Here is a 54,259-nt window from a genome sequence, read left to right as displayed (position 1 = left end):
TGGCTGGCGCAGTTCCTGGCCGTGCTTGGGACCCGGATCACGCACTGAACCGGCCGCGTGGCCGGCGCCGCCTCGCGCGATCCGCTGCCGCGCCATGAAAGGGGGGGCGCCGTTCCCGCGCCCTGCGTGCATTCCCGCTCCGCAGCAAAACAAAGGCGCCTGCCATGGCAGGCGCCTTTTTGCGGGGCGAGGCGAGTGTTACGCCGCCATGTCCAGCACGATGCGGCCTTCGATCTGGCCGCGGCGCATGCGGTCGAACACGCTGTTGATGTTCTCCAGCTTCTCGGTCGCCACGGTCGCGCGCACCTTGCCTTCCTCGGCGAACTGTAGCGATTCCTGCAAGTCCAGCCGCGAACCCACGATCGAACCGCGCACCGTCACGCCGTTGAGCACCATGTCGAAGATCGACAGCGGGAAGTCGCCCGGCGGCAGGCCGTTGAGCGCCACCGTGCCGCCGCGACGCACCATGCCCAGCGCCTGCTCGAAGGCCTTGGGCGAAACCGCCGTGATCAGCGCGCCGTGGGCGCCGCCGATTTCCTTCTTCAGGTAAGCCGCCGGATCGGTGGTCTTGGCATTCACGACCACCTCGGCGCCGAGACGCTTGGCGAAATCCAGTTTGTCGTCGTCGATGTCCACGGCCGCCACGTTCAAGCCCATGGCGCGCGCATACTGCACCGCCATGTGGCCCAGGCCGCCGATGCCGGAGACCACGACCCAGTTACCCGGCCGTGTGTCCGTCATCTTCAGGCCTTTGTAGACCGTGACGCCGGCGCACAGTACCGGGGCGATGTCGACGAAGCCGACATTCTTCGGCAGCAGGCCCACGTAGTCGGCCGCGGCCAGCGCGTACGCGGCGAAGCCGCCGTTGACGGAGTAGCCGGCGTTCTGCTGCTGTTCGCACAGCGTCTCCCAGCCGCCCAGGCAATGCTCGCAATGGCCACAGGCGGAATACAGCCAGGGGATGCCGACGCGGTCGCCTTCCTTGACGTGCGTCACGCCTTCGCCCACCGCCACCACGTGGCCCACGCCTTCGTGGCCCGGGATGAAAGGGGGATTGGGCTTGACCGGCCAGTCGCCCTCGACCGCGTGCAGATCGGTGTGGCAGACGCCGCAGGCCTCGATCTTCACCAACAGTTCGCCCGCGCGCGGGCGCGGCACCTCGACTTCTTCGATTTCCAGGGGTTTGCCGAACGCGCGGGCCACCGCGGCCTTCATGGTCTTGTTCATTGCTGCCTCCGAAGTCAGATCAGTCTTAGCATGCTCGGATGGGTACGCGTCCGAGACCTTGATTTATATCAACGGTGTCCGGATGGGGGCGGCAAGGAAACTTATCGTTGCAGAATCGGCGAGGTCCTCCTGCCGGCAGGGGTGTCTTGCCGTGCCGCCGGGTGTCGTCGTAAAGTGGCTCGCAAGTATCGTGTCCGCACCAGGAGCGCCCATGTGTGAAATCTTCATCCGCGCCAGCGAACAGTCCTACGCGCCCGAAACCCGCTCCCTGCGCCTGCATGGGGCGGCCACCAGCCTGCGGCTGGAACAACTGTTCTGGCAGGTGCTGGAAGAGATCGCGGCGCGCGACGGCATGCGGGTCACGCAATTGATCGAGCGCCTTTACGACGAACTGGTGGAGTACCGCGGCGAGGCCGCCAATTTCACCTCCTTCCTGCGCGTGTGCTGCCTGCGCTACCAACTGCTGCAGGCCGAGGGCCGCATCCCCGCCGATGCCGCGGTGCCGATCCGCTCGCTCAACGCCAAAGCGGTGCTGGAAGGCCTGCCGCCTTCCATGTACGACCCGCAGCCGCTGCGGCCGAAACGGGCGGTCGCGGCGTAGGCGTGAATACACAGGCCTTCCGAAGGCCGCCGGTGTGGAAAGCGGATGCCCGCGTCCGCGCATGCGCCGGCCGGCGCCGGACGAAAAAAAGCCCGATCCTGGATCGGGCTTTTTCGTGGGTGGGCGAGGCGCGGATCAGCCGCCGGGCTGGGCCGAGGCCATGGCCACTTCGCTTTGCACGATGCGGCGGATGCGCACCGCATCGCCGATGCGCGACAGCTTGCCCTGCGAGTCCAGCAGCACGATGGCCAGGTCGCGGCCATTGATGCGCGCCAGCATCACCAGGCATTCGCCGGCTTCGTTGATGTAGCCGGTCTTGGACACCTTGATGTCCCAGTCGGGCTTGCGCACCAGCAGGTTGGTGTTGCGGAAGGTCTGCGTGCGGTTGTTGATCTCGACGTCGTACTCGGTATCGGTGGAGTAGCGGTGGATCAGCGGACGCTGCGAGGCGGCGCGCAGCAGGCGGGCCAGGTCGTGCGGCGACGACACGTTGTCGCTGGACAGGCCGGTGGGTTCGATGAAGTGCGTGCTGGTCATGCCCAGCGACTGCGCCTTGGCGTTCATGGCGGCCACGAACGCGGGCAGGCCGCCCGGATAATGGCGGCCCAGCGCGTTGGCGGCGCGGTTCTCGGAAGACATCAGGGCCAGGTGCAGCATGTCGCCGCGCGACAGCTTGGTGCCCACGCGCAGGCGCGAGGTGGTGTGCTTGAGGCCGTCGATGTCTTCATCGGTGATCTCGAGCATCTCGTCCATCGGCTGGTTGGCATCCACCACCACCACCGCGGTCATGAGCTTGGAAATCGAGGCGATGGGGCGCACCACGTTTTCGTTCTTGGCGAAGATCACGGTGGACGTGGCCAGGTCCTGCACATAGGCGGTGCTGGAACGCAGCGCGGCGGCTTCGGCGCGCACCGACACCGCGGGCGGCGGCATGGCGGCGGCCGCCGCAGCGGCGGCCGTGCGCTGCGCGCGCGACGGTTTGTTCGGCTTGCCGTTCTTGCCGGCGGCGCCCTTCTTGGACGAACCCTGCTGCGCGACGGCCTGCTTGCCGCCCTTGGGAGGCGCCTTCTTGCCGGCGGCCTGCTTGGGCGCGCCCTTGCCCGCGGCCTGTTTGCCGGCGGCGCCCTTGGGCGTGGATTTGGCGGCGGCCGACTTGGGCGCGGCTTGCTTGCCGGCGGCCGCCTTGGGCGCGCCCTTGGCCGCGCTCTGCTTGGGGGCGGCGGCCTTGCCGGCGCCGGCCTTCTTGGCGGGAGCGGGCGCCTTCTTGGCTTGTTGCGCCTTGCAAGCGGCCGACTTGGCGTTGGTCTTGCAGGGGTCGGTATTCTTCGCGGCGAGCGCGGCGGAGGGCAGGAGCGCGCACATCGCCAGCGCCGCCGGCGCTATCGCGTTCGCAATTGCACGTTTCCAGTTAAATGCCATGGTTTGAACAGGCTTGTCAGTCTGTGAAGAATTGTTTCCCTGATCGTGCTCGCGACGGTTCAGGAAAAGTCCAGATGAATTAGAGGCTTACGCGTCGAATTTAAACAGCAATTTCAAGTGACGCGCAAGACGATTCGCTATCATCGCCCAAAAAAATATCGGGGTCGTATTGACGGATGGCGTATTCGTCACCAAACGCGTCCCGAGACGCTACCGGCGCGCGGCGCGTGAGCGTAGCCCGGATTAACCCTCATCTGGCTGAAAGCGGGGAATTTTCTTGCGATGGCCTGCGGAATCGAGGCCGGGGAAGGGTGGCCTCGCCGGGTGGAATCGAACCACCAATTGACCCTTAGGAGGGGCCGGTTATATCCATTTAACTACGGCGAGACGGGCAAAACTGCGGGGATTCCGCAACCCCATGAATGCATGAGGATTTTATGGTAGTGCCTTGATATTAAAGGGCTTTGTCTTGGCGGGAGTTTATCACTCTTCATCATCGTTTCTCACCTGATCTAATATCCCGCTACTACAGAACTACTACAACAGGAAAAGACGAGATGGCCGCGATAGTCAAGATCGGCGCCAAGTGGCGCGCCCAGGTACGCAAGGCAGGACGCAAGTCTATCAGCAGGACGTTTGAGACCAAAATCGAGGCCCAGCGCTGGGCCTTGGAGATCGAGGGAAGCTCGGCCGAAACCGCCTCCATGACGGTAGCCAAGCTGATAGAGAAGTACCGCGAGCTGCGCGCCGAATCGGGCCGCCCGATCAAGCCCAAGTCCAATGAGGACTACATGCTCCAGCACCTCGCGGCCGAGGACGACGGGCTGGGGCAGGTGAAACTTGAGAAGCTGGCCACCTCGCACCTGGTGACCTGGTGCCAGCGCCGCCAGCGCGCCGGCGCCGGGCCGTACACGGTCAACATGCACATGTCCAAGCTCGGGACCGCGATCCGGCACACCAAGAGCATTCTCAACCTGCGCATCGGCGACCCGGTGGGAGACGCCCGACCGACCCTGCACCATTTTGGACTGATAGGCCCAGGCAACAAGCGCGACCGCCGGCCCACGGCCAAGGAGCTGGAACAGCTCTATGCATACTTCGCCGAGCACTTCCCCTATATGGTGGATGTGCTGACGGTGGCTATCAATACGGGGCTGCGCCAGGGTGAGATTTTCCGCATCCGTTGGGCGGATTTGGACGATGTCCGAAAGCTGATCATCGTGCGAGACCGCAAGCACCCGAAACAGAAGGTCGGGAACGATCAGCCCATACCGCTGCTGGGCGAGGCTTGGGCGGCCATCGAACGACAGCCGCGCGACACGCCGGATGGCCGGATATTCCCGTACCGTGCCGCGACGGTGAGCCAGCTATTTACTCGGACGTGTGTGACGCTGGAAATCAAAGACCTGCATTTCCACGACATGCGTCATGAAGCGGTAAGCAGTCTATTTGAGGCCGGCTGGCAGATACCGGAAGTGGCGGCGGTCTCCGGCCATAAGGACTGGCGCCAGCTTAAGCGGTACACCCAGATCGATCCGGCAGGACTCCATAACAAAGTCCTGCCGATGCCGAAGCGCGTCGCCTAACGCTCGCTGATCAGCGAGGCCTCACGGTAACGCTGATCGAGGTATTCACCGACAGCCCGCACATCGGCGTACCGATTGCGTCCCTCGGTGTAGGTGGCCACCGCGCACTTGTCATCCGAGATGAGGTTGCGCAACGAACCTTCCTTGATGCCCAGCTCGGCGGCCAACTCGCTCATGGTCAGGCGCATACGGCCGTAGCGCATGTACAAGATGATGGCGGTTGACGCGGTGGCGGCCGGCGCGGCCGATGTATGCCCAGTTTCGCGTATCCGTTCAACCATGGTCCTGTTCTCCACCGCGCACGGCCAGGGCCGTGATGATTGGACGGACCCATATGGGCGCGGCCGACAGCTGGAACGTTTCGCCCGTCCGAGACAGCAGGATGGCGCGGCCGATTTCCTCGGCCATGGCCTTGGCCGCCTTCCTGGGTACGGCGTTGCCGATGCGCTCGCGGTGTGCGCTGTCGGACGTGCCGTCCATCTGGAAGGGCTCGCCGTTGGCCTCGGCCTCGGCGTAGTCGTCGGGGTCGTAGATGCTCTGCAGGGCCGCCAGCTCAAGCGTCGTAAACGGGCGGTGCCAGGTGCCGTCCTCGGAGATGATGCGGCATACCAGTTTGTCGTTGGCCGCAGGCAGCGCCCGCGGATCAGCCACCGACCATGAGCCATTGTCATGGCAGGCCGACGCTGACACCGCGCCGACGTGCTTATCCCATGCTGCTACGCCATAGTGTCCGGCAGTCAGGTAGTGATCGCCCCGCTCGCGGGCCAGTCCCGGGCGTGGGTCAGCGATGGACATCCATCCGCCCTGCACGCCCTTACCGCCGGCGATAACCGCACCCGCTGCCCGCTGCCAATCCACAACTTTGAGGTTGTTGCTGTGCCGATGCCAACCCGTGCGCGGGTCTGCGACGCATTGCCCTGTTCCGTGCGCGCCCGTGACGGCGCGCGCCGTGTCTTCGTAGCGCACGATCCGGAATTCGTTGCTGTGCTTGGCGGGGCCGTGGTGGCGCGGGTCCGCTACGCTGTATGCGCCTTGTCCCGGCCCCTGCTGGCCCGCAATTGCGCCGGTAGACGCCTCCCAGCGGCGCACGCCGTAGGCCTGGCCGTCCTTCCACGCCGCCGACGGATCGAAGCGCGGATCAGCCACCGAGAAGGCACCATTCAGCGGATAGCTCCGGCCGGCGATGACGCCGGCGCTATCCTGCATCGAATGCACGCCCAGGGCGCCGCGATGCATTTCCGGCACCAACAGGTAGTCCTGCAGGTAGCCGTCCTGCACGGCCAGGCGGTTCAGGCTGCGCCAGTCGCCACCGGCTTGGACGAACGCGAGCCGCACCCAGGTTTTCCAGCTCAGGTTCGGGATGCGGTGCATAGGGCCGGCGCGCAGGTCGCCTGGCAGGTGCATACGGCCCAGGATTTCGCCCACGGCGCGCAGCGGGCGCTTGGGCGGCTCGTAGATGAACGCCGGCACTTTCTCGGCGTGGCGGGCGATCAGCAAAAAGCGCTTGCGGCTTTGGGCCAGGCCGCCCAGCTCGCCGCAGTCGTGCGCGGTTTCGCGCACCACATAGCCGTAGTGACGCAGCAGCTGGACGATCTGATCGAGGAAGTGGCGCCCGCGTGTGGCGATGCGCGGCACGTTCTCAAAAAGAATCACCTCCACGGGATCATCCTTCCATGCCTCAAGGCACAACCAGATGCCGCGCAACGTCAGCTCATTGAGCGCTTGGTACTTGGCGGTCAGGCTGCGGGCGTGAGACAACAGCCCCGAGAATCCTTTGCACGGGGCCGAAAGGAATAAGATGTTCGGCCGGCGGCCACCAGCAGCTGCGCGCATGTCGGCGGGCAGTGCCTCGGCCCAACCCTCGGGCGGTTGATGCCCGTGAAAGGCGATGTACTGGTTTCGGCTGAACAGGTCGCGCACCGTGCAGCGAACGCCCGTGAAGCGTTGGAAGTCGGCCGCGCCGGCGGGGTCTACGTCGATTCCCCCCAGGCACACCATGCGGCCGCGCAGGCCAGGGATTTCCGGTTGCGCCTGCTGCATGCCGGCCGCGCCAATGCCTGATCCTGAGAAAACGCCGAAGTGAGTGATTTCCGAGTACTTCATTCTGCGCACTCCTCTTCTGCAGTGTTCTCATTTCCGGCATGCTTGACGGAATCAGCAAGCGCCCTGATGCGCATTTCATCGGCGGGTGTGTGCCAGCCCTGTGTCAGGTCACGCCACAGGTTGAACGCGCCATACGCCCAACTGCTCACCTGACTCACGCTGATATGGTTCAGCCGATCATCGGGGTTGCGCGCCAATAGCTCTTTCAGGAAATCCGCGTGGGAGCGAATCCGAGCTTCGGTTGCCTCGGTAAGTTGCTTATAGCTCCAGGCCTTGCGGGGTGCGGGCGCCTTCTTGAACGCCGGATTGGAATCTTTCATGTCTATTCGTCCTTGTCGCCGGCACTGGCGCGTTTGATATCGCGGCGCGGCGGTGTGAAATGGTCGGGATGGGCAAGAAATTGCGATTGGGCCGGCGGCGCGGCAGGCGGCGGGCGGTAGCGGTCGGCGCGAGGTTGCGAGAGCGCCAGGGCGGTGATTTCCAGGCAGCGGGCGAGCGCTGGCGAGCGCAGGGCATCCGCAAGCGTGCCGCGAAGGCGCGCGGCTGCGTGTGCCTGCGCGAGCTGGGGAAGAGTGGGCTTGTGCATCGTCAAGCCCCCTTCCGGAAGACCCAGCAATGCACCGTCGTGGCCTTGGTGGTGCCGGCCTGGCTCGCGTTCTGACGAATGCGGCTCTTGACGGTCTTCACCTCTAGGAACTTGTGCTGCCGGCTGGTACGTAGCACCTTCTTCAAGTCGCTCAACGCTGGCACCTGCTGGCGGTGCGTGGCTGCGGCCTCGATGAAGTGATTCAGGTTGATCGCAATCTCTTCGTCGTTGCAAGAGTGGTTGAGCTGGGGCGCCATCTCGTCGTCGCCGTTGAGATAGGTGTAGGCCTCCCAGAATCCCTGCACGATGGGATGGTCCGCATTGATGACCTGCTGCCGCTCGGCCGCCATCGTGCCGATGAGGTCGGCGGCCGCCTGGTATTGCTCATCGGTCAGCCGAACCACCAGGCGAAGCGCATCCAGGACGGCCAGCAGCTGCGCGTGGCATTTCATGATGCGGGTCATCTTGATATCGCCACGTTCGCGCAAAGCGTCAACGTGATCCTGGTAGCGCGAAAACACGGTCTCCAAGACTTTTGCCTCGCGCTTGGTCGCCGCCAGAATGAAGCCCGATACATCGCTTGTGGGCGTGGTTTCCAGCGCCACGGCGGCGGCCAGCGTCTTGGCGTTCTGGCCGGCCCGGTCGATGTTGATGTGAACTATCCGGGAAAGGATGGCTTCGGACGCGTTCACCTCGTTGTTTTGCGAGATGACAATGGATCCTCGGAACGGCGGTTCGTAGGTCTCGTTGCCGCCGTTGGCCACGCCGCGAGAACGGATGCTGCGGCCGTTGTAGGCGGTTTTCAACTCGTCCCAATCAAACGACTTCACATGCGATTTCTCTTCGCCCAGACGCTCACGGTCGGATTCGATCAGCACCACGGGCAGGCCAGCGACCTGGGCAAAGTTGCGCGCGCGCCCCGGCGTCGTGGACTTGGACGGGTCGAAGCCCTCGTAATCAGTCCGTCCGAACAGCTTCCACAGGAATTCGATCAGCGTTGACTTGCCCGAGCCTGCCTCGCCCACAACTTCCAGAAAGGGGTAGCTTTTTTGGTGCGCGCGGATTTGTTCGGCGAACAGCGAGCCGAACCAGAATGCCAGTGTCACGATGCCCTTCGCACCGAAGGCGGTCCAGACATGCTGCACCCAATCCGCCTTGTATTCGTGCGGGTCGCCGTTCACCGTCAGCGTGACGGATTGATTCAGACTTTTGACCGAAAGGCGCCCGATGTCGAAGAAGTCCTCTTCGTTGACCTCGTAGATCGTGCCGTCCTTCACCGCCAGCGCGCCAAGGATGTACGCGCCATGCTCGCGGCTGTAGCCGATGAAATCCACCGTCTCCACGCGCTTGATGTTGTAAAGGCGGCGCTCCATCATCCTGTCGAGGTGATGGCCCTGGCCCGAGAACATGGCGCCCGGGGCGATGGCCAAGAGGCGCTTCTTGAACTCGCTGGCGGTTGAGACCTGGGACGATGTGAAGGTGTTCTTCACGGGGGGCCCGTCATGCGGGAATTCGACGCGGAAGTAGTACCAGCTCTCGTCCGTGAGCTTGTTTTCTTGGAAGTACAGGGGCGTGGGGTAGCAGTTGGAAATGGTGCGGATGCCGCCCGCCTCGCGCAGCGCGAGCGCGCGCAGCTCGTCCTGTGCAAGCTGCTCCTTTGCTTCGTTGCCGATCCGATCCATCGCCTTTTGGTAGGCGTCGATATCCATCCGGAACCAGTACAGGCGCTTGCCGAACTCGAAATCAAACTCGGTCCGGCTGTTGTCGTGTTCGTACAGCAGCAGCGCCTTTTCGGTGGCACTACGCGCCAGCAGCACCGCCCCATGGTGCAGGTACAGCTTGCGGCCTTCTTGGGACAGGCGGCGCGGGGCGCCGTCCGGTGCGTGCTGGTCGAGCTGGTAGAGGTCGTTCCAGTCGCGTTTACGCTTCCCGTCCTGCGGGATGATGGCCGCCTTGCACGTCCAGCCGTCTTCGGTAGCGCGTTCGGCGTGCTTGCGCGTGAAGCGCCGGCCGGCGGCGTCGCCGTCGAGCGCCCAGACCAGGTGCGGCAAATTGTTGGGGCGTGCGTCTGCCAGCGCGCGCAGTGCGACGGATGGATAGTTGTTGCACGACATCGTGGCAGCGGCCTGGACGCCAACCAACCATAGGGCGATTGCATCAAAGATGCCTTCGACCAGCCACAGTTCGGTGACCTTGGCGGGGTCGAAGCCGGGCGGCGTCCACCACTCGCCCATGTAGCTGCCACCGGGCTGGAAACGGGCCTTTTGCTTACCGAAGCGCCCCGGCTCATCAATCAAGCGTTCCCAATAGGTGCGGCCAACGGGGAAGCGCACCGTTGCAGAAACGAGATTGCGCGCGCGGTCGTGATAGGTCTCTTGCGTGTAGCAGCCGGCCAGCCGGGCCACGTCGAAGCCGCGGGCGTGCGCCAGGTAGGCGTCAGCGGCCGCGTGCGGGTTGGTCTTCATGTCCTCGGCGTAGCGCTTCGACCAGTGTTCGAAGATGTCCGAGAACAGCTCTTTTACATGGCCCTCCCAGCCGCATTTATCGAGGCGTCCGCAACGCAGCACCCAGGGGTGGTCTGCGTGCGTGTAAACCTCGCGCTTCTTGCAAGCGGGGCAGATGCCCTGACGAAGCCAGCCTTGCCGCTCTTTGAACTCAAAGTCCGCGAGGCGGGACATAACGTCGCGGTGAATATCGGGCTTCATGATTACGCCATCAGGTTACGTTCGCGCAGGGTGCGCATGGCGGCGGCGTGAACGGCGCAGGCGGCGGTAAGCATGTGGCCGGACAGAACGGTATCGCCGGCCGAGGCCGTCAAGAAGAGGGATTGGCCGGGTTCATAGGCGCCGCGCACCAGATATTCGGTGAGCTTGGCCAAGGCCTTCACCTCGTCGTCGTTCATGTGTGTTTCGATGCGGGCATGCACGGGGATGGCAGGCATATTCGATTCCTTCGGAAAACAGTTCCCCGCGACGGGCGCAGATGCGCCCGCCGGCAAGGCGGTATGACGTGGGGTAGGTAGAGGTGCTACAGCGCCAGGGCGGCGGCTTCCTGGGCGCTCAGGAGGTGGGCGATTTCGACCGAGGAAAGAACGCGAGTACGGCCGGTGTCGCGGTCAACGACAAACAGCGCGTGGCTGGTGCTGCGGTCCATGTCGAAGTTGACCGGGCTGGACCGGCTACCGATTTCGGCGATGGCCTTCGCCGCTTCGGTCTCGGCGGTGCGTTGCGAGCAGTTGGCCACTGCCATCAAGTGCGCAACGCAGCGCTCCAGCAGTTGGTTGTCACGCGGCCCGGGCATCGTGGCGCCGTTGTCCTTTTCCACCGCAAGAAACTGGTGTGCCTGGTCGGCGAGAAAGGGGCGGCTCCAGTTCGTGGCGGAACCATTCACAAGGGCAAGACGTTGGCTATTCATCGTGGTCTAGGCTCATTTGGCGTGGGTCAGACTTCGCAGCGGCAGCAAGCCGCAAGGACGTGCTGAACGGGGACAGGGGCAACTGAATATCGGGCCTGGCTTGGGACAGGGCAGACGGTGAAATCGCGGCCACTGCTTCTATGTGTGCCTTCCAGGTGAAACCGCAGTGCAGATTGCGGCATTGGAAGTAGGCGGCGCGCACCAGGGGGGACAGCTGTTCGCTGGTGCGTACCGTTGCCCAGGTCTCGCAGTAGGGGCAGGCCATGCCAAACCGATTCATGGCTAGCGACGCCGTGACTTGGCTTGACGGTGTTCGGTCTCGTAGGCGACCAATCCACGTAACGCCAGCATTCGGATGAAGGACGAGACTGAGCGCACCTGCTCATCCGCATAGTTCTGACAGCGCATCAATTCGTCCTCGGTGAGACGAAAGCCGACCATTCGTTGTTGAGCCGTTTTAGGGCGGCTTCCCTTAGTACGCGCACGAATTGGTGTATGTTCCATTTGATTTCACTCGTTATCAGACACGGCAAGTGAATTATGCACACGTTCGTGTGCATTCGTCAAACATAAATGGGAGCAAATGTTGGCACTTGGACTGCGGCTAGCGGAGGAAAGGGATCGCCTGGGTTTGACGCAGGAGCGCTTTGGCGAACTGGCGGGCGTTTCCCGGAATAGCCAGGCGAACTATGAGAAGGGCGCGCGTCAGCCAGATGCCGCCTATCTGGAGCTGATCGCCTCTGCGGGGGTGGATGTCCTGTATGTCCTGACCGGGGCGCGCTCGCTTTCCGAGAAGGATTTGCAGGCCGATCTAGAGCGCTACGGCGACGCTTGGGAGACCCTGGAAATGGCTCTTGAAGCCGCCGGGCGAGAACTAAGCCCGGCGAAGAAGCGCAAAGCGGCAGATGCGCTGTACCAGGCGAGCAAGGCGCAAATGTCGATGGATAAAGACAAGTTGACTGAATTGGTTCTGCAACTGGCGGCCTGATTGACCGCCCCATAAAAAGGAGAAAGAGGTGTTTAGAGTTGGATTTGCTGTTGCCCTAATGGCGGCCGCTCCGCTGACACACGCAGCTGGCGAATGGTACGAAGGTGGCACGCTGCACAGCGCTACGCTCAAGCAATGGGCATCGGCCACGACACAAAACAAAATGGCCACCATGGCGGATATGGTGGTGGCGGCGAAACTTGCGAAACGACCGATGGAGGTTGTGGAGCAATCCGTTAGGGCCGCATCCTGCATTGACGAGGTGGCCAGCGAGAAAGCGGCCCAGGGCCAGGAAGTGGCCACGGTTGCCGCCATGTGCATGATGAACGGAAAGAAGGGGTAGCGCCCGCTGACTGATTGAACCGGGTATATGAGGCCGTGGGGGTGCCGGTTGCCCTACATTGCCGGCAAGGGCTGCGGCTGTTCGCGTGTGCAGCCGTATGGAGCCGGCGAACGCACAGGAAATATAAGAAATGCAGAAGCCTCAAGACCCCGGTTCAAACGTTCATTTTCTCAACTTGCCTGCGGCCGAAGTGAAAGCGGGCGACGTGCTCGGAACCTTGTTCCATGCGCTCAAGGGTGCGAAGGAACGGAGACAAGATAACGCCGCCGCGCCGGCCTCCAATGATCAGCAGATCAGCGGTGACGGCAATATCCAGATGTCCGCACAGGCGATGCCGAACCAGTCGATAACCGGCAACAACAATATCCAGATCGGCGCGGTACAGCTGGTTGTGCAAGTAACGATGAACGTGAAGCGATAGGACACAGCGCGCTATTCCGCGCCGTCCTCAATCGTGGGCAGGTCGCCGTCAGATGGATCATCATCGGTCTTTCGCGCGTCTGCCGTTTCTCCCTCGCAACTGGTGGTCAGGCCGCCATCGTCCAGCTTGTGCGTGACCCGAGAAAGCAGCCAGACCGTGGAGCTGATAAGCGCCTTGGTGCCGAGCATGCGCACCTTGGTTTGCGGTGCCAGGTCGGGCCGGCCGTAGGCCAATTCAAAACGCAGCGTGGCCGTGCCGCGCTGCAGGCGTGCCCACTCCGCGCGCGCGGCTTCAAGCGCGTCCTCTTCACTCGCATACAGTTGGCGCAGACGCTTGGCGTTGCCGATGACGCCGGCCAGAACGTGGCGGCGCTTGGCCTTGCCCTTGTCTTGCCAGGAGGCGTGAACGCCTGTGTATGAATCGCGGTCCGCGACCTGGTAGCGGATGGCGTCACCATCGCGCCGCGTCAGCTCGATGGTTGGCATTTCCTTGCCGCTGGCGGTGTCTCCCTTGCCAATGGGCAGGAACAAGAGCTTCCCCTCTTTGATGGTGGCCACGGCATCGTAGCGTTTGCCAATGCGGTTCAAAAATGCCAAGTCGGATTCGTCGGTCTGATCGATGTGCGCGATCTTCGTCCCGCCGAATGTGCCTACCACGGGCGTGAGCTTGTGCGCCTTGGCGATGGTCTCCACGATGGCCTTGATGGTGGTCTTGTGGAAACTGCGCGTGGCGCGCGTGCGCAGCGCGTTGCTCATGTCTGCGCTGCGGGCGCGCAGCGTGATGACATCTGGCGGCCCGGAAAACTCCACTTCGTCCACCTCGAACGTCCCTTTATCGACCATGCCGCGCGAATCGCTCCAGCCGAGAAAGACCCGCACGACCACGCCACGGCGCGGCAGCTCCAGCAGCCCATCATGGTCGCTCAGGGTGATATCGAGTTGGTCGGCCTGTTCCGAACGGCATTCGGTGATGGACAGGCTGACCAGACGCGGCGCGAGCTTGCCGGTGACGTCCTGATCGCCAAGCAGGACGCGCCAGCGCGGTGCCGGGTATTCGGTGCGGCCGCGCTGCAGGCCATCGGATAGGGCGGCGAACATCAAAGCCCCCAGCCGGCGATAGAGCCGTCCATGGTGTCGATAGGAATCTGCAGGTCATCCAGCAGCGGCCGCGCCTGCGAATCGTCAACGCACTTGAGCGTGAGGGTGAAATCCGTCTTCTGCGGCAGGCCGTTCACCACGAACATCGACCCCTCTTCATCCAGGCCGGTGATGATGAAGGCGCCGTAGACGGTGCCGATGCCATCCACCATGACATAGGCCTTGCCCGTGTCGCCCATACGGCGCAGCAAGCGGATGGCGCCGGTTGTGCCGAACAGCTGGGGGATGATGGTTCCCGACAGGGTGATGGTGTCTTCTCCCTTCCCCACAAACTGATAGGCCGGACCCGCGCCCATGCGCGAGTTCGACGGATGCCGCCATTCCGTCTGCCGCTTGAGCGTCTGGTAGGCGGCGGTGGGCAGGCCAAAAATGAACATGCCGAGGGCCATCATCATGGTGGTGGTGTCCTATTCGTTGTCGTAGTAGGCGGAGCGCAGGCGCGCGGCTTTGTCGGCATCGCGCCGGCGCAGGGCATCGTCCACCGCGCGCGCGATGTCCTGCGCGCCGGCGCCGGCGCCGCTGATGTGGATGGTGATCGTGTCGCCCTGGATCGTGATTGAGCGGCCGCCCGCTGCGTTGGCGGCCATGGCCGGCCGGTGATCAATGCGCGCCAGGGTGCCAGCATCGGTGACCATGCCGGCGGGTGCTGCCAGCAGGCCGCCAGAGGCCGCGAGAGCGCCCGAGGCAGGCAACATGGCCCCACCTATGGCCACGGATGCCGCGAGCGCTTGGGCGGCCTTTACGGCGGCCGGCTGGCCCGCCTCGATGCCGACAGCGGCGCCTTCGGACACAAAGCCGCCCATCTGGGCAAATACCCGGCTGGGCGAGTGAATGCCAAGTTTTTCCTTGAACCAGCCGACGATACCCGTACCGATGTTGGAAATCGATTCCTTGAGCGCCCCGGCCATGCTGGAAATGCCGTTGATCAAGCCCTGGATCAGCATCGAGCCGAATTGCGTGAAGTTGCCGGGCAGCTCAAGGCCCAACGTCCCCAGCGCGCCGGTGATCGCCTGGTACAGCAAGCCCAGCGGTGACCAGTTCACCAGCAGCGCACCGATGCCGGCAAGGCCGCCATCGAAGGCAACCTTCACGGACTCCCAGATGTCGGAGAAGAACGTCGTGAGGCCGCTCCAGGCGGCGGAAAGTATCGGTATGGGATTCAGGGCGGCCAGCAGCTGGCCCAGCCACGCCATGGCCGAATCAAAGGCCGCGGTGACCTGCGCCCAGAGGTCGGAGAAAAACGCCTTGATCGGCGTCCAGTACTGGTAGATGAGATATGCGGCGCCAGCGATGGCCGCGACCGCCAGCACGATGGGATTTCCGAGTAGCAGTTTTCCCACTGACACAATGGCGCTGCCCAGCAGCCCAAAACCACCCTTGGCCAAGTTGAACAGCACGCCAATCAGACTGCCGCCCTGGATACCGAGCATGGACAACCCGTAGCGCACGACGATGAACGGTCCCAGAACGGCGGCCAGCGCCAGGGTGAGCGCGCCGAAGGCTGCGACCAGGCCGGCGATGACGGCGGCCGTGGCGGTGAGCGCGCGGGCAATCTGCGGGTTGGCCTTCATCCAATCACCCACAGCACTCACGACGCCGGCCAGGCCCTTGGTGAGGCGGCGCAGCGTCTTATCGTGCAGTTCTTCCGTCTGGATGCCGACATCCTCCCAGGCGCTTTTCAGCTCGTCCAGGTCGCCGGTGAGGTTGTCGGCCATGGTGCCGGCCGTCTTATCCGCTTCGCCCGCAGCCTTTTTCAATATGGCGATGAACTTCTGCAGTTCACCCGTGCCGGCCTGTTCCACCAGCACCTGCAGGCCGCTGAATGCTTCCTCGCCGGCGATGGCCTTGAATATGCCGGAACGCTGGGCGTTGCCCATCTTCGCCGTCTTCTGCTGCAGCTCGGCAAGGATGTCAGGCAGCTGCCTTAGATTGCCCGCTGCGTCCTTGGTATTGATCTGCAGCGACTCCAAGGCGTCGGCCGCCGCCTTCGGCGGGGCGGCCAAGCGACCGATGACGGCCCGCAACGCAGTGCCGCCCATGCTGCCCTGGATACCTGCGTCGCCCAGCTTGCCGGCCATGGCCGCCACGGTCTCGATATCCTGGCCGACGCCGGCCGCCACGGGTGCCACATACTTCATGGTCTCGCCCAGCATGTACAGACTGGTATTCGAGCGCGTGAAAGCGCCGGTCAGCACGTCGCCCACGCGGTTCATCTGTTCGGCGGGCAGTTTGAACCCGGTGAGGATGTTCGACCCGATGTCGGCGGTCTGAGCGAGATCGGTGTCGCCGGCTTTGGCCAGGGACAGCATGCCGGGCATGGCGTCCTGGATGGCCTTGGGCGTAAAGCCCGCCATGGCCAAGAAGCCTTGCGCGTCCGCCGCCTGCGTCGCGGAGAACATTGTCTTGGCGCCGAGGTCTCGCGCCTGCTTGCGCAGCGCCTGCATCTCGGCGCTGTCCTTCTCGATGCGGGCCAGCGCCTGAACCTTGCTCATCTTGGCGTCGAATTCGACACCAGGCCGGATGAAGCGCGTTTCTGCGTACAGGGCAGCGCCGCCGGACGCCAGGCCAGCGGCTCCGGCGCCGGCCATTGCGCCCACGGCCGCCTTGCCGTTGCCGTACTTCTCTTTGGCCGTGGCCAATTTCTGGTGGTGTGAGGCGGCGGCCTGCAGCTTGCGCGTCTGCCTGTCCAGTGCCTGTGACGTGTTGTCGATCTTCTGGCGCAGGTTGCGTTCGTCACGCGCCAGGTTCGATGTGGAAAGGCCCGCGCGCGTCAGGTTGTCCCGCAGGCGTTGAAGCTCTACGGACTGCTGACCGTGCCGCTCTTTCAGCTGCTGGGCCGCACGCACCGCCTGGTTGAATTCCCGCGTCATGGCGCGGGTGGGATTGGTGGCCCCCTGCATCTGCTGGGCCAAGGCGGCCACGCGCTGCTGCGCCGTGGCCAGTTCAGCGCGGGTGGCCTGCAGGCCGCGCGTCAGCTCGCGGAATTGCCCTACCTCGCGCTGCGCCGCCGTCAGCTGCTTGAGCTTTCCGCGCAGATCGGCGACGCCCTGGGCGGAGGCGCCGGCTGTGCTCTTGATTTTGCGAAGCGGCCCCGACAGCTTGTCCTGCAGGGCCGCGATGACGCGAAGCTGTAACGCCTTGTCCATCTGTTACGTCTCGGGTTGGTAGCGCACGCGCGCTCGCTCGCGCCAGTCGGCCAGCTCGGTCAATTCCATAGAATCCATCTGGGCCGGCGGCCAGTGAAAGACCATGGCGATATCCGCCATGGCGTCTTCTACGCAGTTTGGATAGCCAGCCGTTCCGCCTTGCTCATAAAAAAACTGGCGACCGTGGCCCCCACGTTCAACAGGTCAGCGGGGTCCAGATCTCTGATTTCGGCCGGCGTCAGGATGGGTTCGCAAACGCGCGGCAGTACGGTGGTCAGCGCCTGCACGTCAACCTGCACCAGCGCCATGAGAGTGACGCCGCGCAGAGCGCCGGCCTTGGGCTTGCGGATCAGCAGACGGGCGATGTCGCCGCTGGCGCGCTTGATCGGCTCATCCAGGTCAACCGATTTCAGGTCGAGGGTGTCGATGACGGCGGCCGTCAGGGCTTGCGGTTGTTGGTCGATGTGCGAAGGGGTCTTGTCGGTCATGATGGCTCCAGGAGTAGAGGGTTACAGGCCGATGGCGGTACGGATGGCCTGCATGGTGTCGATCTCGCCGACCATGTGAATCATGTTCACCAGGTCGATTTCGAAGACCGTCTGGCCGTCGTGCGATTCCTTGTAGTAGACGCACTCGGTGACGATCTTGAATTCGGTGTCATCGCCGACTTTCGACTCGCCGCGGTCGATCTCGGAATGGCGACCGCGGACGATGATCTCCACGGCGGTCACTTCGTTGGTGTCGTCGCGTTGGTACGCTTGGGCAAAGCGCAGCTGCACGCCCGCGACGTCCACCGCGCCATACTGCTGCAGGACTTGCTTGACGTTTCCGCCGCACGTCCATTCGACTTTCAGCGCGTCGTCATCCAGGCCGAAATCAGCCTTGATGGCGCCGGCGACGCCGCCGGCGCGAAACGCTTCCATCTTGCGCGTCAGCTTGGGCAGGGTGACGGAAGTGGCGACGCCTGCGTAACTGGTGCCGTCGTTGTAGACGTTCATGTTTTTGAGCTTGGTGGGCAGTCCCATGGAATTGGCTCCGAATGTGCAGATGGCCCAGCGCGGGTGTGCACTGGGCAGGATGGGTTACGCGGCGATCCGCTGCGCGAAGTCCAGCAGATAGCGGTCGGTGATGCGCTGGCGGAAGCCCAAGTCTTCCAGCGGCGGCACGGGCGTGTAGTCGTAGTCGAGTACCAACTTTCCGCTCTTGAGCGATTCCTTGGTGTTCGGTTCTTCGTCGTACCAGGCCTGCCCGTCGATGATCAGGCCCAGGGACTTGAACTGGCGGAACTTGGCGTTGATGCCTTCCAGAATGTCTTTGACCAACGACGGATGCAGAGGCGCGTCCACAGCCCACATGTGCGCCTCGGCCATCGTGTCGGCCAGAATCTGCGCGGTGCGGGTGTAGTTCTCGAACGGGAAGAGGCTCGAAGGGCCGGCGCATGTTCGGCTACCCCAGAAGCGAAAGCCGGTGCGGTTCACCAGCGTGGTGATGTCCTTTTCGTTCAGATAGCCGGCGTCGGTGGCTGGGTCTTGCAAGTCCCAGAAGACGTCCTTGCTGATGCCGGTGACACCGTTGACTGCGACGTTGGAAAGCACCTTGTGCCAGCCGATGTCCTTGTCCAGCTTGGCGCGCAGGCCCAGCGCGGCGGCCGACGCGGTGATGATGCCTTCGGCGTTTGCGCGCGTGTCCCATCCCAGGAACTCGGGCCAGATCAGCATGAGTTCCCGCTGTCCGAAACCTTCGCGGAAGGCGGCAGCGTCTTCCTTGGTGTCGCAGCCTTTCATGCTGGCATAGCCGAAGCCGCGCAGCTTCTGCGCGGTCTCGGCCAGCGCCGCCGTGGTGGCGGCGTTCTCCAGGCCCGGGATGCCGATGATGCGCGGTTTCAGCTTGGGGCCGGAGTTCTGCGCAGCCAGCAGCGCTTTGAGGCCGGTGTAGCGGCCGTCGCTGCCGGCGCCGCCGATAACGTTGGACGTGGTTTCAGCCTCGGTGGCGCCCTGTGCGACGCGGACGATAACCGTAGCGGGGTTGGTCTGGGCGCCGATGGCATCCAGCGAGCGTGCCAAGGTCCCTTTGGTGCCGGCCTTACCGGCGGCCGCCAAGATGTTGGTGGCCAGGATGGGCGTATTCAGCGGGAAGGTTTTCGGGTCTGCATCTTCGGCTGTGGCGACAAAGCCGACAACAGCGGATGCGACAGTGCGGATAGGGCGCGTGCCGTCGTCGGCTTCGAGGACGCGCACGCCGTGGTGGTATTGATCAAGTGCCATGAAAAAAGCCCTCAGAGTGTTGAGCTGAATCCCGCTCTACCTCGGGCGGGGGATCGCTCAAATTCTGAGGGCTTGGCTACGCGCGCGCACGGGGCGCACATTGTTCAAGGCAGGCACACAACGTGCCGCGCGCCTCGATGGTCCGGTATCAGCTCGACGTAATCACGGGCAGGTTTTCCGGCATAGCTTCCTGGATTTCTCGCATGTCATCGTCCATGGGAAACCCGTCCAGCGCGGCTACGAAGGTGTCGTGTTCGTACAGCCAGCCTTCGCGCGGTTGCGGTGACACAGCGGTAACGTCGATCAGCACAACACCGGCGGGCAGCTTAGGCGCCTGGGCGCTGCGAAATTTCCAATGGACGCGTCCATCCACGATTTGAACAAAGGTCTTCATCAGATCAGCTCCAGAATGATTTTTCCATCCGCGCCCGCACCACCCGGGGCAGAGCCATTGGTGGGGCCATTTGCGCCACCTCCACCGCCACCGCCGCCGCCGGAGTTCGGCGTCGGGGCGCCGCCGGCGCTTCCGGCGAACAGGCGCTGGCCCGAGCGGCCGCCGCCACCGCCGCCAGTTCCGAAGGGCGTTGAGCCACCATGGCCCCCGTTGCCCGGGATCGCGTTGGACGCCAGGCCTGACGATCCGTAGACCTCGGCGGTTCCTGGTTGTCCACCCGAGGCACCAAGACCGCCAGGGATGCCGCCAAATGTACGCGCCTGAATGTTGGCGCCACCACCACCGCCACCACCACGGCCGCCGTTGGCCGAAACCAAGTCGGCGATAGAGGTGATGCCGCCCGCGCTTCCCTGCGCGCCTACGTGGCCGCTGAACGCCGCGCCGCCAGCGCCGCCCACGCCGACAATGCAGGAGATGGTTGGAGTCGACGGTAGGGTGATTTCGCCAGTCTTGTATTCGCCGGCACCGCCGCCGCCACCACCACCGCCGGATACGTCGGGCGATTGAGCGCTTTGATTGCCATAGCCCGTGGCGCCGTTGCCACCACCGCCACCACCGCCGACGATTTGATAGCGAGCGCGTTTACCGCGCCACTCGACAGGAAGCGGTACTTCGCCGGTCTGCGTGATGGTCATGGTGGACTGTCGAATCTGCACGTCCAATAGTTCGCGTGCTTGCTCGGCGTTGAGAGCGCGGATCGGATCGGCTCCGTTGCCGACGAGGAAGGAGTCCTTCGTCAGTTCCCCGGTGTTGAGGTTGATGTCCTTGGTGCCGTCAAAAACGACACCGCTCGCGCTAACCGGGCCGCTGATGGCAATTTTGCGGCCCGTGGCCAGCTTGGCGGCGGCCTTGGCCGTGTCATCCTTGCCCAGTCGCGTGGCCACTTCCGCATCCACGTAGTCGCGCGTGGCCAGAACCACATCCGGGTCGATCTTGAGCGTGAAATTGCTGGTACTGGAAACCTGCAGCACCATGCGCACCACCTGGGTGCGCGCTGACCCCTCGGCCATCTGCGGCTTGTACGTCGGCGGGCAATTTGATACCGCGATCAGATCGCCGTCCGCGTCGCGCAATCCCAGCTCACGCGCCCACCACCCGCCGAAGTGCTCCGGGATGACCTGTTCCACTACCAGCCAGGCCGGATTTTTCGGGTCAACGAATTTGCGATTGATAGGCGCGCGGTGCTTGGAGCCGATCAGCGAGGTTTGCTCGCGGCTCGGCACGGGCAGGACGCCGCCGCCGTCGCCGACTTCCATCTCGGTGATGTTCACGGGGATGCCGAGCGCCTTGGCGTTGGCTTCCTTAGCTTCGCCGATCTTGGTCAGGATTCCGAAATAGGTAGTCATGGGTATACCGTCAGGATGTCGATGATGTGCGTGGCCAGGGCGGCCGGCGTGGCGGCCGCGACTTCCACGGGTTGAGGTTGATAGGGGTATATGGTCATCTCGTCGCCGTCATAGGACGCGACACAGTGATTCAGGGGCGCCCGCACCTCCACCGCGATGGCCAGGCCGGTCATGTGCTGGCTCAGGCGCTTGGTGCTGTCGATGAGGCGGCCCAGCTCGTAATACATCGCTTCGGATATGCCGCCATCGAGCACGCCGATAGTGAGCCGGAACGTTCCGCGCCGACCTTCCGGCATCATCTGGTGCCATTCGGTCACCTCCAGCAGGTAGCCCAGCGGCTCCACCACGCGCCGCAGCGCGCCGATGGTGCCTTTCAACTGGTGAATCTTGAATGAATTGGCGATGGCCTTACGCTTGGCCGCTTCTGACCAGGCATCGTCCCAGCGGTCCACCGACCTTTCCCAGGCCAGCCAGGGCAGCAGCAGGGCGGGCGTGGTGCTCGCGCGGCGCAGCTTGCGCAAGGGCAAGGGGATTTCCTCGATGTCGGCGCCGACCTGGGCAAGCTTGCGCTCAACCGGGGTGGATGAGGGCGGCAGCAGAGTAGGCTTTTTCGCCATTTCAACCGCCGGCCGCAATGGAGACTTCCACCGCCACGCATGTGGCGGCCTGCGTGGAGTCAAGAACCAGGTTGTCCGCAGGCTCGATCAAGTCGAGATGCGCGACGCCTTCGACATGCAGCGCGGCATTGATCGCGGATCGCCAGACCGATACGCCGGCGCGGCGGGGCCGGTTGACGTAGGCGCGACACGCGCGCGTGGCGGCCTCCAGCGCGACCGACCGGCCCGGGCCTTCGCCTTTCATGTGGAGAACCGCCCGCACGCTGTAGGTGATGATGCTGCTGGATTGGACGGTCAACCGGTCGCCCATGGGGCGGGTGTCCTCGTCGTTGAGCTTGGCGCGTACCTTGTCCAGCAGCTCGGCCGGCGCGGTGCCGTCGCCATCGCGGGCGAGTACGCAGATGCGCACATCGCAAGGCTCGGGGCTGGTGGCGGTCGCATCCGCGACCTGCCCGTCCGCGGTCAAGGCATGGAAGACGTAGCCATCGCGCGGGCCTGCGGTTGACAGACCTTCCCACGCCAGCTGTGCGCGCTCGCGCAGTTCGTCGTCGCTTTCGTAAACGGCTTCGACTGGCGGCACGGCGGCGGGGTCGGCCGGCCGTATGACCAGGCGGCTTACGCCATACTCGGCTGCAATGTGTTCCAAGTCGGCGCCACGCGCGAATGCCAGCAGGACGGACCGGGACGCGTCGTTGATGCGTTGGCGCAAGATGACTTCGCGCTCGGCGTTTTCCTGCAGGGTGATGACCAGCGGCTCCGACTCCAGCGCCAGCGCTTTGGCCACGGCGTCGCGGTCTTCTAGCGCGAAAAGGGCGAGATACCGCGCCTTGCGCGTCTCCAGGATTCGTTCGTAGTCCAGCGTTTCCACCACGTCCGGCGCGGGCAGCTGGGAAAGGTCGATGATGTTCGGGCTTGCCATATCAGGCGCTCAACGTGGTGGAGAGGGACACACTTTCGGTGCGGTCGCCGGTGTCGGCTTCGCCGATGATGTTCAGCACGACGGCGCCGGGCCGGTTTGCGTTGACGTTGGCAGACAAGCTGCGAACACGCAGCCGGGGTTCCCACAGCATCAACGCCGTGGCCGCCGCCGCGTAGAGCTGCAGGACGGCGGCGCCATTGGTGGGGGTATCGATCAGGTCGGCGGCCAGCGCGCCGAAGGGGCGACGGCGAATGCGCGTCCCTATCGACGTCGTGAGTATCTTTGTCACGGACTGATTCAGGTGTTGTCGGCCACTGATCCGCAGGCCTGTGTTGGCGTCCATCCCGATGTAGCTCATGCGCCTGCCCCCGGCCCTTGGGTACGTGCGCCGCCCTGTAGCACGCCGCCATGGGTGTGCGTGTGCAAGACGACGCCATTGGACGAAAGCGCGCCGTCTGTGTGGCGCAGGTCACCGGTGATGACTGTGTTGTTGCCCTTGCCGTCCTTGCCGCTCATGCCGGCCTGATAGGTGAACAGTCCTGTCACGGTCACATTGCCGTCAAGGGTGATTTCCGGGCATTTGAGGGTGGCCGACTCGCTGGCGGTGACCGTTGCCGTCTTGATGCCTTCGGCCGTGAGCTGGCCGGCCTCGTGGTCGTACACGATGCGGGCGCCGTCCGGGTAGAGCGTGACGTGTTCCGCCGCGCTGGCGGACGGGGCGGGTATCGCATCCGAGTTCAACCCCATCAGCACCACGCCGGCGGCCGGGTCACCATCAGGACACAGCAAAACGACTTGTTCGCCGATGGTGGGCGGGTTCCATGTCGTTGTCGTGCCGGCGCGCAGCTCCAGCCACGGCAACCAGTTGCTTTGAAGGTCGCCCGATTCGACGCGAACGCGTGCCGGCTGGCTGGACAGATCGACGGCGAAAACCGTACCGATGCGGATCAGGTTGGAGATGAGGCGGAAGAGTTCGGCGATTTCATGCATAGCGGCCATGTTGCCGGGCCGCCATCGCGCGCGCACGGGGCGCGCCTTGTGCTTCGGCGTGCTACAGGCCTTGGCCGGCCAGATGCCGCGCCAAGGTATCGAGCACCATTTCTCGGGTGCGTTCGGTGAATCCCAGCAGCTTGCGGCGCGGGTAGCGAACGGGCTTCTGGCCGCGTGCCGGGCGGTCGCTGCGGCCTTCCTGGTGAACCAGGGCCAGGCGCGCTACGCGCCCGCTGTAGCCGACCACCGCGTCGGTGTCGCTGGCCTCTACGCGCAGGTATCGAGCGGTGCGCAACCGCGTGAACATCTTGCGACGGATGGCGCCGCGCTTGCCACGCAGGTTCTTGGTACGCCTTGGGGCGTAGGGCGTGCCGTCCGGGTTCTGCTGGGCCGCAATCCGCTGGCCCTCGGTGCGGCGCAGCTCCACCGCGACAGCGCGATTCACGCGGCGGCGTTCGGTTGGCCGCAGCTGCGCCAGCAGCGCCGCCGCCCAGGCCTGCACGTCCGAGAAATCGTCACTCATAGGGATGGCGCCACGCCGGGACAGTGACGGTAACCGGGGCCGCGCCCGGGATGACGATGGTGATTTCCTCATCTTCGGTCGGCAGTTCGGCGTCGGCGGGTTCGTCGGCATGCTCGGCCACCAGGGCGCCACCGGCGCCCGATGGCTTCACCACTACGCGTTCGGTGAGCGGCAGCTTGATTTCAATGTCCGCCGACTCATGGTTCAGCAGCTCAACATCAAACTGGATTGCGCTGGCGCGTCGTTCCGGGTTGATCAGCAGTTCGGGCTGCTTGATGCGAAGCCAGGCCAGCAGCGGCAGCATGAGGGTGTCAGCCTGGCCTGCATAGTCGGTCACCACGATGGTGAGGGTGTACCGATATTCGTGCGAGAGGTTGCGCGTTCCCGTGCAATGGATGCCGCCGTCGTCAACGAAAACATGCAGCCTGTCCGGGTTAGTGGACAGAAACTCATTGTGCCGCGTCAGATATTCGCGCAGCTCATTGGCCTTTCGCATGGTTCGCCTCGTCCTGGCATTTGATGATGGTGTCCACCTTGGCCGCGCACATAGCCCAGGCGGCCTCAACGCGGTCTATCAACAGATTCAGATCGCCGTCAGTCCTTGGCGCCGCCGCCGGCAGACTGCACGGGGTCACGGGTGCGCAGGTATTCAGCGTAAGCCGCGGCCCCGGCGAGGGCAGGGCGCTGGCGCAGCCTTGCAACAGGATCAGGCAGCACAGTATCAGCCCAGCTGCGAACTTGCGGATTTTCATTCTTGAGCCTTTCAAGGTCGAACGTGCGCTGGTCCAGCGCGTTGCGGAAGTCGTCTTGCGCGCGCTCCAGTTTCGCCAGGTCCAGGCGCTGGGTGGTCATGCGGCTTCCCAGGTCCGCCAGGTCGCTGGCTTGGCGCTCGATGACCTGGCCATAGGCGGTGATGGCGACCTCCTGGCGTGCGATGTCGCCACGCTGGAACCAAACCACCACGGCCAGGATGGCGGTTGCTGCGTAGGGCGCGATGGCGCGCAGGAACGTGTTCATGCTGCCTGCCCCGCGTCTTCTTCGGAGAATCGCGTGTAGGCGCGCTCCAGCTTCACGTCATAGAGGTTTTCTGCGTAGGCCGGGCCGTTGTAGCCGCGCGCGAATGCCGCCCACTTGCGGCCGGCCAGGGCTTTATGCAGACCCGGATCGGTCTCGATGAAGCCCACGAAGGCGGCAAGCTGCGCGCCCTCGCTTTCCTGCTGCGCGGCAACGAATGCTTCCACGCTTTCAAACCCCAGCCGGCGCCAGTGGTAGCCCATGATTTGAAATGCGCCCCAGCTCGCGGCCTCCAGCGCCGCAGGACGGCAAATCTGGATCGCGGTTGCGAGCCGGACGTACTCGGCCGCGCCACCTGCGTAGCCGCCGCGCTTGGGATTGACGATAGCGGGAAGGCGCGCGGTGTGCGGTGTCGGGTCGATGCCATGCTCGCGCAGGCGTTCATGGAAGACATGCCGCTCGAACAGGATTGCGGGGCGCCCATCGGGCAGAAAGCCGCGTCCGTTCGATTCCACCTCGTTCACGGCCTTGATGCAGGCCAGGGAAACGCCCAAGCGTTCGGCGGCTGCGATCAGGTCGGGTTCCCGCAGAAAGCGGGTCACATCGTGGTTTGCCAGTGCGGCGCGGCTCTTCGGTCCATAGACGCCATCGACTACCAAGCCGGTGGCCCGCTGTAGCGCTGCCACCGCGCCGCGCGTGGCGTCGTCGTAGATCGCCGTGCGCTCAACCTTGTAGCCGGCGCGCTGCAGATCAGATTGAAGATCGGCCACGGCCTGGCCGATGGCGCCCTTGCGCAGAATTTCAGACATCGGGGTTCCCTCGGGTGAACGTTGCCAGGTTGCCGCGTGCGCGCCAGGCGCCGGCGAACAGCAGCGCGGCGATGACCAGCTCGGACAGGCTTGCCGGCGAGTGCAGCAGCAGGATTTCGACGGCGCGGCAGAACAGCGCCGCAATCAGAGCGGTGGCCAGACACGACAGCACACGTCGATGGCGGGCGCCATTGGGCTGATACCAGAGGAAGCGGCTCGCCGTGCCGGCGTACAGAAGGGCGCAGGCCACCGCGATGAGGGACAGCGCAGGGGTGGGGGGCAGGTCGGTCATTTCTTTTCCCCAAAGCCTCGGAAAATGCTCCCGAGGTCGAAGTCCGGTGCCTTGGCCAGCAGCTTGAGCGCCAGTGGCACGATGACGACCGCGCCGATCAGCGCGGGCAGAAAGGATTCCTTGGCCAGCTCGCGGGCGACGATTTCGCCGGCGCCGCCGTAGCCGCACAGGCCCGAGACCAGGAAGGAAACGAAGCGCTTCCAGGCGGTGAGGTCTTTCTTGGTACTCGCCACCAGGGCGGCGCCCATGACGGCGCCGAAGGCCGCGTTTGCGTCGATCAGCGGCAGGATTTGCGACAGGGCCGCGCCAGATACCAGCGTGGTGGCCACGGCGCCCGATACGGTCGAGGGTTCGGCCATTGAGTTCAGTCCCAGAGTTTGACGGCAGGCGCCGCCGTAGGTTGAGGGGCGGCATCCGGCAGGACGACCACATGGCCATGCGGCAGCACCGCGCCCAGGTCGGCCAGGCCGGGATTGAGTTCGTAGGTGGCTTCCACCACGTCCCGCGTGGTGCCCAGGTGGCGCCAGCAGAGCGCGTCCACCGTGTCACCTTGTTGGGCGCGGACTTTCATCAGATGAGGTCCACGATATTGCGCTTGGCGCCGATGACATCGGCGATGGCCCAGCGCGCGTTGCGGCGGTGGTCGCTGGGCGCCTCGTCCAGCCATTCGGCCCGCTTCTGGCCGGCGGCCGTGGCGTCGTAGTCGGTCATACGCTCGATGAGGTCGGCTTTGGCCAGGCTGTAGACAGCGCGGCGGTAGGCGTGCTCCAGGCGTGTGGCGCCGTCGATCTTTTCGGCCGGGACGTCCTGGAGCTGGGTGTAGCCCTTGGCGCGCTGGACGTCCTTCCATGCGGCCAGGCTGTTGCCGGCTTCCAGCATGGCGCCGACGAGCGCGAAGCGCAGGCGCGGTTCGGTCACCGTGCCATCCAGGCGCAACGTCTCGCGGGCGTTGGCCAGGTCGATATCCGGGAAAAAGCCATCATTTCCGACCGTCTGCGGCGGTTCGGTGCGGGGCGCGGGTGCGGTTGCGATGAAGCTCATGGCCTGTTCTCATGAAATCGGCGGTGGGCGGGCATCCAGCCGGTCTGTGACCGACCTTCCGCCCGCGCCGCCGTGCGCTTGGGGGCACTCGGTTAGCCGGCGTCGCCGGCGTTCTTGATCTTGCGTTCCAGCTGTTCGATGAGCTTTTTCGCGCCTACGCCGCTGTGCAGCTCCACGGCGCGGCGCAGTTGCGCGACACCGGCCCGCGCCATTTCCAGCTGCGGGCCGCGCGGCTCCTCGCCGGCCTGGGCCGCCAGCGTCTTGCCCAAGGCCAAGTGCAGCTTGGCGCGGGCTTGGTCCGGCGCGTCCTGGCCATCGACCAGGCGCGCGACTTCCTGCAGCACCTGCATGGCCTCTTCGGGCTTTGACACAGCGCCGTTGGCGACCTGGCCGGCCACCTCGTCCAGCAGCAGGGTGGCCGTGTTGCGCTTGAGCCGTTCCGGCAATTGCAGGTCATGGCGCAGTACGTAGTCGGCGAGCTGCAGGCCGCGCGCGAATGCGCCGATGTCGAAGTGCCACACCATGAGCGTGGTCACCACCTCATCAGGCTGGCCGCCGTCGCCGGCCAACACGCCCTGCAGGTAGTCGGCATACTCGGGAACCAGCTCGCGCTTGACGGCTACCTTGCGCTCCACGGATTGGATATCGTGCAGGCGGCGCCGGTCCTGGGTCAGCTTGGCCATCATCTGGCCGTAGATGCCGCCCATGACGGCGGGCGCGTCGCCATCGGCAGCGCTCGCGCGGGCGGCCAGCACCCGCGTGCGGTGTTGTTGTGCGGGGCTGGTCATGGTCAGGCCTGCACCAGCTCGATGTTTTCGACCATGGCGGCTTGGCCGTAGTCTTCCACCACGTAGTCGTCGTTGGAGCTTTCGTAGGTGTCCACGCGGCTGCGCTTGGCGTTTTCCTCGATGTGACGACGGCGCCCGCCAATCTGCCAGTACAGAGACAGGTTATCCAGCGGGGTGATGAGCACCTTCTTTTCGGGGAAGAAGGGCGCCTGCACCGCCGGCAGGCCGCCGATACGCTTCTGGCTGATGATCAGGTCTGCCGCCAGCGTGTCGGTGGCGCGGCTGTCCTGGTTGACCAGCGGGAAATACTTGTCGTGCATGAGGCCACGGCCGACGATGGCGACCAGGCCGGCGTTTTCGCGGTGCCACGGGTCCAGCAGCGTGATGGCGTCGTAGACCAGGGCGTCCAGGTTCTTGTAGTCGCCACTGGCGCCAACTTGGACCTTGCCCGGCGTCTTGCCCTCGTTCATGACGCGCTCTTCCGCGTACTCGCGCATCTTCTGCAGCCAGCCCTTGTTCACGTCCTGCAGCAGCGGGTTGGTGCTGGGGTTGGTCGTGGACGCCACGCTGTTGCCATTGAAGCCGATCATGATGCGGTCGAGCGCCTGGCGCTGGATCAGCAGATCGCGGATGCGGATCTCGAAGTCCTTGAAATGCGCCCAGGCGTCGAGCTTGGCGTAGGGGATGAAGGAATCGAAATCGGTGTGGCGGCAGTAGTAGCCGTTCACGTCCAGCGTGGTCAGGTCGCGCGGTTCGCGGTCCTTGACCTTGGTGTCGGTACGCGAGGCGATGGGGCCGGAGAGGTTCAGGCCCAGCTTGTCGCCCTGCTGCTCGGTGACGCCGATCATGTTGATCTTGGTCAGGAAGGCCGAGCTTTCTTGAATCTTGGTCTCCATCGTCTGTTGCACGGACGGCACGACGTTGAAGGTCTGCGTTACGCTGTCGACGCCGTTGAGTTCGGCCAGGTTGTGCAGATAGGCGTTGAAGAGGACGCGGGTTTCGTTGCGCATGTTGTGGTTCCGATTTGGTTTTGATGGGTGAGGATCGGCCCGCGTTAGCAGTCCGTTTTCAGGCGGCCGTCACCGCCAGCGGCCGGCGGGCGCTGCGAGTGGTTGCCGGGCGTCTTGTCGAGCTGGGCGCGCAGCTCGGCCAGTTCCTTGGCGGTCGCAGCGTTTTTCTTGAATTCCTCCATCTCGGTCGTGACCTTGGTGACGGCGGCGGCCAGGTCGCCGGTGGTCTTCTTGATTGCCGCTTCCAGGGTGTTGAATGCTTGCAACGCGGCAGTGACGTCCATGGCCTGGGAGAAGCTCGGCGCGGGCGGGATGGGCTTAGGTGCTTGGCCGGGCAGCAGCGCGCGGAAGAAGGCGCCGAGCGCTTGCATTGCTCCGGCGGCATCGTCGTCGGGTTTGGCTTCGTCGTCGAAGTTAATGGGCGTTTCCAGCAGGCTGGAGAACAGGTTTTCCGGCGACTGCTTGCGGCCAGCGAGCGGGTTGGACGCGGGATTCTTGGCGGCGAATTCCAGAATCGACGTTCCCAGGCTGGCCGGGCTGTCGGTGACGCCCAGGCCGACCAAGCCGCACTTGCCGGTGCCGGCGAAGTCTTCTTGAATTTCGATGGACGTATAGATTTTCTGGCGGCCCTTCGTCATGGACACCAGCGCGGGGGTGGGGTCCAGCTGCGCTTGCAGCGTGAGCTTGCCTTCATCGTTTTCTTCGGTGCGCACGGCCAGGACATCGCCGTAGGCGCAGAACGGACTTTCCGGCACGACGCCGCGAATATGTTCCATCCAGATGCGTGCGCCGTACTTCTCGCGGTTGTAGGTTGCCGCGATCTCTTCCAGCCAGGTGCGCTGGATGTTGCGGCCATCGGTGGTCTGGCCTTCGGTGGCCACGGTAAACCAGCGGTCTTTTTTCATAGGGTTTGGCTCGTTGGTGGTGTTCGGGTGTTGCCATACTGGCCCCCGCCGCCCGGCCACTCAACGGCGCGGCGTTGTGCGCGTGCGTTCCAGAAGAGACGGCTTCACGCGCGCGCGGAGAAGCCCGGCAGGATGGCGGCATGTTGCAATCCACCGACCATATCGACCCGCGCCGCGTCGCTCGTGACCTGTACTGGCAGGGCTGGCGCATATCGTCCATTGCCCGCCACCTGAGCGAAAAGCGCACCACGGTGCACAGTTGGAAAACGCGCGACGGCTGGGACAAGGCTTCGCCCGTCGAGCGCGTAGAGACCGCACTTGATGCCCGCCTATGCACGCTCATCGCCAAGACCGAGAAGGACGGGCGCGACTTCAAAGAAATCGACCTGCTGGGTCGTCAGCTTGAGCGCACCGCGCGCGTGCGCAAGTTCGATGAGGACGGGCGCGATTCCACGCTGAATCCCGCGCTTGACCGGCGCAATGCAGGGCCGAAGCGCAAGCCCGAGCGCAATGCGATCAGCGACGAGCAGGCGCAAAAGCTGTCACAGGCGTTCCGTGATTCCCTGTTCGACTATCAGAAGGTCTGGCTGCGAAATGGCGATCAGCGCACCCGGATGATCCTCAAGTCGCGGCAGATTGGGGCAACCTGGTACTTCGCGCGGGAGGCGCTGGACGATGCGATCAGGACGGGCCGAAATCAAATCTTCCTGTCCGCCTCGAAGGCGCAGGCGCACGTCTTCAAGCAGTACATCATTCAATTCGCGCGAGAGGCCGCGGACGTCGATCTCAAGGGCGATCCCATCGTCTTGCCGAACGGCGCGCACCTGTACTTTCTCGGCACGAACGCACGCACGGCGCAGAGCTACCACGGCAATTTCTACTTCGATGAGTTCTTCTGGGTGCCGAAGTTCGCGGAGCTGAACAAGGTGGCCAGCGGCATGGCGCTGCATAAGCATTGGCGCAAGACCTATTTTTCCACCCCGTCCAGCATGGCCCACGAAGCCTATCCACTTTGGACTGGCGACGTGTTCAACAAGCGCCGCGCCAAGCGCGATCAAGTGGCCATTGAGCTGGCGCACTCGATCTTGAAGAATGGCCACCAGTGTGATGACCGCATTTGGCGGCAGATCGTCACCATCCTGGACGCCGAGGCTGGCGGCTGCAACCTGTTCGACATTGATGAGCTGCGGCTTGAGTACAGCCCCGATCAGTTCGAAAACCTGCTGATGTGCGGGTTCATCGATGACACCGCATCCATCTTCCCGCTATCGGTGCTGCAGGGCTGCATGGTGGATTCCATGGTCGAGTGGGTCGATGTGCAGAAGTTTCTGCTTCGGCCCTACGGACACTGGCCGGTGCTGGTGGGCTATGACCCGTCTCTGTCGGGAGATTCCGCCGGTTGTGTTGTGTTGGCCGCGCCGCGCACCCCCGGCGGCAAGTTCCGCGTGCTGGAGTATCACCAGTTCAAGGGGATGGACTTCGCAGCCCAGGCCAAGAAGATCGAGGAAATCACGAAGCGGTACGCTGTTGCCTACATCGGTATCGACGCCACCGGCATGGGGCAAGGCGTGTTCCAGCTGGTCAAGCAGTTCTTTCCCGGCGTTCGATCCTACAGCTATTCGCCCGAGGTCAAAGGCCGTCTGGTGCTCAAGGCCGGGGATGTGATCCGCAACAAACGTCTGGAGTTCGACGCCGGCGCCACCGACCTGGCGCAGTCGCTCATGGCAATTCGCAAGACCACCACCGCCAGCGGTCGCAGTGTCACATACGATGCCGGCCGGGCCAGCGAGACCGGGCACGCTGACCTGGCCTGGGCGCTGATGCATGCGCTGGATTGGGAACCCCTGGAAGGCGCCGCAGGCGTCGGAAAAAGCTTCATGGAGATTTACGGATGAAACGGAAAAGCAAGGCGGCCAGCGCTGCGCCGGCGCCCATGCCTGAAAAGGTCGAGGCCTTCACCTTCGGTGACCCGGTGCCGGTGCTTGATCGGCGCGAGATACTGGACTATCTGGAGTGCTGGCGCAATGGGCGCTGGTACGAGCCGCCGATCAATTTCGGCGGCCTGTCCAAGACGTTCCGGGCCAGCCCGCACCATAGTTCGGCTATCTACTTCAAGGCCAATATCCTGGCCTCCACGCTGCTGCCGCATCCTGCATTTGGCCGTGATACCTGCCTGAAAATGGCCATCGATTTTCTGACCTTCGGCAACACCTACGCGGAGCGGCTGGACAGCATGACGGGCAAGCTGATCATGATGAAGCACGCGCTTGCGAAGTACACGCGGCGCGGCGTTGAGCCTGGCCGCTTCTTCTTTCTGCCCAGCTCCGGCCAGGAGTATGAATTCCGCGCCGGCACGGTGTGCCAGTTGATGCAGCCGGATATCAACCAGGAAATCTATGGCCTGCCCGAGTACCTGGCCGCGCTCAATGCCGCATGGTTGAACGAGTCCGCGACGCTGTTCCGGCGCAAGTACTACCACAACGGCAGTCATGCGGGATTCATCATGTACGTGACGGACACCCTGCCGGACGGTGGCTATGTCGATGACATCCGCGAGGCGATGAAGAACTCGAAAGGGCCGGGCAACTTCCGCAACCTCTTTGTCTATGCGCCCGGCGGCAAGAAAGACGGCATGCAGATCATCCCGGTTAGCGAGGTGGCCGCGCGCGATGACTTTTTCAACATCAAGAACGTGTCGCGCGATGACGTGCTCGCCGCGCACCGGGTGCCGCCGCAGCTCATGGGCCTGGTGCCGACGAACTCGGGCGGCTTCGGCACGCCGATATCGGCGGCGAAGGTGTTCGCGCGTAACGAGCTTGAGCCGCTGCAGGCCAAGTTCCTGGAAATCAATGACTGGTTGGGCGATGAGGTTGTGCGCTTCAAGCCCTACATGATCCCCGGAGAAGGCGACGAGTAGCGCGCCCGAACCACAGGCGTCAGCCCCGCACTAGCGGGGCTTTTTTCGTCTGCGCCGCGCGGTGGTCTGCAGGCCTGGCCCTCACCGACGCTCGCCGCGCTTGCGCCCCTGTTTGACTGCCAGCGGCTCGGTCAGACAGGGTTCGCGCTGGATGTATTCCAGCAGGCCGGTGACCTGGTCAATCACATCCTGGCGATGGCGCAGGCTTGCCGCGTTTCGCATACCGGCTTCCAACGCGATCAGAACGCGCTGCAGGCGCCAGATTTCCCAGGCCAAGGCGCAGGTCTCGGTGGTGGGGTTGCGGGCGTACAGCTCGCGTATGCGCGCCGCAGACATGGGCGTAGGTGGGGGACGGTCGAGCAGGGTCATGATGGGCACCTCATAGTACTGTACAAATATACAGTAGATCGACCCGTCACCACCTCTGGCGCGCAGTCTTCCCCCCTCCACGCCTGCCCGCTAAATCTATGAAAAAAGACTCACCCCTGCGTCACCCCTTGCTGCCAGCGTTTGCGCGCCTCTACGGGCCGCTGGCGGGGCTTGGCAGGCGATGCAGAACGACGCACCTACGACGCACTTTAGAGAATGCGCACCAGGTCACCGACGCTAGGGTTGCGGAACGGGGCGGTCGCCACCTCCTGGCCACGGCCAAACAGGCCAAACTGATCACGTTTGTATGTCTCTGTGTTTTCAACAGTCGCAAGGCGAGGTTGTAGGTGCGTCACCCGGCCCCGTCCTTTAACCAGTTCTAGCTGGCCTAAGGACTCGTTAGTCACCGGGTCAAATAGCTCTTCGCCAATCGCATAGATCAATACCTCTTGACCGTGGCGTAGCCCTGCTTGTTCCCCCAGATTGATAACCAGTTCTGTCGGGGAACTAACTTTGACAACCCTGCCGCCGGATAGCTTCAGTGCGGCGGCGAGAGCGTTGCGGTTTACATCGTTAGTCATGGTTTGCATTCTCCAAATGCTCTATTCGAACGTTGCGCCTAGCTTGCAAGCTCTTCCAGCGGGACTGATCGCGCAAGAAGCCCCACAGGTCCTCCGCGGATTGATAGCCGCGCCAAACAATGCACTGAGGGTAGTCGTCGCTCGTAAAGGTCTCTACGTATAACAGGGCCACCGGTGTAATGCTGTCCACCTCGTTCGTTAATGAAAGAAGTAGTCCTCTTTCCAGCCACGGGGCCTTGTCCAATATGATGATCATTCGCCCTTCATAATAGACATCGCCTTGCTTGACTAGACGAACTGTGAGAGGCGGCGAATCGGATATCGCGGCGATATCTGCTCTGATGGCTGCCTCGCGTAAATAGGCGCCTCGCAAGACGCCGCAGAGGGCGCCGAGCAGCACAACGCCTACGCCGGTTAGCGTCTTGGTGAGGGGCGTGGTTCCTTGCAGCGTGTCGAAGTAGGTAAGTGCTGCGAAGACAGTCGCTGTTGGAAATGTGGCCCACTTCCAGCCACGTTTCCCAACATCCCAGACAAATTCTATAAAAGCGGCCATGCGCATGCTCTTGTTGTCAGTGGTCGCTGATCGGATCGTTGTTGCTCATTCTGCCGATGGTAGCCCGAGGGTGCAACGATAGCCGATGGTTAGCGGTAGGTGCGCCATCCTCAAGCCCTTTTGCACAATCCTTACGCATATTCGGGGAGGGGCTGGGAAAAACCTAACCTTCCTAACCGGGCCAGAAATTGATGTGTAAGGTACTGATTTTTATAGGTAATTGTGGTTAGGTTCAAAACCTAACCTGACCTAACCTGAAACCTAACCTCGTCGTAAGTCTTTGATTTATATGAATATCTATTTTCTATAAGGTTAGGGTATAGAAACCTAACCGGGTTAGGCTTTGGTTAGGAAAAGGTTAGGTTTTCCGAAACGCCGGAAACCCGCATGAATAAAGGCGCTCCGGCCGATTCGCTAAGGTCGGTTAGGAAGGTTAGGTTTTTCCCAGCCCTTCCCGAAATATTGAAAAGGAGCTCTGTCACGTCGGCGCCCGGTGCGCTCGTCGTCGTCGCACTGGATCCTCGATCGCGTTCCGGCGCCGGCCGACGCGCCGGCCAGGTGCTGGCGCTGCAGGTGGTGGCGGAGGTGGCCAGCAGCTCGCGGCGGCCGCGGCGGCGCGCTGACCAGATGCCGGCGCTGCAGGTGGTGGTGAAGGTGGCCAGTACAGCTCGCGGCCACCGGCGACGTGCTGGCCAGGTGCTGCGCTGCAGGCGGTGGTGGACGTGGCCAGCAGCTCGCGGCGGGCGCCGGCGGCGCGCGGCCAGGTGCCGGTGCTGCAGGTCGAGGTGATCGAGGCCAGCAGGCTGCAGCGGTGGCCGGCATGCTTGCCCGCATGTAGCAAACGGGACGATGGTTATGACGCGGGCGTACCGAGCTACGGAGGATAGGGAAAAAACGGGGGAGGCCGGCCGAAGCTACTGCTACAAAACTACTACAGCACATTGGCGAAACCCAATGTTTATGCGGGTTTCCGGGCTGTAGGGTTCGCCGTTAACTACGGCGAGACTGCGCGATGGCTTCGCGCTGGAATCGCATCAGGCCAAGTGACGCCTAGTGCTTTGATATTCCAGGGAAAGACCGGCGCGCAAGTGTAACACCATTGGGTAAGCACCGAAATTTAGTGGATTAAATCAACTATATGTCCTATATTGCCTGGCATGGCCAGTCGTTGTCGCCGCCGCGCGGCGGTCCGGCCGCATACCCAGAACATCCAGGAGCAGGCATGACCCCGACTTTCCACACGATCCTGCTGGACGTGCAGGACCGTGTCGCCACGGTGACGCTGAACCGGCCCGACAGCCGCAACGCGCTCAATTCCCTCATGTGCGCCGAATTGGTGCAGGCCATGCAGCAACTGGCTGACGATCCGGACGCGCACGTGGTGTTGATCGCCGCGGCCGGCACGGCATTCTGTGCCGGCGCCGACCTCAAGGAGCGCAAGACCATGTCGAACGCGGAAATGACGGCGCGCCGGGTACAGGGCTTCGCCGCCTATGCCGCGATCGAACGCCTGCCGCAGCCGGTGATCGCGGTGGTGCAGGGCGCGGCGTTCGGCTCCGGTTGCGAGATCGCCGGCGCCTGCGACTTCGTGCTGGCCTCGTCCGAGGCCACGTTCTGCTATCCGGAGGTGGGGTGGGGCACGGTCGGCGCCACGCAGCGCCTGCCGCGCATCGCCGGCGCGCGCAAGGCCAAGGAATTGCTGTTCACCGGCCGCCGTTTCGATGCGGCCGAAGCGCGCGAGATCGGCCTGGTCAATCATGTGTATGCGCCCGACGCGCTGGCGGGCGAAGCGGCGCGCATGGCGGCGGCCATCGCGCGCGCCGCGCCGCTGACCGTCAGGCTGACCAAGCGCAGCATCGACCAGGGATTGGCGACCACGCGCGAAGGCGCGATGGCGATCGAGTTGCTGGCCATCGAGGAAAATCTGCGCGGCAGCGACTGGAAGCAGGCCATCGCCGGCTTCGGCGCGGCGGGAGACAAGGCATGATCGGTCCGATGACCCTGTCGCAGGCGCTGGCGCGCCAGGTGGCCGAGCGCGGCGCCGCCGAGGCCTTCGTCGCGCCCGGCGAACGCCACACCTGGGCCGCGCTGCAGGATGGCGCGCAACGTATCGCCCGCGGCCTGCATGCGGCCGGCGTGCGCCGTGGCGACCACGTCGGCGTGCTGCTGGGCAACGGCGGCACCTGGGTGCAGGTGTTCTATGCCTGCGCCATGCTGGGCGCCGTGACGGTGCCGGTCAATACGCGCTTCAAGACCGATGAGCTGGCGTTCTGCCTCAGGCAGGCCGACGTCAAGCTGCTGCTGACGGCCGACTCATTCCTGGGCATCGACTTCCTCGGCCTGCTCACCCAGGTCGAGCCGGCGCTTGACAGTGGCTTGCCCGGCGAGGCGCTGCCGTTGCTGCGGCGCGTAGTGGTGCTGGGCGAGCGCTGCCTCGCGGGCGCGCAGCCTTGGCAGGACTTCCTGCGTGCCGGCGAGACGGTCGACGATATCGAGCTCGACACCGCGCTGCGCGCCGTGGCGCCCGACGACGTATTGCTGATCCAGTACACCTCGGGCACGACCTCGTTTCCCAAGGGCGTGATGCTGACGCATGCCAACATGCTGACCAACGCCTGGGCCGCGGCGCAGCGCATCGGCGTGCGGCCCGACGACCGCTATTTCAGCATCCGTCCGTACTTCCATGTGGCCGGCACTACCTTGTCGATCCTGGTCAGCCTGATGACCGGTTGCTGCCTGCTGACGCTGCCGAAGTTCGACGTGGCCGAGGCGCTGCGCATGCTCGATGAAGAACGCTGCACGCTGACGTCCGGCAACGACACCATCTTCCTCATGCTGATGGGACATCCCGATTTCGACCGCAAGCGCATTCATCTGCGCGGCGGATGGGCGGCGGCAGGTCCGCAGGTGATGGGCAAGATCCGCGACGTGATGGGCGTGCCGGGCATCTGCAACGCCTACGGCCAGTCCGAAGCCTCGCCCAACATCACACTGTCCGCGCACGACGATCCCTTCGAACTGCGCGCCATGGGTTGGGCTTTGCCGCATCCCGGCATGCAGGTGCGCGTGGTGGATCCGGGCACGGGCGCACCGCTGCCCGCCGGCATGCAGGGCGAGATCCAGGCGCGCGGTTGGAGCGTAATGAAGGGCTATTACAAGATGCCCGAGGCCACCGCCAAAGCGCTTGGCGCGGACGGCTGGCTCAGCACCGGCGACCTGGGCGAAATGGACGCGGCGGGCCGGCTGCGCATGGTGGGCCGCCTGAAGGACATGTTCCGCGTGGGCGGCGAGAACGTCGCGCCGGCGGAAGTGGAAGAGACCCTGCACGGCCACCCCGCCGTGCGCATGGCGCAGGTGGTGGGCGTGCCGGATGCGCGCCTGGGCGAAGTGCCGGCGGCGTTCGTGCTGCTCAAGGAGGGCCAGGATTGCACGCCGGACGAGCTGACGGCCTGGTGCAAGGCGCATTGCGCCAACTTCAAGGTGCCGCGCTATGTCGAGATCGTCGATAGCTTCGAGCACATCGGCATGACCGGCAGTTCCAAAGTGCAGAAGAACAAGCTGCGCGCCCACGCGCTGGCGCTGTTCGGACTGGAGCAGCAGGCATGAGCGCGCGCGACGTGGTGCTGTGCGAATGTTTCGCGCGCGACGGCCTGCAGCATGAGCCGGACTTCATCGACACCGCGGTCAAGGTCGACCTGATCGACCGCTTTGCCGCGCTGGGCTTCGAGCGGGTCGAGGCGACCTCGTATTCCAATCCCAAGGTGGTGCCGCAATTCGCCGACGCCACCGAGTTGCTGGCGGCGCTGCCGCGGCGCGCCGGCGTCTGGTACAAGGCGACCTGCGCCAATGCGCGCGCCGTCGAGCGCGCGCGGGCCGACCTGGATGCCGGCATCGGCGCCAACGAGATCAGCCTGCTGGTCTCGGCCAGTGAATCGCATTCGACGCGCAACCTGAAGCGCGATCGCGCCGCCCAATGGGACAACATCGCGGAGATGGCGCGGCTGGCGGACGGCCGTTTCCGCCTGATCGGCACGATTTCGGTGGCGTTCGGCTGCCCGTTCGAAGGCGCCGTCGATCCGGAGACGGTCATGGCCGACGCGCGGCGCTTCGCCGCGCTGGGCGTGGACATTGTCACGCTGGGCGACACCACCGGCATGGCCACGCCGGCATCGGTGCGTGACCTGTATGGGCGCATGGCGCGCGAGGTGCCGCAGGTGACCCCGGTGGCGCATTTCCATGACACGCGCGGCACCGGCCTGGTGAACTACGTGGCGGCGCTGGAGGCAGGCGTCACCCACTTCGATTGCGCCTTCGGCGGTGTCGGCGGGCATCCGGCCAAAGTGCGCTACGGCGGCGGCCATACCGGCAACGTCGCCACCGAGGACCTGGTCAGCCTGTTCGAGTCCATGGGCGTGCGCACCGGCCTGGACCTGGCGGGGCTGGCGGCCGTCTCGGCCCATTGCCAGGAAGTGCTGGGGCGCGCCCTGCACAGCCGGGTGGCGCAAAGCGGGCTGAACCCGCTGATCGGCGCTGCCGCGGGAGCGGCCGCGTGAGGGGCGCGCGCCGCCTTTGTATATCATGCGGGCAGTGGCGCGCGCCGGGCGCGAACGCCACGTTTTCCCGCATCTGACGAGTCCGCCATGGCCACCCGCACCGCATCCAAGTCCGCCACCGCCGCGCGTCCCGCACCCCGGGCGCTCAAGGAACTGTTCTCGTACCGGCTGAACCGGCTGGCCTATGTTTCCAGCCGCATTGCCGCCGGCTTGAACGAAAGCCGCTACGGCGTCGGTCCGCGCGAATGGCGCATCATCGCGCTGCTGGGCGCGGCGCCCGACATGTCGTTGAACGCCGTGGCGCGCGAAGCCAACATCGACAAGAGCCAGGCCAGCCGCACCGTGTCCGAACTGATCGAGCGCGGCCTGATCCAGCGCAGTGCCGACAGCCAGGATGGCCGTGGCGTCAGCCTGGACCTGACGCGCGCCGGCCGCGCGCTGTACGAGGAAATTTTCCCCGCGGCGATCGAGCGCAACGAAAGCATGCTGTCGGTGCTATCGGATGCCGAGCGCGAGGCGATGGAGCGCATGCTGGACAAGCTGACGGCGCATGCGCTGGAGATGTTGAACGAATGCAAGGCGGAGGTGCCGGCGCGCCGCGGCCGCGGCGTGCAGCCGCGCTAACGCGTGGGCGCGCGCCCCGCGCCTTTTTTTACCCTTATTGTTGATTTAATCAATCACTTTGCTTGTCGCCATTGGAAGAGGATATCCGTGATGTCGGAATTGATCATTGAAGACCTGGGCGCGGTGCGGCTGCTGCGCCTGAACCGTCCGGAAAAGCACAACGCCCTGAACACCGCGTTGACCACGGCGCTGCTGGAGGCCTTGCGCCAGGCGGACCGCGACGACGCGGTGCGCGCGGTGGTGCTGGCGGGCAACGGCAAGTCGTTCTGCGCCGGCGCCGACACCGGCGAGTTCTCGGCCCTGACGCCGGAACAGCCCGACGCGGTGCTGCGCCGCGCCGATCTCACTACCGATCTGCACCTGGTGTTCTCGCGCATGGTCAAGCCGGTGATCGGCGCGGTCCATGGCAATGCGCTCGGCGGCGGCGCCGGCCTGGCGCTGGCATGTGACCTGACCGTGATGGCCGAGGACGTGCGCTTGGGCTATCCGGAACTGCGCCACGGCATCGTGGCCGCGGTGGTCATGGCCAACCTGGTGCGGCAGGTGGGCCGCAAGCATGCCTTCGAGCTGGTGGCGATGGCCGAGCCCATCGACGGCGCCCGCGCGCTGCAGCTGGGCATCGCCAACCGCGTCGCGCCCGCCGCGCAGGTGCTGGACCAGGCATTGGCGATGGCGCAACGCCTGGCTGGCTGGGAGCCGGCCGCCATGGGCCTGACCAAGCGCGCCTTCCATCGCGCGGCCGACCTGGGGCTGGCCGAGGCGCTGGGCGTGGGCCGCGACGCCAACGTCATCATGCGCGGCTTTCGCCAGGGAGCGGCGCGATGAGGCCGCTCGAAGGCGTCACCATCCTGGACCTGTCGCGGGTGCTGGCGTGCCCGTTCGCCTCGATGATCCTGGCCGAGCTGGGCGCCGACGTGATCAAGGTCGAACAGCCCGGCGGCGGCGATGAGACGCGCGGCTTCGAGCCCAAGGTGCGCGGCGAGGGCGGCACCGAGTCGGCCTATTACCTGGCCTTCAACCGCAGCAAGCAATCGGTCACGGTGAACTTCCGCCACCCCGAAGGGCAGGCGCTGATCCGGCGCCTGGCGCAGACCTGCGACGTGGTGGTCGAGAACTTCCCGGTCGGCACGCTCGCCAAATACGGGCTGGACCGCGAGCACATCGCGCCGGACAACCCCGGCCTGATCTATTTCTCGTGTACCGGGTTCGGCATGACCGGGCCGTACGCGCCGCGCAAAGGCTATGACACCGTATTCCAGGCCATGGGCGGGATCATGAGCCTGACCGGCGAGCGTGGCGGTGGCCCGGTCAAGCCGGGCCTGCCGGTGAGCGACCTGACCTCGGGCCTGTGGGCCGCCATCGGCATCCTGTCGGCGCTGGTGGGGCGGGCGCGTTCGGGGCAGGGCTGCCACATCGACTTCTCCATGCTGGACGGCCAGGTCGGCCTGCTGTCGCTGGCGGCCGCGCGTTACTTCGCGCTGGGTGAGGTGCCGCCGCGGCTGGGCACCGAACATCCCGGCCGGGTGCCGTCCGCCGCCTTCGAATGCGGCGACGGACGCTGGGTGCAGATAACGGGCAGCGATCAGCACTGGAAGCCGCTGTGCGAGGCGCTCGACCTGCCGCAATGGGCCGACGATCCGGAGCTGGCGCGCAACGCCGTGCGCGTGGCGCGCCGCGACGAAGTCATGGCCGGCCTGTCGGCCGCCGCCGCGCGGCTGACGCGCGACGAACTGTGTCGCCGCTGCGATGCGCGAGGCGTGCCGGCCGGCCCGATCCTGGACGTCGAGGAGATCCTGCACAACGAGCATGTGCTGGCGCGCGGCATGGTGGCCAGCTACGAGCATCCGTCCATCGGCCGCTTCGGCGCGGTGCCGGTCCCGTTCAAGTTCGATGGTTTCGACGATCCGCGGCTGGAGCGTCCGCCCTTGCTGGGCGAGCACACCGACAGCGTGCTGGCCGGCCGGCTCGGCCTGTCGCCGGCACAGATCGAGGCGTTACGCGCGCAGGGCGCGATCTAGCCATCGGGGCCATGCGCCCCGGGGCCTTTCCCCGCACCACACATAAAACACAATATCCCAGGAGACAAACCATGAAGACTCTGAAGCGCCTGCTGTGCGGCGTGGCGGTGGCGAGCGCGTTGTGCGCCCCTGCCGTCGCCGCCGATTCCTATCCCTCGCAGCCAATCACGCTGGTCAACCCATATGCCGCCGGCGGTCCCGCCGACGTGCTGGGGCGGGCCCTGGCGCGCGAGCTGGAAAAGCAGTTGGGCAAGACCATCATCGTCGAAAACAAGGCCGGCGGCGGCGCGGCCATCGGCGCCAACTTCGTGGCGCGGGCCAAGCCGGACGGCTACACGCTGTTGCTCGGCACCTCGGCCGCCCACGTGGTGACGCCGCTGATGCAGCAGACGCCGTACGACGGCATCAAGGACTTCGCCTTCGTCTCGATCGTCGCCAACCAGCCCAACATGCTGGTGGTGCGGCCCACGCTCAAGGCCGACAGCGTCGAACAATTGATCGCGATGGCGCGCAAGGAACCGGGCCGCATCAACTATGCCTCGGCCGGGCCGGGCAGCTCGCCGCACCTGGGCGCCGAACTGTTCCGCGAACGCGCCGGCGTGGACATCGTCCACATCCCCTACAGCGGCGCGGCGCCCGCCATCAATGACCTGGTGGGCGGCCAGGTGGATATGGCGGTGCTGAACCTGGCCGCCAGCCTGCAGTTCATCCGTAGCGGCCGGCTCAAGGCGCTGGCCTACGCCAACGGCCAGCGCTCGCCGTTGTTGCCGGATGTGCCGACCCTGGCCGAATCCGGGGTGAAGGGCGCGGAGTCGGCGTCCTGGTACAGCCTGGCCGCGCCCAAGGGCACGCCGCCGGAAATCCTCCAGCGTCTGAACGATGCGGTGGCCAAGATCAACGCCGATCCTGAATACAGCAAGCTGATGCAGGCGCAAGGGGTGGATCTGTGGAACATGACGCCGGCGGAGGCCACCGCCTTCGTCGAGAAGGACCAGGCCGCCATGCGCAAGCTGGTGCAGGCGGCGGGGTTGATGAAGAAATAGGACGGTTCCGGCGGCCGGAATGACGGTTTGCCGCCCTGGTCGGATCCTGATGAGCGGGAAAATCTCCCGGTGGCCCTGGCTGCCGGGGTTGTTTCATTGCTTTCTATGTAGTAACGTTACTACGTTATTTGTGAGGATCAGGGGATGCATCATGGCTATCACCACACTGTCCAGCCGGGAACTCAATCAGGACGTGACCCGCGCCAAGAAGGCGGCCCTGCATGGCCCGGTGTTCATCACGGACCGCGGCAAGCCATCCCACGTCCTGCTCGGCATCGAGGAATACTGGCGCCTGGTCGGCCAAAAACGAAATCTCGTCAGCGCATTGTCCATGCCGGGCCTTGCCGGCATCGATCTCGATGCCCCGCGCTCACGCGAGCTGCCCCGTCCCGCGGACGTCGACTGATGTTCCTGCTGGATACCAATGTGCTGTCCGAGCTGCGCAAAGCCGGCGACGGCAAGGCGGACAGGAACGTGATCGCCTGGTTCTCGAACGAGGACGCGGTGAACTTCTACGTTTCGGCGATCACGCTCATGGAAATCGAAATCGGCATCCTGCGCATGGAGCGGCGGGATGCCGACCAGGGCGCGCGCCTGCGGGCCTGGATGCGCGATCGCGTCCTGCCGGAATTCTCCAACCGGACGCTGCCGCTCGATGCGGCCGTGTCGTTGCGTTGCGCCAGGTTGCATGTGCCGGATCTGCGTCCGGAACGGGATGCCTTCATCGCGGCTACCGCGCTGGTGCACGGGATGACGCTCGTTACGCGAAACGTGTCCGATTTTTCCGGTTGCGGGGTCCGCCTCGTGAACCCTTGGGAAGCGAGTGCCTGAAAGACAACGCCCAGGCTGCGCCGGCGTTGAGCCGGCGTCGGATGTCCCGCGCCGACCGACGGCGGCGCTTCGCCGTCAACCCGCCAGCGCCGCCACGCGCCTGAGCGCGTCGCGCGTTTCCGCCACCAGTTGCTCCATCACGGCGCCGGCCGGCTGCAGGCTGTCGATCAATCCGGCGCTCTGGCCGGCCTCGACCTTGCCGCCCTGCACGTCGCCGTCGAAGGCTGCCTGCTTGAGGGAACTGCCGGCGAACATCGTCTCCAGCATGGCCTCGTCGCCGCCGCGCTCGGCCGCAAGGTAGTCGCGGGCGAAGGCGTTGCGCAGCATGCGCACCGGCGAGCGGCCGCGCCCCACCAGCGTGGTGTCGGCCACGCCGGCCGCCAGCACCGCGTCCTTGTAGGCATCGCACACGCCGGCCTCGGGCGTCAGCAGGAACCGGGTGCCCAGTTGCGCGCCCGCGGCGCCCAGGCACAGCGCGGCCGCGATGCCGGCGCCGTCGGCGATGCCGCCAGCCGCCACCACCGGCACCGACACGCGCCGCGCCACCGAGCGCAGCAGCACTTGCAGGCCGATTTCATCGGGGCCGGGATGGCCGCCGGCCTCCAGGCCGACGGCGATCACCGCGTCCACGCCGGCCGCTTCGGCCTTGGCGGCATGCTCGGGGCTGGCGATGACCTGCAGCCATTTGACGCCCGCCTCGCGCGCGCGGCCGATGTGCTTCTGCGGCCCGCCCTGCGAGGCGATGATGACCGGCACGCCTTCGGCCAGCGCGATGTCCATGTGTTCCTGCGCGCGCTTGTTGTAGAGCGGGATGTTGACCGCGTAGGGCGCGTCGGTGCCGGCGCGGACCTCGCGGATGGCGGCAAGCAGCGCCTCGGGGTACATCGGGCCGGCGGCGATCACGCCGAGCCCGCCGGCGCGCGACACCGCCAGCGCCAGCGCCGCGTTCGACGAGGCCCAGCTCATGCCGCCCTGGATGATGGGATAGCGCGTGCCCAACAGGCGGGTCAGCGGGGTTTGCAGAGTCATGGCTGATCAGAAGAGGGAAAAACCCATTCTGGTATATATGGTTGATAAAATCAACTATATTTTGCGTGGCACGCCTGTGAGCGAGCACGCCGTGCGCGATGCGCCGACGCGGGTATTGCCGGTCGCGCCAGGTTATTTGTTTATGATGTGCGCGTCTGGCCCAAGGCCCGGCCGTCCCGAGGAGGGGGCGCCTTTCCCCATCAATAAGAACAATCATGTCCAGCACTACCGATACGCGTTACGTGCGCACCATCATCCTGGGTACCCTGGTGGTGCTGCTTGCCATGGGCGTGCGCGCCACCTTTGGCCTGTTCATGCAGCCCATGGGCCTGGCCCACGGTTGGGGCCGCGATGTGTTTTCCATGGCCTTCGCGCTGCAGAACCTGGTGTGGGGCGTGGCCTGCATCTTCATGGGCATCCTGGCCGACCGCCATGGCTCCGGCCGCACCATCGCGCTGGGCGCGGTGCTGTACATGCTGGGCATGATCGGCACGCGCTTTGCCACGGACGAAACCACGCTGTACCTGAGCGCCGGCGTGCTGGTCGGCCTGGGGCAGGCCGGCACGACGTTCCCCGTGATCCTGCCGGTAGTGGCGCGCGTGGTGCCGCCGGCCTACCGCAGCACGGCCATGGGCATTGCCAGCGCCGGAGGCTCGCTCGGCCAGTTCGCCGTGGTGCCGACCGGCCAGGCGCTGATCACCGGCCTGGACTGGCCGGGCGCGCTGTGGGTGTTGTCGCTGTTCGTGGCATGCGCCGCGCCGCTGGCCTATTTCCTGCGCGGCCGGCCGCAGGCCCACGGCGGGCCGCAGCAGTCGCTGGCGGCGGCGGTGCGCCAGGCGGTGCGGCACCCGTCGTTCCACTTCCTGTTCTGGAGCTATTTCGTCTGTGGCTTCCACACAGCCTTCATCACGCTGCACCTGCCGGCCTACGTCACCGATGGCGGCCTGACGCCGGGGCAGGGCGCCACCGCGATCGCGCTCATCGGGCTGTTCAACGTGCTGGGGTCGTTCTACGCCGGCAAGCTGGGCGGCAAGTACAGCAAGAAGCGGCTGCTCGCGGTGGTCTACGGCATGCGCGCATTCGGCATCCTGCTGCTGCTGTGGATGCCCCTGTCGCCGTGGGTGCTGTATGCGTTCGCGGCCTGGATGGGGCTGTTCTGGCTCGGCACCGTGCCGCTGACGCAGGGGCTGATCGGCCAGATCTATGGCCTGCGCTATGCGGCGACCCTGTCCGGCATCGTCTTCCTGGGGCACCAGGTCGGCAGCTTCATCGGTGTCTGGCTGGGCGGCTACGCCTATGCCAAGACCGGCAACTACGACCTGGTCTGGTGGCTCGGCGTGGCGCTGGCGGTGGCCGCGGCCTTGCTGTGCCTGCCGGTGCGCGAACAGCCGCTGGCGCAGCCGGCCGCAGCCTGACAGGTCGCAACCCGCCATGAACGCCCGGCCTGCTCCCACGCCCGCCCGCCGCCATCGCGGCTGGCGGCTGCTGGGCTGGACGGCACTGGCGCTGGTGCTGGGCCTGGCCTTCTGGGGCTACACCACGCCCGAGATGCAGATCCACTGGGAAAACCTGGCTTCGCTGTGCGGTTTTTAGCCGCGCTGGCGCGGCGGCCTCGCGGTATCCTACGGCGGTGAACGATTCTTCGCCTTTCCATGCAGGACGACCCGCTTTCCCATCCTGACCTCAGCCTGCCCGAAATCGGCGCCATGCCCGCCGCCGACCTGCTGGTGCTGACGGTCAACAACCGCCTGTCGCGCCGGCTCACGCTCGAGCTGGCCGGGCTGTTGCGCCAGGAACGCCAGGTCAGCGAACTGCCGCGCATCCTGCCCCTGTCCGCCTGGCTGGCCGAGTCCGCCAACGAACTGGCGTTCGAGGACGACGAGGACGTGCCGGCCTATCGCCTCGACAGCTTCGCCACGCAGCTGGTCTGGACCGAGGCCATCCGCGCCGAAGAAGCCGAGCGCGTGCTGCTCGATGCCAGCCAGGCCGCCCGCCTGTCGATGGACGCCGACCTGCTGATGGACGAATGGACACTGCAGGTGCCGTCCGGCGCCGATACCGATGAGTACCGCGGCTTCGCCCGCTGGCGCCAGCGCTACCGCAAGGCGCTGGCCGCCATCGACGCCGAAGACGCGAACCAGGGTTATGCGCGGGTGTTGCGGGCGCTCGAAGACGGCCAGCTGGCCGTTCCCGGGCAGCTGGTGCTGGCCGGCTTCACCGATCTGTCGCCGCGTTTCCGGCGCCTGCTGCGCGCCTTCGAAGACCAGGGCTGCCTGATCGCGCAATGGCGCGATACCCAGCGCGCGCCGGCCACGCCGCGGCGCTTCGAGGCGGCCGACCACGGCGCCGAATGGCGCGCGGCGGCCGAATGGGCCGCGGGCCAGCTGGCACAGCATCCCACCGGCCGCTACGCCATCGTTTCGCCGCAGCTCGAGGCCGAGTCGCCGTTCGCGCGCCGCATCCTGAGCCAGGCGCTGGCCGGCCGCGATGGCGCGCCGGCATTCGCCTTCAACGTGGCCGTGGGCCGCCCGCTTGACGAATGGCCGATGGCGCGCGCGGCGCTGGCCTGGCTGCGGGCGCTGGCCGAATGCGCGGCCGGCAAGGGCTGCGCCGTCGAGGTGCTGGGCGCGGCCCTGCTGGCGGGGCACTGCGCGGGCGACGTCAGCGAACGCGCGCGCCTGGCCGCCATCGACGCGCGCTGGCGTCGTCGCGGGCAGGTCCATGTCGGCGCGGCCGAGTGGCGCAAGCAACTGGCGGCCTTGCCGCCGTTGGCGCAGGCCTGGGACCAGGCCATGGAAATCTGGACGCGCGGTGGCGCCCGCGCGTCTTGCGACGTCTGGATGCTGCGCATGAAAGCGGCGCTGACGGCGCTGGGCTTTCCCGGCGAAGGCGTGCTGGACAGTGTCGGCTACCAGGCGCTGGGGGCGCTGGGAGAAGCCCTGGGCGGTTTCTCCGCGCTGGCACCCGCCGCCGGCAAGCTGGGCGGCGTGGCGGCGGTCAATCTGCTGCAGAGCGTGGCGCGCTCGGCTTCGTTCCAGCCGCAGCGCGATCCCTCGGCGCGGCTCGACGTGCTGGGCCTGCTGGAAGCCGAAGGCGGCTTCTGGGACGGTATCTGGATACTGGGCCTGACCGACGACGTGCTGCCTGCCTCGCCCAAGCCGAATCCGTTGCTGCCCCTGGCGGTGCTGCGCCAGGCCAAGGCGCCGCGCGCCACGCCCGAACGCGAACGCGAATGGGCCGAGGGCATCTACGCGGCGTTGTGCCGTTGCGCGCCGCAGGTGATCGTCAGCCATGCGCACATGGACGGCGAACGCGAACTGCGGCCGTCGCCGCTGATCGCCGCTGCTGCCCCCACCGACTGGCGGCCGGCGCCGGTCGCGGCCGTGGCCGCCCTGCCGCAGGAATCGCTGGACGATATGCGCGGACCGCCGCTGGCGGCCGATGACCGTGGCGGCGGCGGCCTGGACGTGCTCGACACGCAGGCGCGCAACCCCTTGTGGGCCTTCGTGCGGCATCGGCTGGGCGGGCGCGAGCTGGCGCCCTATGCCGACGCGGCCACGGTGAACGTGCGCGGCCAGTTCCTGCACAAGGCGCTCGAGCTGGTGTGGGGCATGCTGCCCGACCAGGAGGCCCTGCACGAAACGCTGGCAGCGGGGCGCCTGCCGGCGCTGCTGGAACAGGCGGTGGCGCAGGCGGCGGACGAGGAACTCCAGGAATACGCGCCGGCCCTGAAGGCGCTGGAATGCGCGCGCGCCAGGACGGTGCTGGCGGCGTGGCTCGACATGGAGGCGCAACGCCTGCCGTTCGCGGTGGCGCAGGTCGAGAAAAACCACCAATGGCGCCATGGCGCGCTGCACCTGAAGCTGCGGCTGGACCGCATCGACACGCTGGCCGATGGCCGCAACGTCATCGTCGACTACAAGACCGGGGTGGCCGCCGCCAAGCCCGAGCCGGATTGGTCGCGCAGCCGCCCCGTCAACGTGCAGCTGCCGTTCTATGCCTCGGTGCTGGCCGATGCCGCCGGCGGCGAGGTGGCCGGCCTGGTGCTGGCCCAGATCCACGCGCGCCAGGTGGCCGCGCAGGGACTGGCCGACGAAGACCTGGGCATGGAAGGCGTGACGCTGGCCGCCGAGAGCAAGTATTTCGATGGCTTGTCCTGGCCCGAGATCCGCCAGCGCTGGCGCGCCGCGATCGAGTCGCTGGCCGATGAATACGTGGCGGGCTACGCCGCCAACGTCGCCTATCGCCGCGACGACCTGAAATACTGCGATGCGCTGCCGTTCCTGCGCTTGCACCTGGACGATGAGGACGCCTGAGCCATGGCCGATGTCGAACGCCAGCCCCAGGACCACGCCGCCCGCGCGGCCGCGCTGGACCCTGCCCGCTCGTTCCTGGTGCAGGCTCCCGCCGGCTCCGGCAAGACCGAGCTGCTGACCGACCGCATCCTGGCGCTGCTGGCCACCGTCAACCGCCCCGAGGAAATCGTCGCCATCACCTTCACGCGCAAGGCCGCGTCCGAGATGCATGCGCGCGTGCTCAGCAAGCTGCGCCGCGGGCTGGACGCGCCGCCCGAGGCCGCGCACGAACGCCGCAGCTGGGACCTGGCGCGCGCCGCGCTGGCGCGCAACGACGCGCAGCAGTGGCATCTGCTGGACCACCCCGCGCGCCTGGCCATCCGTACCATCGACTCGTTCTGCGCCGGCCTGGTGCGCAGCATGCCGTGGCTGTCCGAACTGGGCGGCATGCCCGAGATCACCGACGACGCGCGAGCGCATTACGAGGCCGCGGCCCGCGCCACGCTCGACCTGGCGGACGACTACGACGCGGTGCGCATCCTGTTGCAGCACATGGACGTGGACGTGCAGGCCGCCAAGGACGCCATCGCCGACATGCTCGGCCAGCGCGACCAGTGGCTGCCGCTGCTGCGCCACGGCTCCGACCGCGAGGCCCTGGAAGAAACGCTGGCCGAAGCCATCGGCGAGGACCTGGACGCGCTGTGCGAGGCCATGCCGCTTGGCTGGGCCGAAGCGCTGTGCGGTCCCGCGCGGCTGGCCGCGGCCCAGTTGCAGGACGGCGGCGAAGACGACCGGCTGGCGCCGCTGCGCGACTGGACCGACGAACTGCCGGCCGACGCCGAGGCGCTGGACCAGTGGCGCGCCGTGGCCCATCTGCTGCTGACCGGCACCGGGTCGCTGCGCAAGACCGTCAACAAGAACCTGGGCTTTCCCGCCAAGTGCGCGCATAAGGAACCCTTCGTCGCCTGGCTCGAGAGCGCCGATGGCGACGCCCCGTGGGTGCGGCGCCTGGCTGCCGTGCGCGATATCCCCGCGCCGCGATTGAGCGATGCCCAGTGGGAAGTGCTGGGCGCGCAGCTGATGACGCTGGCGCTGGCCGTGGCGCAGCTGCGGCTGCGCTTCGCCGATACCGGCGAGGTCGATTTCATCGAGATCTCGCAACGCGCCGCCGCGGCGCTGGGCAGCGCCGACGATCCCGGCGAACTGCTGCTCAAGCTGGATGCGTCCATCCGCCATCTGCTGATCGACGAATTCCAGGACACCAGCCAGACGCAGCTGGATCTGTTGAAAACGTTGACCTCCGGCTGGCAGGCGGGAGATGGCCGCACGTTGTTCCTGGTGGGCGACCCGATGCAGTCGATCTACCGTTTCCGCAAGGCGGAAGTGGGCCTGTTCCTGGAAGTGGCGCAGCGGGGCGTGGGGGAACTCCAGCCCGGCTTTCTCAACCTCACCGACAATTTCCGTTCGCAGGCGGGCATCGTCGACTGGGTCAACGAATCGTTCGCGCAATTGCTGCCCAAGCGCAGCGACGCCGCCGCGGGCGCCATCAAGTACAGCCCGTCCAGCGCGTTCCACGAGACCCTGCCGGATCCGGCGGTGCGCTTTCATCCCGCCTGGTCGCGCGGCGGCGGCGTTCCGGCGGAGGAGCAGGCCGAGAATATCGCGGTCGGCCTGGTGCGCCAGGCGTTGGCGGACCACGCGGGCAGCAAGCATCCGGTCGCCATCCTGGTGCGGGCCCGCAGCCACCTTGGCAACCTCACGCGCCGGCTGGCGCAGGAGGGCATCCGCTGCCGCGCGGTGGACCTGGTGCCGCTGGCGTTGCGGCCGGTGGTGGCGGACCTGGTGCAGTTGGTGCGGGCGCTGTCCCACCCGGGCGACCGGCTGGCCTGGCTGTCGGTGCTGCGGGCGCCGTTCTGCGGCCTGACGCTGGAATCGTTGCAGCGCCTGTTCGGCGCCGACCACGTCACGCCGGTGCCGGTGCTGCTGGAGCGGTTGTTGCGCCCCGCGCCGGCCCGGCCCGCCGACACCCCGCCGGTGCGGGCCGTCTCGGCCACGGTCCCAGCCGCGTCGCGGCAGGGCTCGCTGTTCGACGACACCGAGAATCCGGCGCAGGGGGCGTTGTTCGATGACGCCGCGCCGCCTGGCGATCCGGCCGGGACGACCCGGCAAACAGGCGCGGCGTTGCCGCCGGACGATGCCGGCGCGCGGCTTTCGGCCGAGGCTTTGCTGCATCCCGATGAATACGCCCGCCTGCGGCAGGTGGCGGCGGTGCTGCTGGACTCGCGCAACGCCTCGGGCGCCATGCCGTTCGCGGCCTGGATCGAGACGCTGTGGCGCCGCCTGGGCGGTCCCGCGCTCTACAGCGGGCCGTCGGTGGCCAATGACGCCGAAAGCCTGTTCCAGCTGGTCGAGCGCCTGGCGCCGCACGGCGCCATCGATCCGGCCGCGCTGGACGCCGGCATCGCGCGGCTGTTCGCGGCGCCCGATGCGGCCGACGAAGAGGCTGCCGTCGAGATCATGACCATGCACAAGTCCAAGGGCCTGCAGTTCGAAACCGTCATCCTTTACGGCCTGCATCGCGCCCCGCGCGGCGACCAGCCGCCGCTGGTGCGCTTCGAGCAAAGCGGCGGGCGGGTGCTGTTCGGCCCGGTCAAGCCGCGCGCCGAGACCGAGGCCGACCCCGTGTCGCGCTACCTCGGCGCGCGCGAGGCGCGCCGCGCTTCCTACGAAATCGACCGCCTGCTGTACGTGGCCGCGACCCGCGCCCGCAAGCGCCTGCATCTGGTTGGCCACGTCGCCATCGACGAAGCCACCGGCCAGGCCAAGACGCCGTCCTCCGCCAGCCTGCTGGGCCGCCTCTGGCCCTGCCTGACAACACCCGTGCCGCCCGCGACGGACGGCGATGGCGCCGAACCCCGCGACGACGGCCCGGAATGGCAAGGCGAGCCCCTGCGCCGCGTGCATCGCGACGGCCTGGCGCAACTGGCGCGCCAGGCCGATGTCGCCATCAGCCCCGGCTTCGCCGCGGCCGCGCGCGGCGCCTGGGGCGACAGCGCCGAGCATCCCGCCTGGCAACTCGAATCCGGCTACGACGCCGCCATCGGCACCTTGGCCCACGCCTGGCTGGCCCGCATCGGCCAGGACGGCATCGCCGCCTGGCCAGCCGAGGCCCTGGCCCACCGCCTGCCCGCCATGCGTCGCCAACTGACCCGCGCCGGCATCCCCGCCAGCCAGGCCGATACCGCCGCCGAAGCCGTCCTGGATACCCTCCAGTCCACCCTCGCCGACGACCGTGGCCTCTGGCTCCTGTCCCAATCCGGCGCCCGCCGCGAATGGCCCCTCATCGACGCCGCCGGCAAGGTCTCCGTCATCGACCTGGCCCTGAGCACCGAAGACGGCTGGCTGATCGTCGACTACAAAACAGGCCGCCCCCAACCCAACGAATCCCCCGCCGCCTTCGCCCAACGCATGCGCCAACGCCACGGCGACCAACTCCTGCGCTACTGCGCCCAAGTCACCGCCCTGGACGGCCGCAAAGCCCGCGCCGCCCTCTACTTCCCCCGCGCCCGCGCCTGGATCGACCTATAGCTCCTCACCAAAACGAACCCAGCACCGCAACGTCCTCGCCTTCAGGAAAAAATCCAAAGCAAGCAACCAAGGAAAAGTGAGGCAAAGCGAAGCGAGCCCCCAAGACAAGCGAAGCAAAGTCTTCCTCCCTCCCCCTCGGGGGGAGGGCCGGGGAGGGGGCGCACATACAGCCCCTCGGGGCCCGCCAAGCAAGAGGCTAGCCGAGCGAGCAACGCGAAGCTCTGCTAGAATCTTGCTTGGCGGGCCCCTTCGCATGGTTCGACGGTGAACCTGGTCAGGTCGGGAACGAAGCAGCCATAGTCGTTTAGGGTCAGTGCCGGAGTAAGGCTCGCCAACCGGTTTCTCAAAGGGGACGGGGTTGTTTTCCAAGGGGATATCCCCGGAAGATGATTCCGTCCCTTTTGCATTTCCTGCCGGCAATCGCATAGGCTCTTGCAAAGGCTCTACAATCCCGCCATGACTTATCTGGTACTGGCCCGCAAGTGGCGGCCGCGATCGTTCGATACCCTCGTGGGACAGGATCACGTGGTGCGCGCGCTGACGCATGCGCTCGATACCCAGCGCCTGCACCACGCCTGGCTGTTCACCGGCACCCGCGGCGTCGGCAAGACCACGCTGTCGCGCATCCTGGCCAAATCGCTCAACTGCGAAACCGGCATCACCTCCAAGCCCTGCGGCGTCTGTCGCGCCTGCACCGAGATCGATGCCGGCCGTTTCGTCGACTATCTCGAACTGGACGCGGCCTCGAACCGCGGCGTCGAGGAAATGACCCAGCTGCTGGAGCAGGCCGTCTACGCGCCGGGCGCGGGCCGCTTCAAGGTCTACATGATCGACGAAGTGCACATGCTCACCGGGCACGCGTTCAACGCGATGCTCAAGACGCTGGAAGAGCCTCCGCCGCACGTCAAATTCATCCTCGCCACCACCGACCCGCAGAAGATCCCGGTCACGGTGCTGTCGCGCTGCCTGCAATTCAATCTGAAGCAGATGCCGGCCGACTCCATCGTGGGCCACCTGCAGGCGGTGCTGGGCGAAGAGCAGGTCGGCTTCGAAGTGCCGGCCCTGCGCCTGATCGGCCAGGCCGCGTCGGGTTCCATGCGCGATGCGTTGTCGCTGACCGACCAGGCCATCGCCTACAGCGCCGGCAATCTCACCGAGGACGCCGTGCGCGGCATGCTCGGCACCATCGACCAGCGCCACCTGGTGCGCCTGCTGGATGCGCTGTCCACCGGCGACGCCAAGGGCGTGCTGGCGGTGGCCGACGAACTCGCCACGCGCGGCCTGTCGTACGCCGGCGCGCTGGCCGACCTGGCCGTGCTGCTGTCGCGCGTCGCCATCGAGCAGCGCGTGTCCGGCGTGACGCCGGCCGAGGATCCGCTGGCGGCCGACATCGCCCGCCTGGCGCAGTCGCTGCATCCCGACGCGGTGCAACTGTTCTATTCTGTGGCGGTGCACAGCCGCGGCGAACTGACGCTGGCGCCGGACGAGTACGCCGGCTTCATCATGGCTTGCCTGCGCATGCTGGCGCTCAACGGTGACGCCGGTCCGCAGACCGCCATCGAGGCGCCTGCCACGCCGGCCCGCCAGACAGCCGAACCCGCCGTGGCCGCCGCGCAGCCGCCGCAGGCAGCGCCGGTCGCCGCCGCTCCTGCGGTGGAACGGCCCGCGCCGGCGGCGCAACCGGCGGCACCCGCGCCGGCGCCCGTGGCGGCGACGCCCGCGCCATCCGTGCCTGTGAGCGCGCCGCAAGCGAACGTCGCGCCGGTTCCGGCCGCCGCGCCTGCGCCGATGGCCGCGGCGCCTGTCACCGCGCCCGCCGCACCCGCCGCGCCCGCCCAGCCGGCCGCTGCCAGCGTGCCGCCTTGGGAAGACGCTCCCGCCGCCGCGGATGCCGC

At 65.9% G+C, this 54,259-nt stretch carries 61 protein-coding genes, 1 tRNA gene and 1 other RNA gene (1 of these 63 only partly in view); 23 read left to right on the top strand and 40 right to left on the bottom strand.

What is annotated here, in order from left to right; all coding sequences use genetic code 11:
* Positions 1–48, top strand: partial view of a DJ-1/PfpI family protein gene (locus DK459_RS15965; RefSeq protein ID WP_006385523.1) — the 3' portion only. It extends 531 nt beyond the left edge of the window; only the last 48 of its 579 coding nucleotides appear in the window; the start codon falls outside the window, past its left edge; the stop codon is at positions 46–48.
* A gap of 150 nt (positions 49–198) precedes the next feature.
* Here the strand turns inward: DK459_RS15965 and adhP are convergent, their stop codons facing one another.
* Complete coding sequence (gene adhP, locus DK459_RS15960; RefSeq protein ID WP_110134860.1) at positions 199–1,227, bottom strand: alcohol dehydrogenase AdhP; 1,029 nt, start codon at positions 1,225–1,227, stop codon at positions 199–201.
* 211 nt (positions 1,228–1,438) lie between these two features.
* On the opposite strand from adhP, the gene DK459_RS15955 reads away from it, so the two are divergent.
* Positions 1,439–1,828, top strand: a complete 390-nt coding sequence (locus tag DK459_RS15955; RefSeq protein ID WP_006385521.1) for a ribbon-helix-helix domain-containing protein — start codon at positions 1,439–1,441, stop codon at positions 1,826–1,828.
* A gap of 135 nt (positions 1,829–1,963) precedes the next feature.
* On the opposite strand, the gene pbpG is transcribed toward DK459_RS15955, so the two are convergent.
* A complete protein-coding gene (gene pbpG, locus DK459_RS31015) occupies positions 1,964–3,247 on the bottom strand; it encodes a D-alanyl-D-alanine endopeptidase (RefSeq protein WP_020926757.1) in 1,284 nt (427 codons plus the stop codon).
* 312 nt (positions 3,248–3,559) lie between these two features.
* A tRNA-Arg gene (locus tag DK459_RS15940) sits at positions 3,560–3,634 on the bottom strand.
* A gap of 170 nt (positions 3,635–3,804) precedes the next feature.
* On the opposite strand from DK459_RS15940, the gene DK459_RS15935 reads away from it, so the two are divergent.
* A complete protein-coding gene (locus tag DK459_RS15935; RefSeq protein ID WP_006390766.1) occupies positions 3,805–4,833 on the top strand; it encodes a site-specific integrase in 1,029 nt (342 codons plus the stop codon).
* Here the strand turns inward: DK459_RS15935 and DK459_RS15930 are convergent.
* From DK459_RS15930 to DK459_RS31200, 8 genes are all read right to left on the bottom strand, one after another.
* Positions 4,830–5,114 carry a hypothetical protein gene (locus DK459_RS15930; protein ID WP_218911498.1) on the bottom strand — a complete coding sequence of 95 codons (285 nt, stop codon included), beginning with the start codon at positions 5,112–5,114 and terminating at the stop codon, positions 4,830–4,832. The genes DK459_RS15935 and DK459_RS15930 overlap by 4 nt on opposite strands.
* Positions 5,107–6,936 carry a DNA cytosine methyltransferase gene (locus tag DK459_RS15925; RefSeq protein ID WP_173361348.1) on the bottom strand — a complete coding sequence of 610 codons (1,830 nt, stop codon included), beginning with the start codon at positions 6,934–6,936 and terminating at the stop codon, positions 5,107–5,109. The genes DK459_RS15930 and DK459_RS15925 overlap by 8 nt, the downstream gene beginning before the upstream one ends.
* Positions 6,933–7,256 carry a hypothetical protein gene (locus DK459_RS15920; protein WP_035359375.1) on the bottom strand — a complete coding sequence of 108 codons (324 nt, stop codon included), beginning with the start codon at positions 7,254–7,256 and terminating at the stop codon, positions 6,933–6,935. Before DK459_RS15920 ends, DK459_RS15925 begins: the two co-directional genes overlap by 4 nt.
* Before the next feature lie 2 nt (positions 7,257–7,258).
* Complete coding sequence (locus DK459_RS15915) at positions 7,259–7,528, bottom strand: hypothetical protein (RefSeq protein ID WP_006390763.1); 270 nt, start codon at positions 7,526–7,528, stop codon at positions 7,259–7,261.
* On the bottom strand, positions 7,525–10,227 hold the full coding sequence (locus DK459_RS15910) for a toprim domain-containing protein (RefSeq protein WP_233256738.1): 2,703 nt from the start codon (positions 10,225–10,227) through the stop codon (positions 7,525–7,527). The genes DK459_RS15915 and DK459_RS15910 overlap by 4 nt, the downstream gene beginning before the upstream one ends.
* 2 nt (positions 10,228–10,229) lie before the next feature.
* Complete coding sequence (locus DK459_RS15905; RefSeq protein WP_146221867.1) at positions 10,230–10,424, bottom strand: hypothetical protein; 195 nt, start codon at positions 10,422–10,424, stop codon at positions 10,230–10,232.
* A gap of 125 nt (positions 10,425–10,549) precedes the next feature.
* A complete protein-coding gene (locus DK459_RS15900) occupies positions 10,550–10,936 on the bottom strand; it encodes a hypothetical protein (RefSeq protein WP_146221868.1) in 387 nt (128 codons plus the stop codon).
* Positions 10,929–11,201 carry an ogr/Delta-like zinc finger family protein gene (locus DK459_RS31200; protein WP_050813086.1) on the bottom strand — a complete coding sequence of 91 codons (273 nt, stop codon included), beginning with the start codon at positions 11,199–11,201 and terminating at the stop codon, positions 10,929–10,931. The genes DK459_RS15900 and DK459_RS31200 overlap by 8 nt, the downstream gene beginning before the upstream one ends.
* A 318-nt stretch (positions 11,202–11,519) precedes the next feature.
* Between DK459_RS31200 and DK459_RS15890 the strand changes: the two genes are divergently transcribed.
* The 3 genes from DK459_RS15890 to DK459_RS15880 all read left to right on the top strand — a co-directional run bounded on the left by DK459_RS15890 (position 11,520) and on the right by DK459_RS15880 (position 12,688).
* Complete coding sequence (locus tag DK459_RS15890; protein WP_110134401.1) at positions 11,520–11,924, top strand: helix-turn-helix domain-containing protein; 405 nt, start codon at positions 11,520–11,522, stop codon at positions 11,922–11,924.
* A 28-nt stretch (positions 11,925–11,952) separates the two neighbouring features.
* Positions 11,953–12,267 carry a hypothetical protein gene (locus DK459_RS30430; RefSeq protein ID WP_146221869.1) on the top strand — a complete coding sequence of 105 codons (315 nt, stop codon included), beginning with the start codon at positions 11,953–11,955 and terminating at the stop codon, positions 12,265–12,267.
* Positions 12,268–12,397: 130 nt separating this feature from the next.
* Positions 12,398–12,688: a hypothetical protein gene (locus DK459_RS15880; RefSeq protein WP_110134403.1), complete on the top strand. Its 291-nt coding sequence runs from the start codon at positions 12,398–12,400 to the stop codon at positions 12,686–12,688.
* Between the two features lie 11 nt (positions 12,689–12,699).
* On the opposite strand, the gene DK459_RS15875 is transcribed toward DK459_RS15880, so the two are convergent.
* The 25 genes from DK459_RS15875 to DK459_RS15760 form a co-directional block, all read right to left on the bottom strand.
* On the bottom strand, positions 12,700–13,785 hold the full coding sequence (locus tag DK459_RS15875) for a contractile injection system protein, VgrG/Pvc8 family (RefSeq protein WP_110134404.1): 1,086 nt from the start codon (positions 13,783–13,785) through the stop codon (positions 12,700–12,702).
* The gene (locus DK459_RS15870; RefSeq protein WP_058664995.1) at positions 13,785–14,240 is read right to left on the bottom strand and encodes a phage tail protein; all 456 of its coding nucleotides are present in this window, start codon (positions 14,238–14,240) and stop codon (positions 13,785–13,787) included. The genes DK459_RS15875 and DK459_RS15870 overlap by 1 nt, the downstream gene beginning before the upstream one ends.
* A gap of 12 nt (positions 14,241–14,252) precedes the next feature.
* A complete protein-coding gene (locus tag DK459_RS15865; RefSeq protein ID WP_110134405.1) occupies positions 14,253–16,991 on the bottom strand; it encodes a phage tail tape measure protein in 2,739 nt (912 codons plus the stop codon).
* A 3-nt stretch (positions 16,992–16,994) separates the two neighbouring features.
* Positions 16,995–17,111, bottom strand: coding sequence for a GpE family phage tail protein (locus tag DK459_RS15860; protein ID WP_110134406.1), 117 nt, complete (start codon positions 17,109–17,111; stop codon positions 16,995–16,997).
* An 8-nt stretch (positions 17,112–17,119) separates the two neighbouring features.
* Complete coding sequence (locus tag DK459_RS15855) at positions 17,120–17,479, bottom strand: phage tail assembly protein (RefSeq protein ID WP_081335662.1); 360 nt, start codon at positions 17,477–17,479, stop codon at positions 17,120–17,122.
* Between the two features lie 21 nt (positions 17,480–17,500).
* Positions 17,501–18,016, bottom strand: coding sequence for a phage major tail tube protein (locus tag DK459_RS15850; protein ID WP_058664993.1), 516 nt, complete (start codon positions 18,014–18,016; stop codon positions 17,501–17,503).
* Between the two features lie 57 nt (positions 18,017–18,073).
* The gene (locus DK459_RS15845; protein ID WP_110134407.1) at positions 18,074–19,255 is read right to left on the bottom strand and encodes a phage tail sheath protein; all 1,182 of its coding nucleotides are present in this window, start codon (positions 19,253–19,255) and stop codon (positions 18,074–18,076) included.
* Positions 19,256–19,403: 148 nt separating this feature from the next.
* Positions 19,404–19,649 (bottom strand): hypothetical protein, encoded by a 246-nt coding sequence (locus DK459_RS15840; RefSeq protein ID WP_110134408.1) that lies wholly within the window; start codon positions 19,647–19,649, stop codon positions 19,404–19,406.
* Positions 19,649–21,055 (bottom strand): phage tail protein, encoded by a 1,407-nt coding sequence (locus DK459_RS31010; RefSeq protein ID WP_233256739.1) that lies wholly within the window; start codon positions 21,053–21,055, stop codon positions 19,649–19,651. Before DK459_RS31010 ends, DK459_RS15840 begins: the two co-directional genes overlap by 1 nt.
* Positions 21,052–21,672 (bottom strand): phage tail protein I, encoded by a 621-nt coding sequence (locus DK459_RS15830; RefSeq protein ID WP_199234248.1) that lies wholly within the window; start codon positions 21,670–21,672, stop codon positions 21,052–21,054. Before DK459_RS15830 ends, DK459_RS31010 begins: the two co-directional genes overlap by 4 nt.
* Position 21,673: 1 nt before the next feature.
* Positions 21,674–22,591: a baseplate J/gp47 family protein gene (locus DK459_RS15825; protein WP_110134410.1), complete on the bottom strand. Its 918-nt coding sequence runs from the start codon at positions 22,589–22,591 to the stop codon at positions 21,674–21,676.
* Position 22,592: 1 nt separating this feature from the next.
* On the bottom strand, positions 22,593–22,949 hold the full coding sequence (locus tag DK459_RS15820) for a GPW/gp25 family protein (protein ID WP_233256740.1): 357 nt from the start codon (positions 22,947–22,949) through the stop codon (positions 22,593–22,595).
* Positions 22,946–23,581 carry a phage baseplate assembly protein V gene (locus DK459_RS15815; RefSeq protein ID WP_110134411.1) on the bottom strand — a complete coding sequence of 212 codons (636 nt, stop codon included), beginning with the start codon at positions 23,579–23,581 and terminating at the stop codon, positions 22,946–22,948. Before DK459_RS15815 ends, DK459_RS15820 begins: the two co-directional genes overlap by 4 nt.
* A gap of 61 nt (positions 23,582–23,642) precedes the next feature.
* Positions 23,643–24,104: a phage virion morphogenesis protein gene (locus tag DK459_RS15810; protein WP_110134412.1), complete on the bottom strand. Its 462-nt coding sequence runs from the start codon at positions 24,102–24,104 to the stop codon at positions 23,643–23,645.
* On the bottom strand, positions 24,097–24,600 hold the full coding sequence (locus DK459_RS15805) for a phage tail protein (protein WP_110134413.1): 504 nt from the start codon (positions 24,598–24,600) through the stop codon (positions 24,097–24,099). Before DK459_RS15805 ends, DK459_RS15810 begins: the two co-directional genes overlap by 8 nt.
* Positions 24,584–24,805, bottom strand: coding sequence for an Rz1-like lysis system protein LysC (lysC, locus tag DK459_RS31005; protein WP_233256741.1), 222 nt, complete (start codon positions 24,803–24,805; stop codon positions 24,584–24,586). The genes DK459_RS15805 and lysC overlap by 17 nt, the downstream gene beginning before the upstream one ends.
* Complete coding sequence (lysB, locus tag DK459_RS15800) at positions 24,699–25,121, bottom strand: Rz-like lysis system protein LysB (RefSeq protein ID WP_110134414.1); 423 nt, start codon at positions 25,119–25,121, stop codon at positions 24,699–24,701. Before lysB ends, lysC begins: the two co-directional genes overlap by 107 nt.
* Positions 25,118–25,927 carry an N-acetylmuramidase family protein gene (locus DK459_RS15795; RefSeq protein ID WP_110134415.1) on the bottom strand — a complete coding sequence of 270 codons (810 nt, stop codon included), beginning with the start codon at positions 25,925–25,927 and terminating at the stop codon, positions 25,118–25,120. The genes lysB and DK459_RS15795 overlap by 4 nt, the downstream gene beginning before the upstream one ends.
* Positions 25,920–26,219, bottom strand: coding sequence for a phage holin family protein (locus DK459_RS15790; protein ID WP_006390740.1), 300 nt, complete (start codon positions 26,217–26,219; stop codon positions 25,920–25,922). Before DK459_RS15790 ends, DK459_RS15795 begins: the two co-directional genes overlap by 8 nt.
* Positions 26,216–26,578, bottom strand: a complete 363-nt coding sequence (locus tag DK459_RS15785) for a putative holin (RefSeq protein WP_006390739.1) — start codon at positions 26,576–26,578, stop codon at positions 26,216–26,218. Before DK459_RS15785 ends, DK459_RS15790 begins: the two co-directional genes overlap by 4 nt.
* Before the next feature lie 5 nt (positions 26,579–26,583).
* Positions 26,584–26,790: a tail protein X gene (locus DK459_RS15780; RefSeq protein ID WP_006390738.1), complete on the bottom strand. Its 207-nt coding sequence runs from the start codon at positions 26,788–26,790 to the stop codon at positions 26,584–26,586.
* The gene (locus DK459_RS15775; protein WP_110134416.1) at positions 26,790–27,260 is read right to left on the bottom strand and encodes a head completion/stabilization protein; all 471 of its coding nucleotides are present in this window, start codon (positions 27,258–27,260) and stop codon (positions 26,790–26,792) included. The genes DK459_RS15780 and DK459_RS15775 overlap by 1 nt, the downstream gene beginning before the upstream one ends.
* Before the next feature lie 92 nt (positions 27,261–27,352).
* Positions 27,353–28,048, bottom strand: coding sequence for a phage terminase small subunit (gene gpM, locus DK459_RS15770; RefSeq protein ID WP_110134417.1), 696 nt, complete (start codon positions 28,046–28,048; stop codon positions 27,353–27,355).
* Positions 28,049–28,050: 2 nt separating this feature from the next.
* Positions 28,051–29,058 carry a phage major capsid protein, P2 family gene (locus DK459_RS15765; RefSeq protein ID WP_058664979.1) on the bottom strand — a complete coding sequence of 336 codons (1,008 nt, stop codon included), beginning with the start codon at positions 29,056–29,058 and terminating at the stop codon, positions 28,051–28,053.
* Positions 29,059–29,102: 44 nt separating this feature from the next.
* Positions 29,103–29,963: a GPO family capsid scaffolding protein gene (locus DK459_RS15760; protein ID WP_110134418.1), complete on the bottom strand. Its 861-nt coding sequence runs from the start codon at positions 29,961–29,963 to the stop codon at positions 29,103–29,105.
* Between the two features lie 140 nt (positions 29,964–30,103).
* Between DK459_RS15760 and DK459_RS15755 the strand changes: the two genes are divergently transcribed.
* Together DK459_RS15755 and DK459_RS15750 are read left to right on the top strand one after the other, a co-directional pair.
* Positions 30,104–31,858 (top strand): terminase ATPase subunit family protein, encoded by a 1,755-nt coding sequence (locus tag DK459_RS15755; RefSeq protein WP_006390733.1) that lies wholly within the window; start codon positions 30,104–30,106, stop codon positions 31,856–31,858.
* The gene (locus tag DK459_RS15750) at positions 31,855–32,880 is read left to right on the top strand and encodes a phage portal protein (RefSeq protein ID WP_110134419.1); all 1,026 of its coding nucleotides are present in this window, start codon (positions 31,855–31,857) and stop codon (positions 32,878–32,880) included. Before DK459_RS15755 ends, DK459_RS15750 begins: the two co-directional genes overlap by 4 nt.
* A gap of 81 nt (positions 32,881–32,961) precedes the next feature.
* Here DK459_RS15750 and DK459_RS15745 read toward each other — a convergent pair whose 3' ends face one another.
* The 3 genes from DK459_RS15745 to DK459_RS30420 form a co-directional block, all read right to left on the bottom strand.
* A complete protein-coding gene (locus tag DK459_RS15745; RefSeq protein WP_146221870.1) occupies positions 32,962–33,249 on the bottom strand; it encodes a hypothetical protein in 288 nt (95 codons plus the stop codon).
* 209 nt (positions 33,250–33,458) lie between these two features.
* The gene (locus tag DK459_RS30425) at positions 33,459–33,830 is read right to left on the bottom strand and encodes a hypothetical protein (RefSeq protein ID WP_146221871.1); all 372 of its coding nucleotides are present in this window, start codon (positions 33,828–33,830) and stop codon (positions 33,459–33,461) included.
* Positions 33,823–34,383: a hypothetical protein gene (locus DK459_RS30420; protein ID WP_146221872.1), complete on the bottom strand. Its 561-nt coding sequence runs from the start codon at positions 34,381–34,383 to the stop codon at positions 33,823–33,825. The genes DK459_RS30425 and DK459_RS30420 overlap by 8 nt, the downstream gene beginning before the upstream one ends.
* Positions 34,384–35,605: 1,222 nt before the next feature.
* Between DK459_RS30420 and DK459_RS15735 the strand changes: the two genes are divergently transcribed.
* The 9 genes from DK459_RS15735 (at position 35,606) to DK459_RS15695 (ending at position 43,452) form a co-directional block, all read left to right on the top strand.
* On the top strand, positions 35,606–36,370 hold the full coding sequence (locus DK459_RS15735) for an enoyl-CoA hydratase/isomerase family protein (RefSeq protein ID WP_006385518.1): 765 nt from the start codon (positions 35,606–35,608) through the stop codon (positions 36,368–36,370).
* On the top strand, positions 36,367–37,989 hold the full coding sequence (locus DK459_RS15730) for an AMP-binding protein (protein WP_026383151.1): 1,623 nt from the start codon (positions 36,367–36,369) through the stop codon (positions 37,987–37,989). The genes DK459_RS15735 and DK459_RS15730 overlap by 4 nt, the downstream gene beginning before the upstream one ends.
* Positions 37,986–38,936, top strand: a complete 951-nt coding sequence (locus DK459_RS15725) for a hydroxymethylglutaryl-CoA lyase (protein ID WP_006385516.1) — start codon at positions 37,986–37,988, stop codon at positions 38,934–38,936. Before DK459_RS15730 ends, DK459_RS15725 begins: the two co-directional genes overlap by 4 nt.
* A gap of 87 nt (positions 38,937–39,023) precedes the next feature.
* Positions 39,024–39,560, top strand: coding sequence for a MarR family winged helix-turn-helix transcriptional regulator (locus DK459_RS15720; RefSeq protein WP_006385515.1), 537 nt, complete (start codon positions 39,024–39,026; stop codon positions 39,558–39,560).
* Between the two features lie 90 nt (positions 39,561–39,650).
* Entirely contained in the window at positions 39,651–40,385 is a 735-nt protein-coding gene (locus DK459_RS15715) for an enoyl-CoA hydratase/isomerase family protein (protein ID WP_047993231.1), read from the top strand.
* A complete protein-coding gene (locus DK459_RS15710; RefSeq protein ID WP_020926762.1) occupies positions 40,382–41,578 on the top strand; it encodes a CaiB/BaiF CoA-transferase family protein in 1,197 nt (398 codons plus the stop codon). Before DK459_RS15715 ends, DK459_RS15710 begins: the two co-directional genes overlap by 4 nt.
* 71 nt (positions 41,579–41,649) lie before the next feature.
* A complete protein-coding gene (locus DK459_RS15705; RefSeq protein WP_110134858.1) occupies positions 41,650–42,621 on the top strand; it encodes a tripartite tricarboxylate transporter substrate binding protein in 972 nt (323 codons plus the stop codon).
* A gap of 151 nt (positions 42,622–42,772) precedes the next feature.
* The gene (locus DK459_RS15700; protein WP_110134857.1) at positions 42,773–43,027 is read left to right on the top strand and encodes a type II toxin-antitoxin system prevent-host-death family antitoxin; all 255 of its coding nucleotides are present in this window, start codon (positions 42,773–42,775) and stop codon (positions 43,025–43,027) included.
* Positions 43,024–43,452: a type II toxin-antitoxin system VapC family toxin gene (locus tag DK459_RS15695; RefSeq protein ID WP_035181958.1), complete on the top strand. Its 429-nt coding sequence runs from the start codon at positions 43,024–43,026 to the stop codon at positions 43,450–43,452. Before DK459_RS15700 ends, DK459_RS15695 begins: the two co-directional genes overlap by 4 nt.
* Positions 43,453–43,527: 75 nt before the next feature.
* Here the strand turns inward: DK459_RS15695 and DK459_RS15690 are convergent, their stop codons facing one another.
* Positions 43,528–44,481, bottom strand: coding sequence for a nitronate monooxygenase family protein (locus DK459_RS15690; RefSeq protein WP_024070109.1), 954 nt, complete (start codon positions 44,479–44,481; stop codon positions 43,528–43,530).
* Between the two features lie 215 nt (positions 44,482–44,696).
* Between DK459_RS15690 and DK459_RS15685 the strand changes: the two genes are divergently transcribed.
* The 6 genes from DK459_RS15685 to dnaX form a co-directional block, all read left to right on the top strand.
* Positions 44,697–45,896, top strand: a complete 1,200-nt coding sequence (locus DK459_RS15685; protein WP_049053907.1) for an MFS transporter — start codon at positions 44,697–44,699, stop codon at positions 45,894–45,896.
* A gap of 16 nt (positions 45,897–45,912) precedes the next feature.
* Positions 45,913–46,074 (top strand): hypothetical protein, encoded by a 162-nt coding sequence (locus tag DK459_RS30800; RefSeq protein WP_006385506.1) that lies wholly within the window; start codon positions 45,913–45,915, stop codon positions 46,072–46,074.
* Positions 46,075–46,133: 59 nt separating this feature from the next.
* The gene (locus DK459_RS15680; RefSeq protein WP_110134856.1) at positions 46,134–48,797 is read left to right on the top strand and encodes a PD-(D/E)XK nuclease family protein; all 2,664 of its coding nucleotides are present in this window, start codon (positions 46,134–46,136) and stop codon (positions 48,795–48,797) included.
* Between the two features lie 3 nt (positions 48,798–48,800).
* On the top strand, positions 48,801–52,364 hold the full coding sequence (locus tag DK459_RS15675) for an exodeoxyribonuclease V subunit beta (protein WP_024070106.1): 3,564 nt from the start codon (positions 48,801–48,803) through the stop codon (positions 52,362–52,364).
* Between the two features lie 238 nt (positions 52,365–52,602).
* Positions 52,603–52,700: signal recognition particle sRNA small type (gene ffs, locus DK459_RS15670), an RNA gene on the top strand.
* Positions 52,701–52,820: 120 nt separating this feature from the next.
* A partial coding sequence (dnaX, locus tag DK459_RS15665) for a DNA polymerase III subunit gamma/tau (RefSeq protein ID WP_110134899.1) occupies positions 52,821–54,259 on the top strand: 1,439 nt, incomplete at its 3' end.

Origin of the sequence: Achromobacter sp. RW408 (genome assembly GCF_003184165.1) — a bacterium.
GTDB classification, from domain to species: domain Bacteria; phylum Pseudomonadota; class Gammaproteobacteria; order Burkholderiales; family Burkholderiaceae_B; genus Achromobacter; species Achromobacter xylosoxidans.
This window is presented reverse-complemented; position numbering and strand designations above follow the sequence as displayed.

Bases quoted from the DNA above. Each gene is read 5' to 3' on its own strand.
- adhP (WP_110134860.1), bottom strand. From the start codon at position 1,227: ATGAACAAGACCATGAAGGCCGCGGTGGCCCGCGCGTTCGGCAAACCC.
- DK459_RS15955 (WP_006385521.1), top strand. From the start codon at position 1,439: ATGTGTGAAATCTTCATCCGCGCCAGCGAACAGTCCTACGCGCCCGAA.
- pbpG (WP_020926757.1), bottom strand. From the start codon at position 3,247: ATGGCATTTAACTGGAAACGTGCAATTGCGAACGCGATAGCGCCGGCG.
- DK459_RS15935 (WP_006390766.1), top strand. From the start codon at position 3,805: ATGGCCGCGATAGTCAAGATCGGCGCCAAGTGGCGCGCCCAGGTACGC.
- DK459_RS15930 (WP_218911498.1), bottom strand. From the start codon at position 5,114: ATGGTTGAACGGATACGCGAAACTGGGCATACATCGGCCGCGCCGGCC.
- DK459_RS15925 (WP_173361348.1), bottom strand. From the start codon at position 6,936: ATGAAGTACTCGGAAATCACTCACTTCGGCGTTTTCTCAGGATCAGGC.
- DK459_RS15920 (WP_035359375.1), bottom strand. From the start codon at position 7,256: ATGAAAGATTCCAATCCGGCGTTCAAGAAGGCGCCCGCACCCCGCAAG.
- DK459_RS15910 (WP_233256738.1), bottom strand. From the start codon at position 10,227: ATGAAGCCCGATATTCACCGCGACGTTATGTCCCGCCTCGCGGACTTT.
- DK459_RS15905 (WP_146221867.1), bottom strand. From the start codon at position 10,424: ATGAACGACGACGAGGTGAAGGCCTTGGCCAAGCTCACCGAATATCTG.
- DK459_RS15900 (WP_146221868.1), bottom strand. From the start codon at position 10,936: ATGAATAGCCAACGTCTTGCCCTTGTGAATGGTTCCGCCACGAACTGG.
- DK459_RS31200 (WP_050813086.1), bottom strand. From the start codon at position 11,201: ATGGCCTGCCCCTACTGCGAGACCTGGGCAACGGTACGCACCAGCGAA.
- DK459_RS15890 (WP_110134401.1), top strand. From the start codon at position 11,520: ATGTTGGCACTTGGACTGCGGCTAGCGGAGGAAAGGGATCGCCTGGGT.
- DK459_RS15880 (WP_110134403.1), top strand. From the start codon at position 12,398: ATGCAGAAGCCTCAAGACCCCGGTTCAAACGTTCATTTTCTCAACTTG.
- DK459_RS15875 (WP_110134404.1), bottom strand. From the start codon at position 13,785: ATGTTCGCCGCCCTATCCGATGGCCTGCAGCGCGGCCGCACCGAATAC.
- DK459_RS15870 (WP_058664995.1), bottom strand. From the start codon at position 14,240: ATGATGATGGCCCTCGGCATGTTCATTTTTGGCCTGCCCACCGCCGCC.
- DK459_RS15865 (WP_110134405.1), bottom strand. From the start codon at position 16,991: ATGGACAAGGCGTTACAGCTTCGCGTCATCGCGGCCCTGCAGGACAAG.
- DK459_RS15860 (WP_110134406.1), bottom strand. From the start codon at position 17,111: ATGGCGGATATCGCCATGGTCTTTCACTGGCCGCCGGCCCAGATGGAT.
- DK459_RS15855 (WP_081335662.1), bottom strand. From the start codon at position 17,479: ATGACCGACAAGACCCCTTCGCACATCGACCAACAACCGCAAGCCCTG.
- DK459_RS15850 (WP_058664993.1), bottom strand. From the start codon at position 18,016: ATGGGACTGCCCACCAAGCTCAAAAACATGAACGTCTACAACGACGGC.
- DK459_RS15845 (WP_110134407.1), bottom strand. From the start codon at position 19,255: ATGGCACTTGATCAATACCACCACGGCGTGCGCGTCCTCGAAGCCGAC.
- DK459_RS15840 (WP_110134408.1), bottom strand. From the start codon at position 19,649: ATGAAGACCTTTGTTCAAATCGTGGATGGACGCGTCCATTGGAAATTT.
- DK459_RS31010 (WP_233256739.1), bottom strand. From the start codon at position 21,055: ATGACTACCTATTTCGGAATCCTGACCAAGATCGGCGAAGCTAAGGAA.
- DK459_RS15830 (WP_199234248.1), bottom strand. From the start codon at position 21,672: ATGGCGAAAAAGCCTACTCTGCTGCCGCCCTCATCCACCCCGGTTGAG.
- DK459_RS15825 (WP_110134410.1), bottom strand. From the start codon at position 22,591: ATGGCAAGCCCGAACATCATCGACCTTTCCCAGCTGCCCGCGCCGGAC.
- DK459_RS15820 (WP_233256740.1), bottom strand. From the start codon at position 22,949: ATGAGCTACATCGGGATGGACGCCAACACAGGCCTGCGGATCAGTGGC.
- DK459_RS15815 (WP_110134411.1), bottom strand. From the start codon at position 23,581: ATGCATGAAATCGCCGAACTCTTCCGCCTCATCTCCAACCTGATCCGC.
- DK459_RS15810 (WP_110134412.1), bottom strand. From the start codon at position 24,104: ATGAGTGACGATTTCTCGGACGTGCAGGCCTGGGCGGCGGCGCTGCTG.
- DK459_RS15805 (WP_110134413.1), bottom strand. From the start codon at position 24,600: ATGCGAAAGGCCAATGAGCTGCGCGAATATCTGACGCGGCACAATGAG.
- lysB (WP_110134414.1), bottom strand. From the start codon at position 25,121: ATGAACACGTTCCTGCGCGCCATCGCGCCCTACGCAGCAACCGCCATC.
- DK459_RS15795 (WP_110134415.1), bottom strand. From the start codon at position 25,927: ATGTCTGAAATTCTGCGCAAGGGCGCCATCGGCCAGGCCGTGGCCGAT.
- DK459_RS15790 (WP_006390740.1), bottom strand. From the start codon at position 26,219: ATGACCGACCTGCCCCCCACCCCTGCGCTGTCCCTCATCGCGGTGGCC.
- DK459_RS15785 (WP_006390739.1), bottom strand. From the start codon at position 26,578: ATGGCCGAACCCTCGACCGTATCGGGCGCCGTGGCCACCACGCTGGTA.
- DK459_RS15780 (WP_006390738.1), bottom strand. From the start codon at position 26,790: ATGAAAGTCCGCGCCCAACAAGGTGACACGGTGGACGCGCTCTGCTGG.
- DK459_RS15775 (WP_110134416.1), bottom strand. From the start codon at position 27,260: ATGAGCTTCATCGCAACCGCACCCGCGCCCCGCACCGAACCGCCGCAG.
- gpM (WP_110134417.1), bottom strand. From the start codon at position 28,048: ATGACCAGCCCCGCACAACAACACCGCACGCGGGTGCTGGCCGCCCGC.
- DK459_RS15765 (WP_058664979.1), bottom strand. From the start codon at position 29,058: ATGCGCAACGAAACCCGCGTCCTCTTCAACGCCTATCTGCACAACCTG.
- DK459_RS15760 (WP_110134418.1), bottom strand. From the start codon at position 29,963: ATGAAAAAAGACCGCTGGTTTACCGTGGCCACCGAAGGCCAGACCACC.
- DK459_RS15755 (WP_006390733.1), top strand. From the start codon at position 30,104: ATGTTGCAATCCACCGACCATATCGACCCGCGCCGCGTCGCTCGTGAC.
- DK459_RS15750 (WP_110134419.1), top strand. From the start codon at position 31,855: ATGAAACGGAAAAGCAAGGCGGCCAGCGCTGCGCCGGCGCCCATGCCT.
- DK459_RS15745 (WP_146221870.1), bottom strand. From the start codon at position 33,249: ATGACCCTGCTCGACCGTCCCCCACCTACGCCCATGTCTGCGGCGCGC.
- DK459_RS30425 (WP_146221871.1), bottom strand. From the start codon at position 33,830: ATGACTAACGATGTAAACCGCAACGCTCTCGCCGCCGCACTGAAGCTA.
- DK459_RS30420 (WP_146221872.1), bottom strand. From the start codon at position 34,383: ATGGCCGCTTTTATAGAATTTGTCTGGGATGTTGGGAAACGTGGCTGG.
- DK459_RS15735 (WP_006385518.1), top strand. From the start codon at position 35,606: ATGACCCCGACTTTCCACACGATCCTGCTGGACGTGCAGGACCGTGTC.
- DK459_RS15730 (WP_026383151.1), top strand. From the start codon at position 36,367: ATGATCGGTCCGATGACCCTGTCGCAGGCGCTGGCGCGCCAGGTGGCC.
- DK459_RS15725 (WP_006385516.1), top strand. From the start codon at position 37,986: ATGAGCGCGCGCGACGTGGTGCTGTGCGAATGTTTCGCGCGCGACGGC.
- DK459_RS15720 (WP_006385515.1), top strand. From the start codon at position 39,024: ATGGCCACCCGCACCGCATCCAAGTCCGCCACCGCCGCGCGTCCCGCA.
- DK459_RS15715 (WP_047993231.1), top strand. From the start codon at position 39,651: ATGTCGGAATTGATCATTGAAGACCTGGGCGCGGTGCGGCTGCTGCGC.
- DK459_RS15710 (WP_020926762.1), top strand. From the start codon at position 40,382: ATGAGGCCGCTCGAAGGCGTCACCATCCTGGACCTGTCGCGGGTGCTG.
- DK459_RS15705 (WP_110134858.1), top strand. From the start codon at position 41,650: ATGAAGACTCTGAAGCGCCTGCTGTGCGGCGTGGCGGTGGCGAGCGCG.
- DK459_RS15700 (WP_110134857.1), top strand. From the start codon at position 42,773: ATGGCTATCACCACACTGTCCAGCCGGGAACTCAATCAGGACGTGACC.
- DK459_RS15690 (WP_024070109.1), bottom strand. From the start codon at position 44,481: ATGACTCTGCAAACCCCGCTGACCCGCCTGTTGGGCACGCGCTATCCC.
- DK459_RS15685 (WP_049053907.1), top strand. From the start codon at position 44,697: ATGTCCAGCACTACCGATACGCGTTACGTGCGCACCATCATCCTGGGT.
- DK459_RS30800 (WP_006385506.1), top strand. From the start codon at position 45,913: ATGAACGCCCGGCCTGCTCCCACGCCCGCCCGCCGCCATCGCGGCTGG.
- DK459_RS15680 (WP_110134856.1), top strand. From the start codon at position 46,134: ATGCAGGACGACCCGCTTTCCCATCCTGACCTCAGCCTGCCCGAAATC.
- DK459_RS15675 (WP_024070106.1), top strand. From the start codon at position 48,801: ATGGCCGATGTCGAACGCCAGCCCCAGGACCACGCCGCCCGCGCGGCC.